Source organism: Martelella limonii (assembly GCF_013344475.1).
Classification (GTDB): domain Bacteria; phylum Pseudomonadota; class Alphaproteobacteria; order Rhizobiales; family Rhizobiaceae; genus Martelella; species Martelella limonii.
The window spans coordinates 56381-113867 of record NZ_JABUOU010000010.1; the positions used below are offsets into that span (position 1 = coordinate 56381).

General features: G+C 62.3%; 52 protein-coding genes and 1 riboswitch (1 of these 53 only partly in view). Of the genes, 39 read left to right on the forward strand and 13 right to left on the reverse strand.

The window, feature by feature from the left end:
- Positions 1–21 precede the first annotated feature (21 nt).
- The 5 genes from HPQ62_RS17795 to HPQ62_RS17815 all read left to right on the forward strand — a co-directional run bounded on the left by HPQ62_RS17795 (position 22) and on the right by HPQ62_RS17815 (position 5994).
- Entirely contained in the window at positions 22–3024 is a 3003-nt protein-coding gene (locus HPQ62_RS17795; protein ID WP_174804024.1) for a helicase-related protein, read from the forward strand.
- Positions 3025–3037: 13 nt separating this feature from the next.
- Entirely contained in the window at positions 3038–3421 is a 384-nt protein-coding gene (locus HPQ62_RS17800) for an RNA-binding S4 domain-containing protein (RefSeq protein ID WP_174803934.1), read from the forward strand.
- A 174-nt stretch (positions 3422–3595) separates the two neighbouring features.
- The gene (gene fdxA, locus HPQ62_RS17805) at positions 3596–3934 is read left to right on the forward strand and encodes a ferredoxin FdxA (RefSeq protein WP_174803935.1); all 339 of its coding nucleotides are present in this window, start codon (positions 3596–3598) and stop codon (positions 3932–3934) included.
- A 422-nt stretch (positions 3935–4356) separates the two neighbouring features.
- Complete coding sequence (locus tag HPQ62_RS17810; RefSeq protein ID WP_174803936.1) at positions 4357–4929, forward strand: CarD family transcriptional regulator; 573 nt, start codon at positions 4357–4359, stop codon at positions 4927–4929.
- Positions 4930–5130: 201 nt separating this feature from the next.
- Positions 5131–5994, forward strand: coding sequence for an RNA polymerase factor sigma-32 (locus tag HPQ62_RS17815; protein ID WP_174803937.1), 864 nt, complete (start codon positions 5131–5133; stop codon positions 5992–5994).
- 294 nt (positions 5995–6288) lie between these two features.
- Here HPQ62_RS17815 and HPQ62_RS17820 read toward each other — a convergent pair whose 3' ends face one another.
- The 4 genes from HPQ62_RS17820 to thiB all read right to left on the reverse strand — a co-directional run bounded on the left by HPQ62_RS17820 (position 6289) and on the right by thiB (position 11214).
- Complete coding sequence (locus tag HPQ62_RS17820; protein ID WP_483308176.1) at positions 6289–7737, reverse strand: M48 family metalloprotease; 1449 nt, start codon at positions 7735–7737, stop codon at positions 6289–6291.
- Positions 7738–7887: 150 nt separating this feature from the next.
- Positions 7888–8559, reverse strand: a complete 672-nt coding sequence (locus HPQ62_RS17825) for a thiamine ABC transporter ATP-binding protein (RefSeq protein ID WP_244629758.1) — start codon at positions 8557–8559, stop codon at positions 7888–7890.
- Positions 8559–10172, reverse strand: a complete 1614-nt coding sequence (thiP, locus tag HPQ62_RS17830; protein WP_174803939.1) for a thiamine/thiamine pyrophosphate ABC transporter permease — start codon at positions 10170–10172, stop codon at positions 8559–8561. The genes HPQ62_RS17825 and thiP overlap by 1 nt, the downstream gene beginning before the upstream one ends.
- A gap of 34 nt (positions 10173–10206) precedes the next feature.
- Positions 10207–11214, reverse strand: a complete 1008-nt coding sequence (thiB, locus tag HPQ62_RS17835) for a thiamine ABC transporter substrate binding subunit (RefSeq protein ID WP_174803940.1) — start codon at positions 11212–11214, stop codon at positions 10207–10209.
- A 41-nt stretch (positions 11215–11255) separates the two neighbouring features.
- Positions 11256–11354: riboswitch (TPP riboswitch) on the reverse strand.
- A gap of 226 nt (positions 11355–11580) precedes the next feature.
- Between thiB and HPQ62_RS17840 the strand changes: the two genes are divergently transcribed.
- The 5 genes from HPQ62_RS17840 to HPQ62_RS17860 all read left to right on the forward strand — a co-directional run bounded on the left by HPQ62_RS17840 (position 11581) and on the right by HPQ62_RS17860 (position 17345).
- On the forward strand, positions 11581–12018 hold the full coding sequence (locus tag HPQ62_RS17840; RefSeq protein WP_174803941.1) for an FKBP-type peptidyl-prolyl cis-trans isomerase: 438 nt from the start codon (positions 11581–11583) through the stop codon (positions 12016–12018).
- 375 nt (positions 12019–12393) lie between these two features.
- Positions 12394–14013, forward strand: a complete 1620-nt coding sequence (locus HPQ62_RS17845; RefSeq protein ID WP_174803942.1) for an OpgD/OpgG family glucan biosynthesis protein — start codon at positions 12394–12396, stop codon at positions 14011–14013.
- Positions 13997–14173 (forward strand): hypothetical protein, encoded by a 177-nt coding sequence (locus HPQ62_RS17850; protein ID WP_174803943.1) that lies wholly within the window; start codon positions 13997–13999, stop codon positions 14171–14173. Before HPQ62_RS17845 ends, HPQ62_RS17850 begins: the two co-directional genes overlap by 17 nt.
- Positions 14174–14337: 164 nt before the next feature.
- Complete coding sequence (gene mdoH, locus HPQ62_RS17855) at positions 14338–16149, forward strand: glucans biosynthesis glucosyltransferase MdoH (protein WP_174803944.1); 1812 nt, start codon at positions 14338–14340, stop codon at positions 16147–16149.
- A 20-nt stretch (positions 16150–16169) separates the two neighbouring features.
- Positions 16170–17345, forward strand: a complete 1176-nt coding sequence (locus tag HPQ62_RS17860; protein WP_244629766.1) for an OpgC family protein — start codon at positions 16170–16172, stop codon at positions 17343–17345.
- Here HPQ62_RS17860 and HPQ62_RS17865 read toward each other — a convergent pair.
- Positions 17337–18854 carry an MFS transporter gene (locus HPQ62_RS17865; RefSeq protein WP_174803946.1) on the reverse strand — a complete coding sequence of 506 codons (1518 nt, stop codon included), beginning with the start codon at positions 18852–18854 and terminating at the stop codon, positions 17337–17339. The genes HPQ62_RS17860 and HPQ62_RS17865 overlap by 9 nt on opposite strands.
- Before the next feature lie 120 nt (positions 18855–18974).
- On the opposite strand from HPQ62_RS17865, the gene HPQ62_RS17870 reads away from it, so the two are divergent.
- From HPQ62_RS17870 to argE, 15 genes are all read left to right on the forward strand, one after another.
- Positions 18975–19526 (forward strand): MarR family winged helix-turn-helix transcriptional regulator, encoded by a 552-nt coding sequence (locus HPQ62_RS17870; RefSeq protein ID WP_174803947.1) that lies wholly within the window; start codon positions 18975–18977, stop codon positions 19524–19526.
- A 91-nt stretch (positions 19527–19617) separates the two neighbouring features.
- Positions 19618–20268: a thiamine diphosphokinase gene (locus HPQ62_RS17875; protein WP_174803948.1), complete on the forward strand. Its 651-nt coding sequence runs from the start codon at positions 19618–19620 to the stop codon at positions 20266–20268.
- A 5-nt stretch (positions 20269–20273) separates the two neighbouring features.
- Positions 20274–22091 carry an ABC-F family ATP-binding cassette domain-containing protein gene (locus tag HPQ62_RS17880; RefSeq protein ID WP_174803949.1) on the forward strand — a complete coding sequence of 606 codons (1818 nt, stop codon included), beginning with the start codon at positions 20274–20276 and terminating at the stop codon, positions 22089–22091.
- Positions 22091–22648: a gamma-glutamylcyclotransferase family protein gene (locus HPQ62_RS17885; RefSeq protein WP_174803950.1), complete on the forward strand. Its 558-nt coding sequence runs from the start codon at positions 22091–22093 to the stop codon at positions 22646–22648. Before HPQ62_RS17880 ends, HPQ62_RS17885 begins: the two co-directional genes overlap by 1 nt.
- Positions 22649–22706: 58 nt before the next feature.
- Positions 22707–23888 (forward strand): AI-2E family transporter, encoded by a 1182-nt coding sequence (locus tag HPQ62_RS17890; RefSeq protein ID WP_174803951.1) that lies wholly within the window; start codon positions 22707–22709, stop codon positions 23886–23888.
- Positions 23889–24109: 221 nt separating this feature from the next.
- Positions 24110–25636, forward strand: coding sequence for a sugar ABC transporter ATP-binding protein (locus HPQ62_RS17895; protein WP_174803952.1), 1527 nt, complete (start codon positions 24110–24112; stop codon positions 25634–25636).
- Positions 25633–26628, forward strand: coding sequence for an ABC transporter permease (locus HPQ62_RS17900; protein ID WP_174803953.1), 996 nt, complete (start codon positions 25633–25635; stop codon positions 26626–26628). The genes HPQ62_RS17895 and HPQ62_RS17900 overlap by 4 nt, the downstream gene beginning before the upstream one ends.
- A gap of 83 nt (positions 26629–26711) precedes the next feature.
- Entirely contained in the window at positions 26712–27647 is a 936-nt protein-coding gene (locus HPQ62_RS17905; RefSeq protein WP_425312651.1) for a substrate-binding domain-containing protein, read from the forward strand.
- 144 nt (positions 27648–27791) lie between these two features.
- Positions 27792–28844, forward strand: coding sequence for a sugar phosphate isomerase/epimerase family protein (locus tag HPQ62_RS17910; RefSeq protein WP_174803955.1), 1053 nt, complete (start codon positions 27792–27794; stop codon positions 28842–28844).
- A gap of 193 nt (positions 28845–29037) precedes the next feature.
- Positions 29038–30222: a Gfo/Idh/MocA family protein gene (locus HPQ62_RS17915; protein ID WP_174803956.1), complete on the forward strand. Its 1185-nt coding sequence runs from the start codon at positions 29038–29040 to the stop codon at positions 30220–30222.
- Positions 30223–30435: 213 nt separating this feature from the next.
- Positions 30436–31809, forward strand: coding sequence for a GH1 family beta-glucosidase (locus tag HPQ62_RS17920; RefSeq protein WP_174803957.1), 1374 nt, complete (start codon positions 30436–30438; stop codon positions 31807–31809).
- 186 nt (positions 31810–31995) lie between these two features.
- Positions 31996–33255, forward strand: a complete 1260-nt coding sequence (locus HPQ62_RS17925; protein ID WP_342343733.1) for a flavin-containing monooxygenase — start codon at positions 31996–31998, stop codon at positions 33253–33255.
- 12 nt (positions 33256–33267) lie between these two features.
- The gene (locus HPQ62_RS17930) at positions 33268–33681 is read left to right on the forward strand and encodes a RidA family protein (protein WP_174803958.1); all 414 of its coding nucleotides are present in this window, start codon (positions 33268–33270) and stop codon (positions 33679–33681) included.
- Between the two features lie 4 nt (positions 33682–33685).
- Complete coding sequence (locus tag HPQ62_RS17935; RefSeq protein WP_174803959.1) at positions 33686–34363, forward strand: DUF1028 domain-containing protein; 678 nt, start codon at positions 33686–33688, stop codon at positions 34361–34363.
- On the forward strand, positions 34360–35472 hold the full coding sequence (argE, locus tag HPQ62_RS17940; protein ID WP_174803960.1) for an acetylornithine deacetylase: 1113 nt from the start codon (positions 34360–34362) through the stop codon (positions 35470–35472). The genes HPQ62_RS17935 and argE overlap by 4 nt, the downstream gene beginning before the upstream one ends.
- Here argE and HPQ62_RS17945 read toward each other — a convergent pair.
- From HPQ62_RS17945 to HPQ62_RS17955, 3 genes are all read right to left on the reverse strand, one after another.
- Positions 35469–36176: an NAD-dependent deacylase gene (locus HPQ62_RS17945; protein WP_174803961.1), complete on the reverse strand. Its 708-nt coding sequence runs from the start codon at positions 36174–36176 to the stop codon at positions 35469–35471. The two genes, argE and HPQ62_RS17945, sit on opposite strands and share 4 nt — an antisense overlap.
- A gap of 95 nt (positions 36177–36271) precedes the next feature.
- Positions 36272–36790 carry a transglutaminase-like cysteine peptidase gene (locus HPQ62_RS17950; RefSeq protein WP_174804027.1) on the reverse strand — a complete coding sequence of 173 codons (519 nt, stop codon included), beginning with the start codon at positions 36788–36790 and terminating at the stop codon, positions 36272–36274.
- Positions 36791–36980: 190 nt separating this feature from the next.
- Complete coding sequence (locus HPQ62_RS17955; protein ID WP_244629767.1) at positions 36981–37718, reverse strand: alpha/beta hydrolase; 738 nt, start codon at positions 37716–37718, stop codon at positions 36981–36983.
- A 252-nt stretch (positions 37719–37970) separates the two neighbouring features.
- Between HPQ62_RS17955 and infC the strand changes: the two genes are divergently transcribed.
- From infC to ubiG, 9 genes are all read left to right on the forward strand, one after another.
- Positions 37971–38507, forward strand: a complete 537-nt coding sequence (gene infC / locus HPQ62_RS17960; RefSeq protein WP_174804028.1) for a translation initiation factor IF-3 — start codon at positions 37971–37973, stop codon at positions 38505–38507.
- A gap of 210 nt (positions 38508–38717) precedes the next feature.
- Positions 38718–38918, forward strand: coding sequence for a 50S ribosomal protein L35 (rpmI, locus tag HPQ62_RS17965; protein WP_018067458.1), 201 nt, complete (start codon positions 38718–38720; stop codon positions 38916–38918).
- Between the two features lie 45 nt (positions 38919–38963).
- Entirely contained in the window at positions 38964–39368 is a 405-nt protein-coding gene (gene rplT, locus HPQ62_RS17970) for a 50S ribosomal protein L20 (protein ID WP_174803963.1), read from the forward strand.
- A gap of 140 nt (positions 39369–39508) precedes the next feature.
- Positions 39509–40591: a phenylalanine--tRNA ligase subunit alpha gene (gene pheS, locus HPQ62_RS17975; protein WP_174803964.1), complete on the forward strand. Its 1083-nt coding sequence runs from the start codon at positions 39509–39511 to the stop codon at positions 40589–40591.
- Positions 40588–41019, forward strand: coding sequence for an ASCH domain-containing protein (locus tag HPQ62_RS17980; RefSeq protein ID WP_174803965.1), 432 nt, complete (start codon positions 40588–40590; stop codon positions 41017–41019). Before pheS ends, HPQ62_RS17980 begins: the two co-directional genes overlap by 4 nt.
- 7 nt (positions 41020–41026) lie before the next feature.
- Positions 41027–41263 (forward strand): DUF4160 domain-containing protein, encoded by a 237-nt coding sequence (locus tag HPQ62_RS17985; RefSeq protein ID WP_174803966.1) that lies wholly within the window; start codon positions 41027–41029, stop codon positions 41261–41263.
- Positions 41244–41519, forward strand: coding sequence for a DUF2442 domain-containing protein (locus HPQ62_RS17990; RefSeq protein ID WP_244629760.1), 276 nt, complete (start codon positions 41244–41246; stop codon positions 41517–41519). Before HPQ62_RS17985 ends, HPQ62_RS17990 begins: the two co-directional genes overlap by 20 nt.
- A gap of 254 nt (positions 41520–41773) precedes the next feature.
- Positions 41774–44215, forward strand: a complete 2442-nt coding sequence (gene pheT, locus HPQ62_RS17995) for a phenylalanine--tRNA ligase subunit beta (protein WP_174803967.1) — start codon at positions 41774–41776, stop codon at positions 44213–44215.
- 102 nt (positions 44216–44317) lie between these two features.
- Positions 44318–45070, forward strand: a complete 753-nt coding sequence (gene ubiG, locus HPQ62_RS18000) for a bifunctional 2-polyprenyl-6-hydroxyphenol methylase/3-demethylubiquinol 3-O-methyltransferase UbiG (protein WP_174803968.1) — start codon at positions 44318–44320, stop codon at positions 45068–45070.
- Between the two features lie 23 nt (positions 45071–45093).
- Here the strand turns inward: ubiG and HPQ62_RS18005 are convergent, their stop codons facing one another.
- The gene (locus HPQ62_RS18005; protein WP_174803969.1) at positions 45094–46116 is read right to left on the reverse strand and encodes a substrate-binding domain-containing protein; all 1023 of its coding nucleotides are present in this window, start codon (positions 46114–46116) and stop codon (positions 45094–45096) included.
- A 418-nt stretch (positions 46117–46534) separates the two neighbouring features.
- Here HPQ62_RS18005 and HPQ62_RS18010 point away from each other — a divergent pair, with 418 nt between their 5' ends.
- The 5 genes from HPQ62_RS18010 (at position 46535) to HPQ62_RS18030 (ending at position 53065) form a co-directional block, all read left to right on the forward strand.
- Positions 46535–47893, forward strand: coding sequence for an ABC transporter substrate-binding protein (locus HPQ62_RS18010; protein WP_174803970.1), 1359 nt, complete (start codon positions 46535–46537; stop codon positions 47891–47893).
- Positions 47894–48102: 209 nt separating this feature from the next.
- Positions 48103–49110 (forward strand): ABC transporter permease subunit, encoded by a 1008-nt coding sequence (locus HPQ62_RS18015; protein WP_174803971.1) that lies wholly within the window; start codon positions 48103–48105, stop codon positions 49108–49110.
- Positions 49110–50252: a carbohydrate ABC transporter permease gene (locus HPQ62_RS18020; protein WP_174803972.1), complete on the forward strand. Its 1143-nt coding sequence runs from the start codon at positions 49110–49112 to the stop codon at positions 50250–50252. The genes HPQ62_RS18015 and HPQ62_RS18020 overlap by 1 nt, the downstream gene beginning before the upstream one ends.
- Positions 50253–50290: 38 nt before the next feature.
- The gene (gene bglA, locus HPQ62_RS18025) at positions 50291–51952 is read left to right on the forward strand and encodes a beta-galactosidase BglA (RefSeq protein WP_174803973.1); all 1662 of its coding nucleotides are present in this window, start codon (positions 50291–50293) and stop codon (positions 51950–51952) included.
- A 15-nt stretch (positions 51953–51967) separates the two neighbouring features.
- A complete protein-coding gene (locus HPQ62_RS18030) occupies positions 51968–53065 on the forward strand; it encodes an ABC transporter ATP-binding protein (RefSeq protein ID WP_174803974.1) in 1098 nt (365 codons plus the stop codon).
- Positions 53066–53394: 329 nt separating this feature from the next.
- Here the strand turns inward: HPQ62_RS18030 and HPQ62_RS18035 are convergent, their stop codons facing one another.
- The 4 genes from HPQ62_RS18035 to zwf form a co-directional block, all read right to left on the reverse strand.
- Positions 53395–54066, reverse strand: coding sequence for an outer membrane protein (locus HPQ62_RS18035; protein ID WP_244629761.1), 672 nt, complete (start codon positions 54064–54066; stop codon positions 53395–53397).
- A 271-nt stretch (positions 54067–54337) separates the two neighbouring features.
- Positions 54338–56161: a phosphogluconate dehydratase gene (edd, locus tag HPQ62_RS18040; protein WP_174803975.1), complete on the reverse strand. Its 1824-nt coding sequence runs from the start codon at positions 56159–56161 to the stop codon at positions 54338–54340.
- A 42-nt stretch (positions 56162–56203) separates the two neighbouring features.
- Positions 56204–56902, reverse strand: coding sequence for a 6-phosphogluconolactonase (gene pgl, locus HPQ62_RS18045; protein WP_174803976.1), 699 nt, complete (start codon positions 56900–56902; stop codon positions 56204–56206).
- Between the two features lie 11 nt (positions 56903–56913).
- Positions 56914–57487: the end of a glucose-6-phosphate dehydrogenase gene (gene zwf / locus HPQ62_RS18050; protein WP_174803977.1), read on the reverse strand. The gene runs 899 nt beyond the window's last position; the window shows 574 of its 1473 coding nt (coding positions 900–1473); its start codon lies beyond the right edge, outside the window; it ends in the stop codon at positions 56914–56916.

Here is a 57487-nt window from a genome sequence, read left to right on the forward strand (position 1 = left end):
CGGACATTGAATTCTGAAGCAATGATCTTGAGCGGACGCGGTGTCACCGCGATGCTCGGTCCGACCAATACCGGCAAGACCCATTTTGCAATCGAGCGCATGGTGGCGCATTCCTCCGGCGTGATCGGCCTGCCGTTGAGGCTGCTTGCGCGTGAGGTCTATACCCGCATCGTCGAGCGCGTCGGCGTCAACAATGTCGCTCTGATCACCGGCGAGGAGAAGATTGCGCCGCCGAAGGCGCGCTTCAGCGTCTGCACCGTGGAAGCGATGCCGCGCGAGACAGACGTTGCCTTCGTCGCCATCGACGAGGTCCAGCTTGCCGGCGATCTCGAGCGCGGCCACATCTTCACAGACCGGATCCTGCATCTGCGCGGGCGCGAGGAGACGCTGCTTCTGGGCTCCGCCACGATGCGGCCGATCCTGCAGAGCCTGCTGCCCGGCATTTCCGTGATCGAGCGGCCGCGTCTCTCCCAGCTTTTCTATGCCGGTCAGAAAAAGATAACGCGCCTTCCGCGCAGGTCCGCGGTCGTCGCGTTCTCCACCGATGAAGTCTATGCGATCGCCGAGCTGATCCGCCGTCAGCGGGGCGGGGCAGCCGTGGTGCTCGGCGCGCTCAGCCCGCGCACCCGCAATGCCCAGGTCGAACTCTACCAGAACGGCGATGTCGAATATCTCGTTGCCACCGACGCGATCGGCATGGGTCTCAATCTCGATGTCGACCATGTCGCCTTTGCCCAGGACCACAAGTTCGACGGCCACCAGTACCGCAATCTCAATCCGGGCGAACTCGGCCAGATCGCCGGCCGCGCCGGCCGCCACATGCGCGACGGCACCTTTGGGGTGACGAGCCGGGTGGCGCCGTTCGACGATGAACTGGTCGAGCGGCTGCAGTCGCATCACTTCGATCCGGTCCGCGTGCTGCAGTGGCGGTCCAAGTCGCTCGACTTCTCCTCGCTCGCCGGTCTGAAGGCGAGCCTCGACGATGTGCCCCGGGTCCAGGGGCTGACGCGGGCACTGCCTGCCGTCGACCAGCGCGCGCTCGAATTCCTGGCCCGCAACCCGGAGGTCGCCGGCAAGGCGGACCGCAGGCAGCGGATCGAACTTTTGTGGGAGGCCTGCGCGCTACCGGATTATCGCCGGATCACGCCCGCCCAGCATGCGGAGCTGATTGCCTCCCTCTATCTTGATCTGGTCAGAAATGGCACGGTGGACGAGGATTTCCTGGCAGCCCAGGTGCGTCATGCCGACCGTACCGATGGCGAAATCGATACGCTGTCGGCGAGAATCGCCCAGATCAGAACATGGACTTATGTGTCGAACCGGCCCGGATGGCTTGCCGATCCGACACACTGGCAGGAAAAGACACGGAAAATCGAGGATCGGCTGTCGGATGCGCTGCATGAGAGGTTGACGAAACGCTTCGTTGACCGCAGGACATCTGTGCTGATGAAGCGCCTGAGAGAGAATGCGATGCTTGAAGCTGAAGTGAGCGTAAATGGTGATGTCTTCGTGGAAGGACATCATGTGGGGGAACTGGCGGGCTTCCGTTTCAAAGCCGTGGCCGGGGCCGAGGGTCCCGATGCCAAGGCCATTGAAGCTGCCGCGCAAAAAGCGCTGGCGCTGGAGTTCGAGGCTCGCGCCGCGCGGCTGCACGCCTCCGGCAATGGCGACCTGGCGCTCGATGCCTCGGGCACCGTGCGCTGGCTCGGTGATCCCGTGGCCCGTCTGGTCGCAACCGACAATGTTTTGAAGCCGCGGGTGATCCTGCTGGCCGATGAACAGCTGACGGGGGCTGCGCGCGATCATGTTGCCGCCCGCATCGAGCGTTACGTCAATCACCAGATCCAGACGGTGCTGAAGCCGCTCGACGATCTTGCCAATGCCGAGGATCTCGAAGGCATCGCCCGCGGTCTCGCCTTCCAGCTGGTCGAGGCTTACGGCGTGCTGTTCCGTCGCGACGTCGCCAATGAGGTGAAGACGCTGGATCAGGATGCGCGCGCATCGCTGCGCCGCTACGGCGTGCGTTTCGGCGCCTACCACGTTTTCATTCCCGCGCTGTTGAAGCCCGCACCTGCCGAAATGATCACGCTGCTCTGGGCGCTGAAGAATGACGGCATGGACAAGCCGGGTTATGGCGATCTGATTTCCGTGCTCGCAGCCGGACGCACCTCGGTCGTGACCGAGCCGTCCTACGAGCGCGAATTCTACAAGCTCGCCGGCTTCCGTTTCCTCGGCAAGCGTGCCGTGCGCATCGATATTCTAGAGCGTCTCGCCGATCTGATCCGTCCGCTGACCCAGTGGAAGCCCGAAACCGGCACGCCGCGCCCGGAAGGCGCCTTTGACGGCCGCCGGTTCGTCACGACGCCCGCGATGATGTCCATCCTCGGCGCAACGGCCGATGACATGGAAGAGATCCTGAAGGGTCTCGGATATCGCGCCGATACGGCAACGGAAGCCGAGGTTGCCGAGATTTCGGACATCCAGGCCTCCCGTGATGCCGAAAAGGCTGCGCGTCAGGCGCCGAGCGGCGTGACGGTGGAGACGGTCGCCAAGAAAGCTGCAACAGAAAAGCCGGTCGATGCGGAAGGCGAAGCCGACGCTGCACCCGAGGCTGAGACCGGGGCGCCTGCAACGGACGCTTCCGCAGGCGCCGCCGAAACGTCCGCCGCGCCGGAGGAAAAGCCCGCCGAGGCCGCCGAGGAAGAGGCAAAGCCGGTTCTCCTGTGGCGTCAGGCCGGCCGCAACGAACGCAACGCGCCCCGCCCCCAGCAGGGCCGTGGCCAGCCGCGCGGCGAAGGCCGCGGGCGCGGTCAGCAGGGCGGCCGCAAGGGCGGCGATCGCAACAACGAAGCCAATGAGCGTTCCGGCAAGGGCGGTGGCAAAGGCCCGGGCAAGGGTCCGCGCCGCGAACGCAATGACGATCAGGCCAATCAGCGTCCGCCGCGGCGCGAGAAGGACAAGCCGGTCGATCCCGATTCGCCCTTCGCCAAGCTCGCTGCGCTGAAGGCGCAGATGAAACGCTGAAGCTGCCGAAGCGATGACGGATACCGCCGAAAGACAGCGCATCGACAAGTGGCTGTTCTTCGCGCGCATCGTGAAATCCCGCTCGCTCGCGCAGAAAATGGTGCGCGACGGGCAGGTCCGGCTCAACGGCGCGCGGGTGATCCGCCCGAGCGTCGACGTCGGCGACGGTGACCGTCTGGTGATTGCGCTCGAACGCCGCGACCTCCATCTGATCGTGCGCGCTGCGGGCGTAAGGCGCGGACCGTATGCGGAGGCGCAGACGCTTTACGAGGATGTCAGCCCCCCGCCTGAAGCGCGCGAGGCGCTGTCCGCCTTCGAGCAGGCCCAGCGCGTGCCGGGTTCCGGGCGGCCGACCAAGAAGGAACGCCGCGAGCTTTCGAAGTTGCGCGGGGACTGAAACCTTCGGGCGGTTTGGAAAGTTCTACCCGTCCGGGCCGGGTTTCGAGCATGAAATGGTCTTGCCGGGCCGTTTGAAAGCCGGTACTCCCCGATCAGAGTTTATGGACGCAAAGCCCCAAACGGGCCGGTTCACGGTTCTGACGGGTTGCGCCGCAGGTTTCTGGAGTTCTTCATGACCTATGTCGTGACCGATAACTGCATCAAGTGCAAATACACCGACTGTGTCGAAGTCTGCCCTGTCGACTGCTTTTACGAGGGCGAGAACTTCCTCGTGATCCATCCCGACGAGTGCATCGACTGCGGGGTTTGCGAGCCGGAATGTCCCGCCGAGGCGATCAAGCCCGACACCGAGCCGGGTCTCGACAAGTGGCTGAAGCTGAACGCCGATTTCTCCGAATCCTGGCCGAACATCACCATCAAGAAGGAGCCGCTTCCCGAGGCGGAGGAGATGGATGGTGTCGAAAACAAGTTCGAGAAGTACTTCTCCGAAAAGCCTGGCGCAGGCGACTGAGTGGTCGGCTTCGGGCGTTGACGCCCCGTCAACAAAGCCTGAATTTTTCGGAGCCGACGGCAATTTTAGGCTTGGCGAATGGTGGCAATTCCGCTAGGTGTCGGCCATGGACCACGTTCCCGTCTGTGACAACGCGTCACGGGCGCACGGCTCATTGATTTCTGCTGCGCGTCGTGCTATATAATTGGCACTGACCCATAAAACGGCAGCATTGCCCGTAAAGCCGAAGAAAGAAATCAACCCAAGCGTCGGATAATCGGATTTTTTGAAGTGCTTCTGCCTTCAGATCACGGTTTCGTGACGTTTTTCGTTGCCCGTTCGATGGATACAGTGGGTGGCAACCTCCGTTGCCCCACCCTCCGGAGCATGCATGTCCGGAACCGGCGCCCGCCGGATGCGTAACAGGGAGTTTTTGAAAGCCTATGACAGTACAACAGAAAAAGCCTGCCGGCCGCCACGGTTTCAAGCCCGGTGAATCCATCGTCTATCCTGCCCACGGCGTTGGCACGATCAGCGCGATCGAGGAGCAGGAAGTGGCCGGCATGAAGCTCGAGCTCTTCGTTATCGAATTCGACAAGGACAAGATGCGCCTGAAGGTGCCGGTTGCCAAGGCCATGAGCATTGGCATGCGCAAGCTTTCGGAAACGGATTTCGTCGAGCGCGCGCTGAAGGTTGTGCAGGGCAAGGCCCGCGTGAAGCGCACCATGTGGTCGCGCCGCGCCCAGGAATACGACGCCAAGATCAATTCCGGCGACCTGATTTCGATTGCCGAAGTGGTTCGTGATCTCTATCGCGCCGAAAACCAGCCCGAGCAGTCCTATTCGGAACGCCAGCTTTATGAGGCAGCGCTCGACCGCATGGCCCGCGAAATCGCAGCCGTCAACAAGATGTCTGATACCGAGGCCGTTCGCCTGATCGAGACCAACCTTGCCAAGAGCCCCAAGCGCGGCAAGACGGCGGAAGAAGAAGACGACGCCCGCGAGGAAGCCGCCTGATCGGCGCTGCTTCTGCACGCATCATTGAAGAAAATCCGGTCTTTTAGGCCGGATTTTTTTATGGACCAGACCTGTTCTTCAAAAAAATGAATTCCATGTTGAACTAAATGGCCCCGAGCCGCGTTCATGATTGAGAGAATGGACGGGACGTAGTCCTGTCCTCTCGTCGACCCGATCACCGCGCCTAACGGGAGCTCTGCCATGGATATCGACGTTCAGGATCACCGTATTGCCAGCGCCGCCATGGCGGCACCCTACCTCACCCGCGAACAGGAAACGGAACTGGCCACCCGCTGGCGGGTGCGCGAAGACAGCGATGCGCGCGACGATATCGCGATGGCCCATCTTCGTCTCGTTGTGTCGATGGCTGGCAAATTCCGCGGCTTCGGGCTTCCGAAATCCGATCTTGTCCAGGAAGGCTATGTCGGGCTTCTTGAAGCGGCCGCCCGGTTCGACCATGAACGCGGCGTCAGATTCTCCACCTATGCAAGCTGGTGGGTGCGTGCCTCGATGCAGGATTACGTGCTGCGCAACTGGTCGATCGTCAGAGGTGGCACAAGTTCTACCCAGAAAGCCCTGTTCTTCAAGCTTCGCCGCCTGCGCGCCAAGATCGCCGCACGCGACCAGAGCATGAGCGCTCAGGCCATCTATGAGGAAATAGCGGCCAGTCTCGGCGTTTCGGTCTCAGATGTTCAGGTGATGGACGCCCGGCTTTCCGGCAATGACGCCTCGCTTCAGGCGCCTGTCAGCGCGGATGGCGAGGATGGTGCGGAGCGGATCGATCTTCTGGTCTGCGATGCGCCGCTGCCCGAAGAGCAGGTTTCCGGCATCATCGATGGCGAGCGGCTGCATCTTCGTCTCAAACGCGCGCTTGGAAAGCTGTCCGCCCGCGAAAACCGCGTCATCCGCGCCCGCAAGCTTGCGGATGACGGCGCGACGCTGGCAGAGCTCGGCGCCGAGCTTGGCATCTCGAAGGAACGCGTGCGCCAGATCGAGAACCGCGCGCTCGAGAAGCTGAAGATGGCCATGACCTCCGAAGGCTCCGTCGAACTCGCGATTGCCTGAGCGCCCATGCAGCTTGCACCGAGCCATCGATATCGGTGAAAGATTCGAGCCGTTCCACATAGCGTGGGACGGCTCGTTTTGTTGTCAAACTTTGCCCTTGAATGCAGGGTCATCCTCGTGCTCGACACGAGGATCCAGGCCATACGGCAAGCGTTCGCAATAATGCCCAGAAGGCACAATCGCTTGAGCTGCCCGGATCAAGTCCAAACATTTCTCCTGCGGGTTCATTTGGCGGATGCATCCGAGCTGTGGCTTTATCGGTAGCCTGAGCCGTTCCGTCAAAGCGGGACGGCTTTACTGCGAAACGATCTTGACCTTGTCGCCAACCGAGAGCGTTGCGCCGGGCGTGATCGCATTCAGCACCTGGAAAAGGGCAAGCTTGCGGTTGGTACCCATCATCTGGGCTGCAATGCTGGCCACCGTGTCGCCAGGTTGTACCGTCACGATCCGGATTCTCAGCGGTTTCAGATTGGCGACCTCGCTTGGCGACAGCTTGTGGAACGAGGAGCGTACCGAGGCGGCAACATTTTGCACCGTGCCGCTGCCGCGCGGGGCGGCGGTCAACAGCCGGTAGATTTCGGCGCCGTCGCGGATGACGGTGACATCGAAGATCCATTCCCCCGCGATCGCGGTGGCGGTGGCCGCCGGCATGCCGTTGACGGTGGTCGTTTCCACCGAGCCGTCCACCAGTCCCGTCACCCATCCGCTGCGCATATAGTCCGCCAGGTCGCGGCGGCCATTGGCCTTGACCCCGTCGAACCGGATCGCGACATCGCCCGGACCCGTCGCGACCACAGCATTTGCCTTGTCCGACATCGAAAAGCCCGGCGGAACCTGGAAGGCGATCTGCAGCTTCGGATGATAGAAATCGCGGTCGCGGATATAGCCCTGATCGGGATTGCTGCCATAGAGCAGGCCATCGATCCCGCTCAGGAAATAGTCGCGGCCGATCTCGGAAGAGCCGACATTGGCATAGAGGGAGGCCTGCTGCGCTGCAAGCTCGATCCGGCGCGGCGTATTGGGGTGGCTCGACAGAAAATCGAGGCTGCCATCCTCGGCACTCGCCGTTTCATACTGGGCATAGGCTGCCATCGAGCGCAGGAAGCGCGAGGCGGCATAGGGATCGTAACCGGCTTCGGCCAGCATGCGGATGCCGATCGCATCGGCCTCGAGCTCCTGCTGCCGCGAGAAGGCGGCAAGGCGCATCTTGCCGCGCGCGGCAATCTGGTCGACCTCCGGATTGCCCGGCAGCACTTCGGAGATCACCTCGTTCGAGATCGCCTCCGCCTCTTCGCGGCGCTGGCGTTCAATGCCGTGATTGGCGGTCACATGCGCCATTTCGTGCGATAGCACGGCGGCAATTTCGGATGCATCCGTTGCAAGCGCCAGAAGGCCGCGGGTCACGTAGAGATAGCCCCCCGGCAGCGCGAAGGCATTGATGCTCGGCGAGTTCAGGATCGTGATCCGGTAGGTCTGGCGCGGATTTTCCGATACGGCCGTGAGAGCGCCTGCCACGCGCGCCACCAGTTTCTCCACCTGCGGATCGCGGTACTGGCCGCCATAGGTCTCGAGAATGCGGGGATGTTCGCGCGCGCCCATCGCGGCATTCGGATCGTTGCGCGTCAGTGCATCGACAGTCTGTTCCGAGACCGCCGGCGTCTCCGGCAGAATGAAGAAAGTATCATTCGTCTGGCATGACGACAGCGCAAGGGCCGCGATCAGGGCGAACACTGAAGGCTGCATGCCCGAAAGCAAGCGGTTGCGTCTGAAATGCGTGTGGCCGCGGCTGACCTTGTTCACCATGCCTGTCGCGTCTTGAAACGCGTCCCTGCTCATTGCCGATCGGAGCGTATCCGGTCGTCTACCCATATTTGACGTTCGCCGCGCCGCCGGTCAATAGCGCGCTGCAAGACGCCCGTCTTCCACAACCAGACGGTGATCCGCAATCGCTTCCACCTCGTCCGGTTCATGCGAGACAATCACAACGGTATTGCCGGATTCGCGATGAAGTTCAAGAAGAAGCCCGCCCATCTCGCTGCGCATCTCCGGATCGAGTGCGGCAAAGGGTTCATCGAGCAACAGTACCGGCCGGTCGCGCACCAGCGCCCGGGCAAAGGCGGCGCGCTGGCGTTCGCCGCCGGAAAGCGTGGCCGGTTTGCGTCTGTCATAACCCGCAAGGCCGACCCGCTCCAGTGCATGGCGTGTGCGCTCTCGCCCGGCGGCATCGAGCTTCAGCGCCGGATCTATGCCGAGTCCGACATTGGTGAAGATGTCGAGATGGGCGAAGAGATTGTTTTCCTGAAATACGACGGTAACCGGACGCTTCGATACATGCAGCGCATTCATGGTCTCGCCGCCGATCCTGACGAGGCCGCTGTCCGGGGTCTCAAAGCCTGCGATCAGATTGAGAAGCGTCGACTTGCCCGAGCCGGACCTGCCGGTGACGGCGGTTACCATTCCGCCCGCAATCGTGGCGTCGAACAGGAACGCCTTGTCGCCGAGACGCAGGGAGACACTCTCAAGCGTGATATCGGCCGGCATGTCAGGCATTGCGGTATCCCTCATCATCTGGCCTCCGGCGCTCTCGTTCCCGCGATCATCAGCACGAGGCAGAGCGCGCCGAGCAGCAGCGCCAGCCCGTCCGCATCTGCGGTGCGATAGCTGCCGAGACGGCTGTAGAGCAGCCAGGGCAGAGTGGTAAGGTCATCGCCGCCGAAGAGCGCAACGGCTCCAAGATCGCCGAGCGACAACGCCATGGCAAAGGAAAGCGCCGTCAGCAGGGGCCGCTTCAGCCCCGGCCAGTCGACGATGCGGATCCGGGCGAGGCCGGAAAGGCCGAGACTGGCCGAAAGCCTTGCGGTGCGAGCCCGGTGCACCGCGATTGCCGGCTGCAGCACGCGCAGCACGAAGGGAAGCGCCATCAGCGCATTGATGCCGGCCACGATCACCGGGGCTGCGGCATCCGTCAGGCCTGCCGGGCGCAGAAGCAGGAACCAGCCCGTCCCAAGGACGATCGGCGGCACCAGCAGCACCAGCGATCCCATGGCTGCGATCGTTGCGCGGAAGCCCCGGGCGGCGGGTCCCGGGCGTTTCGATGCGGCGACAGCGCCGGTCGCGGTGATGAAGGCAAGCGCGATCGCAAGCGAGATCAGGGCGGCGCCAAGCGCGATCCCAAGGCTTGTTGCCGTGGCATGCAGGAAGACCCGCTCGCCGATCAGCCTCAGGAGATCGGCTTTCAGTCCCTTGACGAGGATGATGGCAAGCGGCAGGGCCAGCCAGACGGTGAATGCGCTGATCAGGGCACCGTCCGCAAGCGCCCCGATGCGGCGCGCGCCATCCGGCCGGTCCAGCGCCGTCTCCGCGCTGGAGCCGGGGTCCGAGGCTTTCGGCAGGAAGGCCAGCGCGATCAGCACCGCGCCGGACAGCGCGATCTGCAGCCCCGCAAGGGCGACGGCGCGCGAGGGATTGAAGTCGAACCGGAGCGCCTGGTAGATCGCGACCTCGATCGTGGTGGCCGCCGGCCCGCCGCCGAGGATCAACACGAGCGTGAAGGATGTGGCGCAGAGCATGAAGATCAGCCCGGCAACGCCCGCAATCAGCGGCGCGATCACCGGCCATTCGATGAAGCGGAACACCGCGCGGCCGGGCATGGAGAGCATGGCGGCGGAGCGGAAATATTCCTGCGGCACCCGTTCCAGCCCCGCCAGAAGCAGCCGGGCCGCGAGCGGCAGGTTGAAATAGACATGGGCAAGCAGAATGCCCTGAAGGCCGTAGATCTGCAGCGGACGGCCGAATCCCGCAAGGGTCAGGAGATCGTTGGCGAGCCCCTGCCGACCCCAGATGCCGAGCAGGCCAAGCGCGCCGATCAGGACCGGCAGTCCGAGCGGAACCGCCATCAGCCGCACGATCCAGAGCCTGCCCGGAAAGTGCGGACGCCGCGCAAGCGCGCGGGCGACGGGGATCGCAAGGGCAACTGAGATCACGGTCGAGAGCGCTGCCTGCCACAGCGTGAAGCGGAGGATGCGCCAGATATAGGGCTCGTCGAAGACGGCGACGGCGTCCTCGATCCGTCCGAAACCGGACAGTGCCGCGAGCGCCACGAGGATGAAGCCGAAGACGGCGGCAAGGGCGGCGATCCCGTAGCCATAGCTGCGCTGCCGTTCGGCTGCCGAGATCATCCCTGGTTCATCTCCGGCATAAACCCATCCATCTTCAACGGGCGCTCATCGCGTTCAGCCATTCATCGATCCAGATCTGACGGTTCTCGGCAATCGTCTCCGGCGAAAACTGAAGCGTCTTTTCGGGCTTCACCGCATTTTCGAAGGCTGCGGGCAGCGGATCGGTGGTCGGGGCGACCGGCATCATCCAGTTATGGGTCGGGATCGCATCCTGAAAGCCTGGCGTCAGGATGAATTCGAGAAAGGAGCGCGCAAGCTCCGGATCGTCGGCCATCGCCGTCATCGCGGCAACCTCGATCTGGATATAGAGCCCGTCCTTGAAATCGATCGCCTTGTAGCGGTCGCTGTTTTCCTCGATCTCGTGATAGGCCGGCGAGGTGGTGTAGGAAAGCACCATCGGCGCCTCGCCGCTGGTGAACAGGCCATAGGCCTCCGACCAGCCGGGAGCGACGGTCAGGATCCGGTCGGACAGTTTTTCCCATTGTGCGGCGGCATCATCGCCATAGACGGCCTTCATCCACAGCAGCATGCCGAGCCCCGGCGTCGATGTGCGCGGATCCTCGATCACCAGCTTCTGGTCGGCCGGACCATCGATCAGCTCGTCCAGCGTCGAGGGCGTGTTCGAGATGCTCTTTGTGTCGTAGACGATATCGAAATAGCCATAGTCGAAGGGCACGAACACATCATCTGCGAAACCGCCGGGGATTGCGGCGGCCTCTGTTGCAACGCCGGACTTTGCGAAAAATCCGGTTTCCTTCGCCTCGTGGATGAGGTTGTTGTCGAGGCCGAGAACGATATCGGCGGGGCTCGACTTGCCTTCGAGCTTCAAGCGGTTGAGGAGCGCAACGCCGTCGGCAACGCTCACGAATTTGAGGGTGCAGCCGCACTCGGCTTCGAATGCCGTCTTGACCAGAGGGCCCGGCCCCCATTCGGCATCGAAGCTTTCATAGGTATAGACGGTCAGCACCTTTTCCTCGGCTGCAGCGGCCGGCAGGGCAGCGAGCGTTGCAAGGGCTGCAATGGCAAAAGCTGTGCGGGTCATGATGACGCCTCCTTTTTATTCGATAACAGAATGGGAAAAGGGCGTCTGGCGCGTCTAATCCCTCCGCCGGTGCTAGCCGGATCAGGTTCCTCGGGTTGGCCTCAGGCCTCTCAGCGACAATCGCACCCCGTTAGAGCTGATCCACACCTATCGCGGCGCCCATGCCATTGCAAGAGGCGCCCGATTTGAAAAAATGGCCCGGAGACATTAGGTAAAGGGCGCGTCCGGCGCGCCGGATGCAACATCGTCGTCATGCAAAGATAAGCGTGTCGGCTCATCCTTCAGGGGGCGAAAGCGCTCTGGAAACCGGAAACGGCGTGGTCGCAAGGCGTCCGCGTGCAGTGTACAAAGGAAGGAGCACACGAAATGACTGAAGCCAAAACAGGCGATCTCGTTCGTATTCATTATACCGGAACCCTCAATGACGGTTCCACCTTCGACAGTTCGGAAGGCCGCCAGCCGCTTGAATTTACCGTGGGCGCCGGCCAGATCATTCCCGGCCTCGACCGCGAGATCGCAGGCATGAATGTCGGCGACAGCCGCGACGTCAAGGTCGTCTCGACCGAGGCATACGGTCCGCATGATCCGCAGAAGGTTCAGGTCGTGCCGCGTTCGGCGATGCCGCAGGAGATCGAGGTTGCGCCCGGAATGCAGCTTCAGGCCCGCACGCCCGATGGCCAGACCGTGCCGCTGATCGTGACCAAGGTCGAAGAGCAGGAAGTCACGGTGGACGCCAATCATCCGCTGGCAGGACAGGACCTGAACTTCGCCGTGGAGCTGGTCGAGATCGTCAAGGCAGCCTGACCGAGGGGTGCACGCGACGCTTTTTGCAGATGTGAAAATATTGCGGCGCGAAGGTGGCAGCTTGCCTTTATTTCGCCATTTTTTGGCTGAATGGCTTTGCTGGCAGGGGCTGGGATGCAACTCTGCATGCCGGCCCCTTTTTGGTGAGTGAAAATCAATGCCGGATTCCCGGAGCCTTTGTTCTCTCGACCTTAAAATTTCCTTTTTTTTGTTGGAACCGGAAGCGGTTTTCCTCGTTTGGGAGTCGTTCGCGGCAGCTTTAGCATCGCCAGCATAGCATTGTTGTATTTGCCCTTTCGGCACCTTAAGGGGATAGCCCTGTTGCCCTGCACCATTTCTGATTATCTAGCCATTTGAACCTGACGGGAAATTCGCATGAAGAGACGAACCTTTCTGGCCCAGACAGCGGTTGGCGCACTTGCATTGTCCGGTGTTGCCGGCACGGCGCTTGCGCAGCAGGCTGTCGAACCAGGAAAGATGCCTGAGGCGAACGCCACCGTCGATGCCGGTGGTCCGCCTCCTGACGCCTTCAATTTCGACAAGCTTACGGAGCAGATGAAGGCCGCGGCATCACAGCCCTATGAGGAACCTTCCCAGGAGGTTCCAGCACCTTTCAATGACCTGCAATATGATGACTACCGCGCGATCCGCTACGATCCCAACAAGGCGATCTGGCGTGATCAGTCGGATTTCCAGCTGCAGGCCTTTGCGCTCGGCTGGCTGTTCAAGACGCCGGTCGACATCTACGAGGTTGCCGATGGCGAAGCCGAGAAGCTCGTCTTCACCGGCGATGACTTCATCTATCGCGAGCCGCTGAATGTCGACCAGTTCCATGGCGTCAAGCTGCCGGGCGTGGCAGGCTTCAGGATCAACTATCCGCTCAACCGGCCGGAAGTCTCCGATGAGCTGATCTCGTTCCTCGGCTCGTCCTATTTCCGTGCGCTCGGCCAGGGCAATCTTTACGGGCTTTCGGCGCGGGGCCTTGCGGTCAACACCGCGACGAGCCAGGGCGAGGAATTTCCGCGCTTTTCGGCGTTCTACATCATGCGGCCCGCGTCTGAGAACGACAAGATCACGGTGTTCGCCGCGCTCGACGGTCCGAGCGTGACCGGCGCCTATCGTTTCGTGATCACGCCGGGCAAGAACACCCGCATGGATGTGACGGCGCGACTCTTTTTCCGGAACGATATCGAGCGTCTGGGCGTTGCTCCCATGACATCGATGTTCCTGTTCGGGCCGGCCAATCATCATGCCTTTGATGATTACCGCGAACGGGTGCATGACAGTGAAGGTCTCAAGATTGTCCGGGCCGACGGGACGGAGTTGTGGCGTAACCTGCAGAATGCAAAGTCGCTCGCCAATTCCTTCTTCGGCGAAACCAATCCGCGCGCGTTCGGTCTCTACCAGCGCCACCGCGAATTTGCGGATTACCAGGATGCCGAGGCCCATTACGAACGCCGCCCGTCACTCCTGGTGGAGCCGGTCGGAAATTGGGGCAAGGGAACGATCTCTCTGGTCGAAATCCCGACGGACAAGGAAGTCAACGACAACATCGTTTGCTTCTGGCAGCCCGAAAGCCCCGCCAGGAAGGGCGGTTCCGCCGAATTCGGATACCGGCTGACCTGGGGTACGATCGAAGAGGATCAGGGGCGTCTCGCCCGCGTGATCGATATTCGAAGCGGCGAGGGCGGTGTTTCCGGCGTCGCCAACAAGGACGATAACGTGCGCAAGCTCGTTGTCGATTTTGCAGGCGGGCCGCTCGATGACATGGCACCCGGTTCGGAACTTCAGGAGCGCCTGCACATTACCAATGGAGAGATCGTGCATTCAACGGTGTCTTCTGTCAGGGGCCAGGGTGTCTGGCGGCTGGCGATAGACGTGAAGCCCGCCGGGGATGCACCGGTGGAAATTGTAGCGGCTCTGACAGACGGAAGCCGCGATGTGAGTGAAGTATGGTTATATCAGTGGAGACAAGGCGATGACCAACCAGATTAATGGGTCAGACCATAAGACTGAATTCAGCCGGTTTCTCCCGGCTTCAGCGCCGCTCCCCATGCCCGAGCAGTTGCTCGAGCGTCCGCGCCATCAGGGCGTGATCGCGACGATCCTGTCGCCGGTCATGCTTTGGCAGCGTCCGCGCTCGGCACGGCTTTAGGACAATTGCGGGCCGTCAGAGGCCCGCAATGAGCGGCAAGACATGCGAGCGGGGCTGTGTTCCTCCCAGGGCAGCCCCGCTTTCCACGTTTAAAGGGTAGAAATCCGGTATTCTCTGCCAACCGCGACCCCAAAGGTGCGGTTTTGCGGTTTTAAGGATCACCAATGCTGGCCTTCAGGCGCATATTCTCAGTCGTATTCGCAGCCATCGTTGCCATCGCGGCCTCGCGCCTTGCGATGGACGTTTTCTTTGCCGACGGCACGGACTGGGTGGATTTCGTCCGGATTTTCCTGTGCGCATCGACAGCGGCATGGATCGCGTGGGGTGCTGCGCTCGGCATTGGCGGCTTGATCGGCCGGCGGATGAAGACGCCGCCGCGCGCTTCGCTTTCCGAAAGCGGCCAGGCGGCGCGCACCGCGATCCTCATCCCGGTCTACAACGAAGATCCGCGGGCAACCTTTTCTTCGGCGGCCGCGATGGCGCACTCGCTGGCAAAAACGCCCCATGCCGGGCTTTTCGATATCGCCATCCTCTCCGACAGCCGGGATCCGGAGGTGATTGCCGATGAGGAGCAGTGGTTCCTCGGGCTCCACGCCGAAATGCCGCAGGGCATCGGCGCCTTCTATCGCCGCCGCAGCGACAATACCGGTAAAAAGGCGGGCAATATCGGCGATTTCGTGCGCCGCCACGGCGCAAAATATACCTATATGCTGATCCTCGATGCCGACAGCCTGATGGAAGGCGAGACCATCGTTGAAATGCTGCGGCGCATGGAAGCCGAGCCGCGGCTCGGCCTGTTGCAGACGCTGCCGAAGATCATTGCATCGAAAACCTGGTTTGCGCGGGCGCTGCAGTTTTCCGCAAGTCTGTTTTCGCCGATCTTTACCCGCGGTTTGGCGCGGATGCAGGGCAATGAGGGGCCGTTCTGGGGCCACAATGCGATGGTGCGCACCGTTGCATTCGCCGAAAGCTGCGGCCTGCCCGCGCTGACCGGCGCCCCGCCGTTCGGCGGCCATATTCTCAGCCATGACTATGTCGAGGCTGCCCTTCTGACCCGTCAGGGCTGGATCGTGCGCGTCGATGCCGACCTTGAGGGGTCCTATGAGGAAGGCCCGCAGAACGCCATCGACTATGCCAAGCGCGACCGGCGCTGGTGCCAGGGCAATCTCCAGCATATCCGGCTGCTGACCGCGCCGGGTCTGCATGGCTGGAACCGGTTCACCTTTTTCCAGGGCGTGATGGCCTATCTGAGTTCGCCGCTGTGGATGGCTTTTATCGCCGCCTCTATCGTGGCGCCCCTGTTTGCGCCGGCGATCGACTATTTCCCGAGCCCCTATCTGCCGGCGATCTTCCCGCGCGCGCAGACGGCGCTTGCCGTGACGCTGCTGGTCGGCGTCGGCGGTCTTCTGATCGGCCCGAAGTTGCTGATTGCGCTCCGCTCCGGCGTAACCGGCGAAGCGCGCAGGTTTGGCGGCTTCTTCCGGGTGTTGTTCTCGACGCTTGCGGAAATCATCTGGTCGTCGCTGCTCGCGCCGATCACGCTCATGTACCAGAGCCGCTCCGTGCTGCAGGTGATTTTCGGCATGGATGGCGGCTGGCCGTCTTCGGATCGCGAAGGCCAGTCGCTCCGCTATGGCCAGGCCTTTGCCGCAAGCTGGTGGATCGTGCTGACCGGCATCATCATGATGGTAGGCGCATGGACGCTGGCGCCGGACTTGTTCTGGTGGCTGACGCCGATCGCCGTGCCGCAGATCCTGTCGCCGTTTCTGATTGCCGCGAGCTCCTCGCCGAAGAGCGGGCGCATCGCCTTTGCGATCGGACTTTTCCGGACGCCCGAAGAACAGAAGCGTCCGCCGATCATGCTGGAACGCGATGCCGTCCTCGCGCGTTGGCAGGAAAAGCCTGCGATCGACCGCGATGCCTATCTGGTCGGAGAGCAGAAGGACGCGGCGGAAACCGCTTATTCGGCGTTTTAGGGATAAGATAGTTGAGTGCGATGAAGTCCAATGCCGGCGTGGCGCCGGCTCCGGTGAAGAGCAAGCGCGATCCGCGCATCGATGTCCTGCGCGGTCTGGCGCTGATCATCATCTTCATCGACCATGTGCCGGAAAACCTTTATTCCTACTACACGATGCGGATGTACGGCTTTGCCGATGCGGCGGAAGCCTTCGTTCTGATCTCGGGCATTTCGGCGGGTCTTGCCTATAGCGGGCGGTTCGTTGCGGGCTCGATGATGGAGACCGCAGTGCGGATCTGGCGCAGGGCCGGCACCATTTACGGCGCCCATATGTTCACCACGCTCGTCGTCCTCGCGCTTGCTACGCCACTGCTGGTGGCATTCGGCATGGAGGCATTTGCGGAGGAAAGCGGGCTTGCCTGGCTCTGGAAGGCGCCGTTCTCGACGATTACCGGCTCTGCCCTGCTCAGCTACCAGATCAGCTATTTCAATATTCTGCCGCTCTACATCGTGCTGTTCCTGGTGTTGCCGGGCCTGCTTTATCTCGGCATGCGCAGCCTGTCGCTGATGCTGGCGGTCTCGGCCGCGATCTGGCTTTTCACGCGCTATCTCGGCTACCAGATCCCGGCCTATCCGGCCGACTGGGCATGGTATTTCAACCCTTTCTGCTGGCAGCTTCTGTTTGCGATCGGGCTCGCGGTCGGCATTTGCCATCGCCGCGGCAAGGCCTTTGTTCCGTTTCATCCGGTGCTTTATGCGGCGGCGGTCGCCTTTGTGGTCTTCGCCCTCTACTGGCGGCTGAGCGGAAACTACAATTTTCCTTTCCCCGATTTCATGCCGCAGTTCATCGCCGACACAGGCAAGGAGCGTCTGAGCCTGCCGCGTATCGCGCATATTCTGGCGCTCGCCTATATCCTGATCTATCTGCCGGGCCTGCGGACATTTCTGGGCCGGCCGGTGTTCGAGCCGATCAATGTCATGGGCCGCGCGAGCCTTACGACCTTCGTGACCGGCTCGCTGATCGCCTTCGCGCTGCAGATCTTCCGGGAAATGGTCGGTACCACGCTTTTGCAGGATACGCTGCTGTTGCTTGCGGGCCTCGTCCTCCAGTATCTCGCCGCGCGCAATTCCCTCTCCCGCGCGGCACGGGGCAAGGCGGTGATGCCGCCCGCGATCACGCCGCCGCCCGGTACGGCCGTCAAGCGGTCAAGCTGAAGAGCCTTTCGGCTTTTCTGCGGCTGTGCCGAGGACGGCAGGCCTCAGCGCGAATGCGGCGATGATGCCGATCAGACAGATGGCCGTCGCGAACCCGAAGAGCATGGTGAAGGCGTCTGCATAGCCGGCGACGGCAGCCGATCGTGCGGGCTCTTTAAGTCCTGCGATCGCTGCCGGGGAAAGTCCTGTCAGATCGCCCACGCCCGGTATCGCCTGAAAGCGCGCGATGCCGTGCGCAAGGATTGCGCCATAGACAGAGATGCTGGCGGAGGCGCCGACCATGCGCGACAGCGTCACCGTTCCGGTCGCAGCGCCGACATCGCCGCCGCGCGCGGCATTTTGAACGCCCAGAACCGGAACCTGCTGGCCGAAACCGATGCCGATGCCATGAAAAGCCATGATCACGGCGATGAGCGCAAGCGGCATGGAGGACGAGAACAGCGACAGTGTTGCAAGTGCCAGGGCAGAGAGCGTCAGGCCCCATATGGCGAAGGGCCGATAGCGGCCCGTCGCAGACATCAGCCGTCCGCTCACAAGCGCGCCGAGAACGAGGCCGCCGGTAATGGGTATGAAGAACAGGCCCGCCGTGGTTGGCGAGAGCGTGTGAACGGACTGCAGGAACAGCGCGAAATAGTTGACCATGCCGATCGCGACGCTGCCGCTTGCCGCCGAAAAGATCAGAAGCAGCACCACCGTCGGATTGGCAAACAGGGAAAGCGGGATGATCGGCTCCGGCGCGCGCCGCTCGACCAGCACGAACAGGAAGACAAGCACGGCGGATGTGCCAAGCAGCGCCAGGCTCAAGGGGGCAACCATGGAGCCGAACAGTTCGCCGGAATCGCACCAGAGCACGAGACCCGTGACGGCGAGCGCAAGCAGGACGGCGCCGGCATAGTCGATCCGTGGCGTGCGGCCCGTCCGGCGGTTGGGTATGAGAATGTAGAGCCCGGCAAGCACAATGAGGCCGACCGGCAGGTTGACGAGAAAGATCGAGCGCCAGCCGAAGGCGGCGGTCATCGTGCCGCCGAGGATCGGGCCAAGCGCGCCGGAGGTCATCAGGACGAGGCTTGCATAGCTCTGGTATTTCGCGCGCTCGCGGGCCTCGAAGAGATCGGCGTTGAGCGAGAAGATCGATACCATCAGCCCGCCGCCGCCAAGGCCCTGCAGCGCGCGTGCCGCGATCAGCGTGTTCATCGAGACGGCAAGGCCACATGTCAGGGAGCCGATCAGGAAAAGCACGATGGCGGCCATCAGCACATATTTCCGCCCGATAAGGTCGCCAAGCTTGCCATAGATCGGCATCACCGCGCATGACGCGAGCAGATAGGCCGAGGCGACCCAGCCAAACCGTTCGATGGCTCCGAACTCGCCGACGATCGTCGGCAGGGCGGTCGAGACGATCTGGTTGTCGAGCGTTGCCAGGAACATGGACAGCAGCAGGAAGAGAAAGGCCGCGATGCGTCTCTTCGGGCTTTCGACCAGTGAAACGAAGGGGATGTGTTCCTGCATGAAAGCGCGGCCTCGGCTGAAAATGAAGCCGATTTATGTGCTGATAGCAAATAGTTGTCAACAGCATGAATATGCATAATGCATATTCCCAATTTCCCCATCATCTGATAGACAGGAAGCATGACCGAGCAAAGCCCCGAAATGCCCGACACCCATGACGATTCCATGGCGCTGCTGTCCGATGCGATCACCCAGCACAGGCTGATGATGCGGCGCCGGATCATCGGCCGGATCGCCATCGCCAATGTCGCGCCCGCGCTCGAAATCACCCATCTCGACGTGCTTGATGTGGTCTTTCGCGCAGGCCAGGTCGACCGTGCGACGATCGGGTCGGTCGCGGAGGGCATGCGCATCGATCCTTCGCGCGCGAGCCGGATCGTGGCAGAACTCGTTTCCCAGGATGTGCTGGAACGGCGGGTCTGCCAGAATGATGCCCGCCGCTCGATCCTGGTGATCACGCCCAAAGGTCAGGTCCTGCTCAACGAGGTACATGCCGTCAAGCGGCAATTGCTCGAAAGCGTGACGGCGCACTGGTCCGCGGATGACCTCGCTCAGTTCTCCGTTTTGTATCACCGCTTCGTCGACGGGCTGGAGGATTATGCCCGCAACCATGCCGGCGGCGAGGATGCCGAGCCGGTGGTCAACGCCCCCAAGGCTCCCAGGGCCGTCTGACCGGTACTGCCTTGCCCTTTGACCGTTTCGTCCCCCGCCGCCGCCGCGATCGCCCTTTCAATTGAGGGCGATCCGCTTTAATGCGTAGGCGATGAACAGGTCCTTCACGATATTGCTGGGCGGCGCGCTTGCCGTTGACGCGCGCGTGCGTGCGCTGGTGGCTGAAAGCCGCGTGATCGCTGCCGATGGCGGCATGCGCCATGCCGCCGCGCTTTCCGTGACGCCGGAAGTCTGGGTGGGTGATTTCGATTCCTCGGAAAGCGACCTGATCGGGCGCTATCCGAAGATCGAGCGCAGGAACTTTCCGCCGGCCAAGAATCTGACCGATGGCGCGCTGGCCGTCGAAGAGGCGATCGATCGCGGCGCGCGGCGCATCGTGATGGCAGGCGCGCTGCAGGGCGCGCGCACCGATCACGGTCTGATGAACATGCTGCTGGCGGTCCGCCTGGCCGGGGAGGGGACCGAGATCATCCTGACATCCGGCGAGGAAGAGGCCTATCCGCTGCTTGCCGGCGAGATCACGGTCGACATGCCGGAGGGAGCATTGTTTTCCGTGCTCGGCTTTTCCGCGCTCGAAGGCCTGTCGATCGACAATGCCGTCTATCCGCTCGACGATTTCGCACTGCCCTTCGGCGTGGCGCGTGCCGTTTCCAACAAGGCGAGGGGCGGGCCGGTGCGCTTCGCCTTGAAAAACGGTGTCGGGATCATCATTCTCCGGCCGCATGATTTTTCTGGAGTGTGAGGCGCATGCCCCCGATTTTGAAACTCGACGATATCCATCTGAGCTTCGGCGGAACGCCGCTTCTGTCCGGTGCCGGACTGCAGGTGGAGCCGGGTGACCGCATCTGCCTTGTCGGGCGCAACGGTTCTGGCAAATCGACAATGTTGAAGATTGCCGCGGGCCTGGTCGAGGCGCAGTCCGGCGAAATCTTCCGCCAGCCATCCGCCACCATCCGCTATCTCGAGCAGGCGCCCGATTTTGCAGGCTATGACACGGTCGAAGCCTATGTCGTCGCCGGCCTTGCTCCCGGTGACGAGCATTACCGCGCCGATTACATGATGGAACATCTGGGCGTTTCGCCGTCCGCCGATCCGAAGACGCTGTCGGGCGGCGAGGCGCGCCGGGCGGCGCTTGCCCGTGTGCTCGCGCCCGAGCCCGATATCCTGCTGCTTGACGAGCCGACCAACCATCTCGACCTCACCACCATCGAATGGCTGGAAGAAGAGCTTGCGGGCACGCGCTCGGCCATGGTGCTGATCTCGCATGACCGGCGCTTTCTCGAAAACGTCTCGACCGCCACCGTCTGGCTCGACAGGGGCAATGCGCGGCGCATGGATCGCGGCTTTGCCCATTTCGAGGAATGGCGCGACAAGGTGCTGGAAGAGGAAGAGGCAGAGCAGCACAAGCTGTCGCGCGCCATCGTGCGCGAGGAGCACTGGCTGCGCTACGGCGTCACGGCAAGGCGCAAGCGCAACATGCGCCGCCTTGGCGAGCTGCACGACATGCGCGCCCGTCACCGCGATCATCGGGGCCCCCAGGGAACGGTCAACGCCACCGTGAGCGAGGTGCGCGAAAGCGGCAAGCTGGTGATCGAGGCGGAAGGCATCACCAAGACCTTCGGCAGCCGCGACATCGTCAAGCCGTTTTCGCTGAGGGTGTCGCGCGGCGACCGCATCGGTCTCGTCGGCCCCAATGGCGCGGGAAAGACCACGCTTTTGAAAATGCTCACCGGCGAGCTTGCGCCCGATTCTGGCTTCGTCCGCCTCGGCGTCAATCTCGAGATCGCGGTGATCGACCAGAAGCGCGAGGACCTCGACCCGGAGGATACGCTCGCGCATTATCTGACTGACGGACGCGGCGATACGCTGCTGGTCAATGGCGAACAGCGCCATGTCACCGGCTACATGAAGGACTTCCTGTTCCAGCCCGAACAGGCGCGTACTCCGATCCGCAATCTCTCGGGCGGCGAGCGGGCGCGGCTGATGCTCGCCCGCATCCTGGCGCGGCCGTCGAACCTCTTGATCCTCGACGAGCCGACCAATGATCTCGATATCGAAACGCTCGATCTTCTGCAGGAAATTGTCGCGGGCTTTGCCGGAAGCGTCATTCTGGTCTCGCATGACCGTGATTTTCTCGACCGCACCGTGACCTCGACGATCGCGCCGGCAAACCCTCTTTCGCCCGATGGCGAGTGGCTCGAATATGCCGGCGGCTATTCCGACATGATGGCCCAGCGCAAGGGCGCTGCCGCCGAGGCGAAGGCGCAGGAGAAGCGCGAAAAGCAGGCCGCGCGCGAAAACGCGGCTCCCGTTGCCCAGAAGGCCAGGGGAAAGCTCTCCTTCAAGCAGAAATTCGCGCTTGAGAACCTGCCGAAGGAAATGGCGAAGATCGAGTCCGATATCGGAAAGCTCGAACAACGCATGGCCGATCCGCAGTTCTTCGCCCGCGATCCGGACGGCTTTTCCAAGGCTGCCAAGGTTCTGGAGCGCGAACGCGAAAAGCTTGTCGCGATGGAAGAGGAATGGCTGGAGCTGGAAATGCTGCGCGAGGAACTGGAAGGCTGATGACGCTGTTCTACTTTGCCTTCGGCTCCAACATGCTGACGGAGCGGCTCACCCGCCGCTGCCCTTCGGCACGCCCTGTCGGGCCGGCGGTGATGGAAGACCATGCGCTCGCCTTTTCCAAGATCGGGCGCGAGGGCTCCGGCAAGGCGACGATCTTCAGCCAGCCGGGCAGCGAGGTCTATGGCGTGCTGTTCAAGCTCGACCGCCGCGAGCTGCCGCTGCTTGATGCCTTTGAAGGCAAGGGCAGCGGCTATGACCGGATCGATGACTGTCCGGTGCGCCCGTTCGGCGTTCTGGATCCGGTTCCGGCAAGCACCTACATGGCGCCGCCCGCTTTCTGCGATCCATCGCTTTTACCCTTCGACTGGTATCACGCACTGGTGCTGGCGGGGGCGCGCCAGCACGGCCTGCCGGAGCACTATGTCGCAAATCTCGCCGCTGCCGCATATCAGCCAGATCCTGAAACCCTTCGTCCGACAGCCCTGGAAGCCTTCGAGGTACTGACCTGCGCCGGCTTTGGCGATGAGCGCGCTCGCAAGGCTTTCAATCGTCCTTGAAAGACGATAGGCCGGACACCTAGATAAAGGCCCGGCTGGACCGGGGAGAGAGCAGGCGATGGATCACAAACCGCAGCACAGGACGCAAAGCTGGATCGGAACGGGCGCTTCCACCAGAACGCCGCTGATCCCGTCGGTGACCGCAGCGCGCTGGCTGCTGCTCGGCGTTGCGATCGCCGCTGTCTATTTCTTCCACGGCTTCCTGGTGCCGGTGCTCGCCGCCCTGATCATCGCCTTTGCCTCGCAGCCGGTCTATCAGGATCTCAATCGCAGGCTTGGCGACAGGCGCAAGCTTTCCGCAGCGATTGCGATCGTCCTGATCCTGATGTTCCTGATCGTGCCGGTGGTCTTCGCCGTGATCTACATGTCGCGCGAGCTCGAGGCCTGGATCACCTGGGCGGCTCAGGCGAACCGTGTGGGCGCGCCGGTGCCTGACTGGATCGACAACCTGCCGGTCATTGGTCTCTGGGTCACGGAAAAGTGGAAGGAATATCTGGGCAAGCCCGGCGATATCGGCCAGCTCATCCAGGCCGCGAGCGGGGAGAACATCGGCAGCATCTATCGCACGGCGCTTTTTGTCAGCGGCCGCATCTTCGGGCTCGTTCTCGCCGCGCTGTTCATGCTGATCGCGCTGTTCTTCCTCTACAAGGACGGCGACAAGTTCGCCGGCCAGCTCGATGTCATCGGCGAGCGGCTGTTTCCCGACCGGTGGTACCGGATTTCGCGCGTGGTGCCGGCAACCATCTCGTCGACCGTTATCGGCATGACGGTGATCGCCGTCGGCGAGGGTGTCGTGCTTGGGATTGCCTATTATCTCGCAGGCGTCCCGAACTATCTGTCCTTCGGTCTGCTGACCGCGGTGATGGCGATGGTGCCGGGCGGCGCGCCGCTGACTTTCACGCTGATTTCGGCCTATCTCGTTGCCCGCGGCACGCCGATCAACGGCATCGCGCTGATGGCCTGGGGCACGATCGAGCTCTTCATCGTCGACAAGACGCTGCGCCCGCGCCTCGTTGGCGGGCCGATCAAGCTGCCCTTCCTGCCGACCTTTTTCGGCCTTGTGGGCGGTGTCAAGACCATGGGCCTGATCGGCCTCTTCGTCGGCCCCGTGCTGATGGCGCTGATCGTCGCGATCTGGCGCGAATGGGTGCTGGAGGCAAGCCACATCGCGGCCGAAAGGCAGGCAGAGCAGGAGGCCTCTGCCGCACTCCCGAAGGATGTCCCACCCAAGCCCGAATAGGTTGTGCCAGCCTTCGATACACCGAAGGTTCGCACCGATCACCGAAAGATGCTTTACGTACATCATCTTTGCCGGTAGGGTCATGGCGATGCATTGTTCGGCTTCGCTCGCGCGGCGATAGAGGCTGGAGCATCCACCGCTCGGGAGCGCGGTGCGGAAGAGTGACCGGCGATGACATGCCGGCTGAAAAGAGCGTCACCAACGGCGTCCTGGGGAGGAGCATGACACAGCAGGCGGGCGGCAATGCGCCTCTTTTGCAGACCGAAGGGGTACGGAAATCCTTTGGTCCGATCGAAGTCCTGCACGGTATCGACCTTTCCGTGCGGGCTGGAGAGATTCATGCCGTGATCGGCGAGAATGGCGCCGGAAAATCCACGCTGATGCGCCTCCTTGCAGGCAATCTGAAGCCGACCTCCGGCACGCTGAAGCTCGATGGGCAACCGGTCGTTTTCGAAAATCCGGTGGAAGCCGAAGCCGCCGGCATCGTGCTGGTCCATCAGGAAATCCTGCTCGCACCCGACCTGACCGTCGCCCAGAACATCTTTCTCGGGCGCGAAGTGCTGAAGGGCATCGCCGTCAATGACCGGGTGATGAATGCCGAGGCGCACAAGGCGCTTCTGGAACTCGGCGCCGATATTCCCCCCGATATTCCAGTATCGCGCCTTTCGATCGCCAAGCGCCAGCTGGTGCAGATCGCCCGCGTGCTGCTGACGCCGCATCGTATCGTGATCTTCGATGAGCCGACCGCCTCGCTGACGCCCCACGAAACCGAGGCGCTGTTGAAGGTCATCACCAATATTCGCGATCGCGGCGTGGCGGTGCTGTTCATTTCCCACCGCCTGAACGAGGTCAAGCAGATCGCCGATACCGTGACGGTGCTGCGCGATGGCGAGTGCATTGCAAGCCGCGATGGCGACACGCTGCAGCCAGCCGACATGGCGCGGCTGATGGTGGGGCGCGATGTATCGAAGCTCTACCCCGACCGCGCCCATGACGGCGGCGGCGAGGCAGTGCTTTCCGTCAGCGATTTCAGCGTGCCTGGCTATGCCCGGAATTGCACCTTTACCCTCAGGAAGGGCGAAATCCTGGGCTTTGCCGGACTGATCGGCGCCGGGCGCACCGAGCTGATGGAGGGTCTTCTCGGCCTCCGGCCCGGAAAGGGCAAGGTGGCGCTCAATGGTCGCGACGTCACGTTCAACGCGCCGATTGCGGCGCTGAAGGCCGGCATTGTCTACCTCTCAGAGGATCGCAAGGGCAAGGGCCTGCTGCTGACCAAGGACCTGCGCACCAATCTCACGCTGTCATCGCTGGAGCGGTTCACGAAGAACCTGCAGGTGGACCGCAAGGCCGAGGATGAGGCGCTGGACAAGGCGATCCGCGATTTCGACATCCGCACCGGCTCCAAGGAGCTGGCGGCGGGCGAATTGTCCGGCGGCAACCAGCAGAAGCTGCTGCTCGCCAAGATGATGCTGCTCGAGCCCGAGATCGTGATCATCGACGAGCCGACGCGCGGCATCGACATCGGCAACAAGGAACAGATCTACAGGTTTATCGCCGAGCTTGCCCGGGAGGGGCGCTCGATCATCGTGGTGTCGTCGGAAATGCCCGAGCTGATCGGCCTTTGCGACCGGATCGTGGTGATGCGCTCAGGGGAGATCGCCGGCGAGGTGACGGGAGAACACATGAACGAAAACGAGATCGTGGTGCTGGCAACCGGCGTGGCCGGCGAGCGGGAGATGGCGTCATGAGCGCCGAGAGCGAGACGAAATCGGGTGTCATGAGCCGCATCGACTTGCGCGTGATGGCGCCGTTTCTGGCGCTGGCGCTTCTGCTGGTGCTCGGCGCGCTGTCCAATCCGAACTTCCTGACGGTCACGAACCTGATGAATGTCGCCACCCGTTCGGCCTTCATCGCCATCATCGCGGTCGGCGCGACCTTCGTGATCTCGGCGGGCGGGCTTGACCTTTCGGTCGGCTCGATGGTCGCCTTCGTTGCCAGTCTGATGATCATGTTCATCAACACGGCGGTGATCTCCGACCCCTATCTGCTGATCGCGGCCGCCATGCTGCTTGCGATCGCGATCGGCATGGCCTGCGGTCTTCTGAACGGCGTGATCACCACGGTGGGCGGCATCGAGCCCTTCATCGTCACGCTCGGGACCATGGGGATATTTCGGGGGCTCACGACCTGGCTGTCACAGGGCGGCGCGATCACGCTCAGGGATTTCGACGTCCAGACCGCCTATCGCCCGGCCTATTTCGGAACGGTGTTCGGCATTCCCGTGCCGGTGATCGCGATCATCGTCACCGCGCTGATCGGGGCCTTCGTGCTCTATCGCACCCGCTTCGGTCGCCACGTCCTCGCGGTCGGCTCCAGCGAGGATGTCGCGCGCTATTCCGGCATCTCGGTCAAGAAGATCCGGATCCTCACCTATCTGATCCAGGGGCTCTGCGTCGCGGTTGCGGTGCTGTTCTACGTGCCGCGCCTCGGCTCGACCTCGGCGACGACGGGCATTCTCTGGGAGCTTCAGGCGATCACCGCCGTGGTCGTCGGCGGCACGGCGCTGCGCGGCGGCGTCGGGCGGATCTGGGGCACGATCTGCGGCGCCTTCATTCTGGAGATCGTCGGCAACATCATGCTCTTGTCGAATTTCATATCCGAATATCTGATTGCCGCCATTCAGGGCACGATCATCATCATCGCCATGCTGGTGCAGCGCTCGCTGTTCCGCCGGCAATAGTCATCGGGGTTCACGGACCGCCCGCGGCCGGGATTTCCGGCCGGAACCGGTCCGCCACTTGGGAGGAAGTGAACATGAAGAATATGGTAATTGGGGCAACCCTTCTGGCAGCGACCTCGCTTGCCGGCGTGACCCAGGCTCAGGCGCTGACGGTCGGCGTCTCGATCCCGGCCGCCGACCATGGCTGGACCGCCGGCATCGTCTACCACGCACAGCGCGTGGCGGAAGAGCTGATGGGTGAATATGATGATCTTGAAATCATCGTCAAAACCTCGCCCGATCCGGCAAGCCAGGCGAACGCCGTGCAGGACCTCGCCGTTCAGGGTATCGACGCGCTGGTGATCCTGCCGACCGACCCGGATCCGCTGGTCAACGCCATCATGCAGGTCAAGAGCCAGGGCGCCTTCGTGACGCTGGTTGACCGCGCACCGTCCAACAATGACAACAATGTCCGCGACCTCTACGTCGCCGGCAATAACCCGGCACTTGGCGCCGTTGCCGGTGAATATATCGCCGAAACTACGCCGGACGCCGAAGTCGTCGTCATCCGCGGCCTGCCGATCCCGATCGACCAGCAGCGCCAGGACGGCTTCGATGCCGCGCTCGAAGGCTCCAACGTCAAGGTTCTCGAAAAGCAGTTCGGCAACTGGAACCGCGACGACGCCTTCCGCGTGATGCAGGACTACCTGACCAAATATCCGAAGATCGACGTTGTCTGGGCACAGGACGACGACATGGTCGTGGGCGTCCTGCAGGCGATCGAACAGTCCGGCCGCGACGACGTCCAGTACGTCATCGGCGGTGCGGGTTCGAAGGACATGATCAAGAAGGTCATGGACGGCGATGCGATGATCCCGGTCGACGTGCTCTATCCGCCGGCAATGATCGGCACGGCCATGGAACTGACGGTCGCAGGCCTGATGGACCAGGTTCCGGTTGCCGGCACCTATATCCTTGATGCCACGCTCGTCACCAAGGACAATGCAGAGAACTACTACTTCCCGGATTCGCCCTATTGATCCGGTAGATCGCCCCCTCAGGGGCGGCATGACACATGGCTCCGGCAAAGCCTTCGGCCCTGCGATCTCCGCAGGGCCGTTTCGCCGAAAATTTCAAAGCGTCCGCTTGCCACGGGCGCGATCGCGCAGAACGGAGGAAATTTCATGAAGACGATCAAGGGACCGGGCATCTTTCTCGGTCAGTTCGCAGGCGACGAGGCGCCGTTCAACAGCTGGGACGCGATCACCAAATGGGCGGCCGATTGCGGCTATGAGGGCGTTCAGGTGCCAACCTGGGCAGGCCAGCTCATCGATCTCAAGAAGGCCGCGAGCTCGAAGGATTACTGCGACGAATTTGCAGGCACGGCGCGTGAAAACGGCGTCGAGGTAACCGAGCTTTCGACCCATCTTCAGGGCCAGCTCGTGGCGGTCCATCCGGCCTATGACGAGGCTTTCGACGGGTTCGCAGCACCAGAAGTGCGCGGCAATCCGAAGGCGCGTCAGGAATGGGCCGTCGAACAGGTCAAGATGGCGATTTCCGCTTCGAAGAACCTCGGCATCAATGCGCATGCGACCTTTTCGGGCGCGCTTGCCTGGCCGTTCCTCTATCCCTGGCCGCAGCGGCCCGCCGGTCTGGTCGAAACCGCCTTCGCCGAACTTGCGAAGCGCTGGACGCCGATCCTCGACCATGCGGACGAGAACGGCGTCGATATCTGCTACGAAATCCATCCGGGCGAGGACCTGCATGACGGCGTGACGTTCGAGATGTTCCTCGAACAGGTCAAGAACCATCCCCGCGCCAACATGCTCTACGATCCGTCGCATTACGTGCTGCAGTGCCTCGACTATCTCGACAACATCGACATCTACAAGGACCGGATCAAGATGTTCCACGTCAAGGACGCGGAGTTCAATCCGACGGGCCGGCAGGGCGTCTATGGCGGCTATCAGGGCTGGGTCGAGCGCGCCGGCCGGTTCCGCTCGCTCGGTGACGGACAGGTCGATTTCGGTGCGATTTTCTCGAAGATGGCGGCCAACGACTTTGACGGCTGGGCCGTGGTCGAGTGGGAATGCTGCCTGAAACACCCGGAAGACGGCGCCCGCGAGGGGTCGGAATTCGTGCGTCACCACATCATCCGCGTCACCGAGAAGGCCTTCGACGACTTCGCCGGCGGCGGTACGGACGAGGCCGCCAACAAGCGGATGCTCGGGCTTTAAACATTGGCGGTATAGCTGGCTGATGGCTCCCCCCTCACCCCAGCCCTCTCCCCTTAGGGGGCGAGGGGGCTCGCTGATCGGGTTGAGGGGCAGAGACCCATCCACACGGTTCCTTCTCCCCTGAGGGGAGAAGGTGGCGGCAGCCGGATGAGGGGTTTTCCCCCAAAGACAAAGACATTCAGGAGACACGAAAATGGCGATTGAAGGAAAAGACGAGAAATATACCGGCCGCATCCGGCTTGGCATGGTGGGCGGCGGCTCGGGCGCCTTTATCGGCGGCGTGCACCGCATGGCCGCGCGTCTTGATGACCACTACACCTTTGTCGCGGGCGCGCTGTCCTCGACGCCTGAAAAGGCGATCGCCTCCGGCAAGGAACTCGGGCTCGACGAGGATCGCATCTACGGCTCCTACGAGGAAATGGCCGAGAAGGAAGCCGCCCGCGAGGACGGCATCGAGGCGGTCGCGATCGTGACGCCCAACCACATGCATTTCGGCCCGGCGAAAGCCTTCCTCGAAAAGGGCATCCACGTCATCTGCGACAAGCCGGTGACCTCCAGTCTCGAAGACGCCAAGAAGCTGAAGGAGATCGCGGACAAGGCCAATGCGCTGTTCATCCTCACGCACAACTACACCGGTTATCCGATGATCCGGCAGGCCCGTGCGATGGTCGCCAATGGCGATCTCGGCGACATCCGCCTGATCCATGCGGAATATCCGCAGGACTGGCTGACGGAACCCGCCGAACGCTCCGGCTCCAAACAGGCCGAATGGCGCACAGATCCGGCGCGCTCCGGTGCTGGTGGTGCGATCGGCGATATTGGCACCCATGCGCTCAATCTTGCGCTGTTCGTATCCGGCGCGACGCTGGAAAGCCTTTCGGCCGATCTCGACAGCTTCGTCGAGGGCCGTCCGCTCGATGACAATGCCCATATCATGCTGCGCTTTGCCGAGAAGAACGGCGTGAAGCCGAAGGGCATGATCTGGGCGAGCCAGGTGGCCCCAGGTTTTGAAAACGGTTTGAAGATCCGCGTCTGCGGCACCAAGGGCGGCATCGAATGGGTGCAGGAGCATCCCAACATTCTGTGGTTCACGCCGTTCGGCAAGCCGAAGCAGATGCTGACCCGAAACGGCGCCGGCGCCATGAGCGAATCGACCCGCGTCTCGCGCATTCCGGCCGGCCATCCGGAAGGATATCTCGAAGGCTTCGCGACGATCTATTCCGAGGCAGCCCTTGCGATCAAGGCCTTCCGCGATGGCAGGCAGGAAGCGGACGTGATCTATCCCACGATAGAGGACGGCGTCATCGGCCTTGCCTTTGTCGAGGCTTGCGTGGCCTCGTCCAAGGATGACGGCGCCTGGGTGAAGCTCGACGTCTGACGCGGTTTTTAACCGCTCCACAGGGCGGTGACGCAATTCGGCAACGATAACGGGAGAACTTCTGTAACGTTGCAGATTTGGGGTCTCCGTCCTGTACAAAGCGCTTTGGATTTTCTAGAGATCGCCTCTACGCAGCCGTTTCAGCCTTTGGCGCGGCGGTCAGACGATTGAAACCGGACACGTGGTCCGGTCGAGACGAAAAGGAAATCCAGCATGCTCGATCCCAAGGCTCTGGCCGGACGTTTCCCGTCCGATTTCATGTTTGGTGTCGCCACCGCCGCCTATCAGATCGAAGGTGCAGCGCGCGAGGATGGCCGCAAGCCGTCGATCTGGGATGCCTTCTCGCATATGCCGGGCCGCGTTTTCGAGGGCCATAGCGGCGATGTCGCCTGCGATCACTATCACCGCCTCGATGAAGACCTGGACCTGATCAAGTCGCTCGGTGTCGAAACCTACCGGTTCTCGATCGCCTGGCCGCGCATCATTCCCGATGGCCGCGGCCCGGTGAACGAGGCGGGCCTCGATTTCTACGACCGCCTCATCGACGGCTGCAAGGAGCGCGGCATCAAGACCAATGCGACGCTCTATCACTGGGACCTGCCGCTGACGCTGGCCGGCGACGGCGGCTGGGCGGCGCGCTCGACGGCCTATGCCTTCCAGCGCTATGCCCAGACGGTGACGAAACGCCTCGGCGACCGCCTCGATATGATCGGCACATTCAACGAACCCTGGTGCATCGTCTGGCTGAGCCATCTTTACGGCATCCATGCGCCGGGCGAAAAATCGATCGATGCCGCCCTTGCGGCCATGCACACGCTGAACCTTGCCCATGGCCTTGCGGTTGAAGCCATCCGCCAGGAAGCGCCGGAACTGCCGGTCGGCATCGTCTGCAACCATCAGGCGCTCGAGCCCGCCACCGACAGTGCCGAGGACGCAGCCGCCTTCGAGCGCGCCTTCCAGTTCAACAATGGCTGCTTCTTCGATCCGATGCTAAAGGGCGAATATCCGGTCGATTTCATGGCCGCATACGGCGACCGCATGCCGGCGATCGAGGCCGACGACCTGAAAACCATCAACCAGAAGCTCGACTGGTGGGGCCTCAACTACTACACGCCCGCGCGCATCGCCCATGATCCGAGCCCGGTTGCCGCCTTCCCGGCGGTCAGGGATGCAGCGCCTGTCAACAACACCTTCACCGATATCGGCTGGGAGGTGAACGCGCCCTCGCTTTCAAAGCTCGTCCGCACGCTTTACGACCGCTACGACCTGCCGGTCATGTACATCACGGAAAACGGCGCCTGCTACAACATGGAGCCGGCCGATGGTGTCATCGACGACCGTCCGCGCACCGAATATCTCTCGGACCATATTGCGGTCTGCGCCGACCTGATCGATGCCGGCATTCCGCTGAAGGGCTATTATGCCTGGAGCCTGATGGACAATTTCGAATGGGCGGAGGGCTATCGCATGCGGTTCGGGATCGTCCATGTCGATTATGACACCCAGGTGCGGACCATCAAGGAGTCCGGCAAGTGGTACAAGGCGCTTGCAGAACAGTTCCGCGCCGCTGAGACCACAGCCGCGTGAGATAGCAAACGCAAGGAACCTGGGGGCCGGCATGCATGTGCCGGCCCTTTGCCTTTGGGCAAGGCGGTGCCGCAATAACTTGGGCTTCCGGCCGTTCTGGTTTCTGCCGGTGCCTTGAACACGGCCATCGACAAGCCGGCATTCATTGTGAATGATGGCGCGCACAACGAAGCCGGAGAATCTCAGGTGACCGCAGCCGGAACAATCGAAAAGACCGAAGTCGTCATCGTTGGCGCGGGACAGGCGGGCATTGCCATGAGCGAGCATCTGTCGCGGGCTGGCGTGCGCCATGTGGTGCTGGAACGCGACCGGATCGCCGAGCGCTGGCGCACCGGCCGCTGGGACAGGCTCGTGACCAACGGACCGGCCTGGCATGACCGGTTCCCCGGCCTGGAATTCGAAGATGGCCCGGAGGCCTTTGTCGGAAAGGACCGGGTGGCCGCCTATTTCGAGTCCTATGTCGAAAAGTTCTCGGTACCGGTCAGGACCGGGGTGGAGGTCAGGGCGGTGACGCCGCTTTCCGGGCGGCAGGGCTTCAGCGTCGAAACGTCAGACGGCATGCTGGAGGCCGATTTCGTGGTGGCTGCGACCGGTGCGTTCCAGGTGCCGCTGATCCCGCAGATCGTGCCGGAGACCCCCGCTCTCCTCCAGATTCATTCGGCGGCCTACCGCAATCCCGAAAGCCTGCCCGATGGCGCGGTGCTGGTGGTCGGCTCCGGCTCCTCGGGCGCGCAGATTGCAGCCGAACTGCAGGCGGCGGGACGCAGCGTCTATCTTTCGCTCGGCCCCCATGACCGGCCCCCGCGGCGCTATCGCGGGCGCGATTTCGTCTGGTGGCTTGGCGTGCTGAACCTCTGGGACCGCGAGGCATCGCCCGATTCCGAACACACCACCATTGCCGTCAGCGGTGTCGATGGCGGCCGCACGGTCGATTTCCGAAAACTCGCCGAGGGCGGGATGACGCTTCTCGGCCGAACCCAGAGCTACAGCGAAGGGATCCTCACCCTCGCCGATGATCTGAAGACCAATCTCGACAACGGCGATGCCAATTATCTGGCGCTGCTCGACGCCGCCGACGCCTATATCGCCGAAAACGGACTGGACCTGCCGGAGGAGCCGGAAGCGCGCCGGATCGCGGCCGATCCAGATTGCGTGAGCGCGCCGCTTCTCACCCTCGATCTCAAGCGCGCGGGCATTTCCACCATCATCTGGGCGACCGGATACGGCTCTGACTATTCCTGGCTGAAGGCGGATGTGACGGATGAGCGCGGCCGCCCGAAGCATCAGCGGGGCGTGTCGGATGAACCCGGCATCTATTTTCTTGGCCTGCCATGGCAGACCCGGCGCGGCTCGTCCTTCATCTGGGGCGTCTGGTACGATGCGGGCTACATCGCCGATCATATCGTCAAGCAGCGCGGCTACCACGCCTACCGGCCGCCGGCATAGCAGGAGCAAGAGATGGCGCATACACGCATCCGCAAGTTCAATACCAAGGACACCTATCCCGAACAGAAGCTCGATAACGACCTTTGTCAGGCCGTGGTCGCACGCGGCGCGACGATCTTTCTGCGCGGCCAGTGCCCGCAGGATCTCGATACCGCAGAAAACATCGCAAGCCACGATCCGGTGGAGCAGACCCACAAGGTGATGCAGAATATCCGCCAGCTCATCGAGGAGGCCGGCGGCAGCATGGAGCATCTGTGCAAGGTCGTGGTCTACCTCACCGATGTCCGCCACCGCGAAGCGGTTTACCGCACCATGGGCGAATATATCAAAGGCGTGCATCCCGTTTCCACCGGCGTCGTCGTGACCGCGCTTGCGAGGCCCGACTGGCTGGTCGAGATCGACGCCACCGCCGTTATCCCGGATTGAAGCCATGACCTTTTCGATTGTCGGCCGCTGCGCCAGGACCGGCCAGTTTGGCCTCGCCATATCCTCGTCATCCCCGGCCGTTGCCGCACGCTGCGCCTTTGCGCAAGCTGGTGTCGGGGCGGTGGCGACCCAGAATGTCACCAATCCGGCGCTCGGTCCGGCAGCCCTTGCAGCTCTCGAACGTGGCAGCAGCGCCGAAGATGCGGTCAAGACTGCGCTCGGAAGCGATGGCTTCAATGATTATCGCCAGCTGATCGTCATCGGGAAAGAGGGCGCGCCCGCGATCCATTCCGGCGGCAAGGCGCTTGGCGTGTGGTCGTCGGCGATCGGCGTGGACTGCGCCGCCGGCGGCAACCTTATGGCAGATCCCGGTGTACCTGCGGCCATGGTCGAGGCTTTCGAGGCGACGCAGGCAAGCCTCGCAGACCGGCTGATTGCCGCCATGCGCGCCGGCCTGAAGCGCGGCGGCGAGGCGGGTCCGGTCCATTCCGCGGGCCTTCTGGTCGTCGACAGGCAGGACTGGCCCTATATCGAACTGCGTGCGGACTGGGTGGCGGATGCCTGCCCGATCGAGGCGATCGCCGCAGCGCTTGAGGTCTATCAGCCGCAGGCCAACGATTACATCACCCGCGCGCTTGATCCGACGGCGGCCCCCTCTTACGGCGTGCCGGGTGACGCATGAGGTCGCTTGCGCGCACGGTATCGCTGCTGGAAAGGCTGGTCGGTTTTCCAACCGTCTCTTCGGCATCCAATCTGGAACTGATCGACTGGGCGCGGGACGTTCTGGAAACGGCCGGCTTTCAGGTTCGGGTCCTGCCGTCGGGCTGTGGTCAGAAAGCGGGTCTGCTGGCCAAATGGGGCGAGGACGAGGGCGGCGTTGTGCTGTCCGCCCACACCGATGTGGTGCCGGTGGAGGGGCAGAGCTGGAGCCGTGATCCGTTCAGCCTTGCAGCCCATGAGGGCCGTTATCACGGCCGGGGCGCGACCGACATGAAGGGTTTCATCGCCTGCGTATTGGCAATGGCCGAGAGGTTTCACACCGCGCCGCCGGTCATGCCGGTGTCGATTGTCCTGAGCTTTGACGAGGAAGTTGGCTGCCTTGGCATTCCGCAGATGATTGATCACGTCATTCCCGTACTCGGGCGTCCGGACTTTGCCATTGTCGGCGAGCCGACGCTGATGCGGCCGGCGACCGGGCACAAGGGCAAGGCGAGCTTTCGCGCGACAAGCCGTGGCACGGCCGGCCACAGCGCGCTTGCGCCGCGTTTCGTCAATGCGCTCCATGGCGCGGCCGATGTGATCGTTGCGCTGAGGCAGGAGCAGCAGCGCCTGTTTGTGGAAGGCGCGCGCAATGATGCCTTCGATCCTCCGGTTTCGACCGTCCATGCAGGGGTCATGCAGGGTGGTACCGCACTCAACATCGTGCCCGATCACGCTGAGGTCCTGTTTGAAATCCGTCATCTGGCAGAAGAGCAGCCGGACGATATTCTGCAGCGGATCGATGTGCCCGAAACAGTAACGATCGCAAAGACCGGTTCCTATCCAAGCCTCGACACTGACCCGTCCGACCCGGCGCTTGGGCTGGTCTTCGCGGCGCTGGAGGACCGCAGCCCCTTGAGCGTCGCCTTCGGTACGGAAGCGGGCTATTTCGCGGGCCTTGGCATCCCGACGCTGGTCTGCGGACCGGGAACGATGGATGACGGCCATCAGCCGGACGAATCGATTGCCGCCGGTGAACTGGTCCGATGTCTGGCGTTTCTGGACAGGCTCTTTGCAGGCCGGGCGGCCTAGGCCTTGCCGAGCAGCATGTTCACGAAGGCGGGCACGGCGGTCGAGGCCGAGCCGGTGATATGGTCTTCGAAGAGATCGTTGCCGGTCGCTTCGAGATTGATCTCGACGGTCCTGGCGCCGGCCGAGGCTGCAGCCATCACGAAGCCGGCTGCCGGATAGACCGTGCCGGAGGTGCCGATCGCGACAAACAGGGCTGCATTGCCGAGCGCCTCCTCGATCGCATCCATGTCATAGGGCATTTCCCCGAACCAGACGATGTCCGGCCGGAGCGCCGGGCGGCTGCAACTGGTGCAGAAACAGTCGCGATCCAGATCGCCCTCCCAGTGCTGGTGGCTGCCGCATTCATGGCAGAGCGCCGAATTCAGCCGCCCATGCATGTGCAGCACGCGCTTGGAGCCCGCCTTTTCATGCAGGTCGTCGACATTCTGGGTGATCAGCAGAAAATCGCCCTCCCAGGCGTTTTCAAGCGCTGCGAGCGCGTTATGCGCGGCATTGGGACGGGCCTTTGCCGCTTCCGCGCGGCGCATGTTGTAGAAGTCGAAAACCAGATCGGGGTTCTTGTGAAATCCCTGCGGGGTCGCGACATCCTCGATGCTGTGCCCCTCCCAGAGGCCGCCCTGATCGCGAAAGGTGGCAAGGCCCGATTCGGCCGAGATGCCGGCGCCGGTGAGGATCACGATCGGTGAGGAGCGATCAGTCTTCATGAGCACCGCGCCTGTTGCTGTCTTTCCGTTCGCTTCCGAACGACATTTGTCCCGCTGCAGATTGCGGCCCGGCAGGGAGCGGGCCGCCCATTCTGCTAGCGCAACGAGGCGACGGGCAGATCGGTTCCGGTCTCGATCTTGACCCAGCGGCCGCTGTCGAACGAGGCCTGGCGCTTCAGGAAGGTGTAGGGGGTGTCCGACCAGGCGAGGACGTCGTCGCTCAGATTGTCGAGGATGAAATCGCCGTCATTGGTGCGCAGCGTCAGCACCGCATGGCCCTCGCCATTGGGCTTGCGCACCACGGTGATCAGCAGGTCGGATGCCGAAATGCCTGCCTTCTCGAGGCGGCGGCGCTTTTCGAGCACGAAATCCTCGCAATCGCCCGCGCCGTCTTCGGGATAGGCCCAGACTTCCTCGCGGCCGTAGAGCTCTTCATCGGTGACGGGCTGGATCTCTGCGTTCACCGCATTGTTGATGGCGATGACGGTGTTCCATCCGAAAGATGTCAGCCGCGCGGCAATGGTGTTGCCTGTATGCGGCTGGCAGTCGCGACGATGCTGTTCGCAGAATTCGAAGTGGCCGATCGGCTGCGAGGTGATGCCGCCCACCGGCATGGCGGAGGCTGCAAGGGCAGGGGCCGCAAAGAGGGCGCCCGCAATGGCACAGAAAGCCGAAAAAATCAGTCGATCCAAACGAGGCACGCTATACCCATCCGCCAGTGAATTCTTAACAAAGAGTTAAGGAGAATTGGCGGCTTGAGTCAATCAGCGCGGCATTGCGGGCGCCCTAGATCTTAAGAAATGGTTAACGTCGCTCGGCTGCCCCCTCGACCAGGCTCGAGACCGCCGAGAGCATGCGGGCGATGTCTTCGGGCCTGGACAGGCGATGGTCGCCGTCCTGCACCAGCGTCAGGACGACATCGTCGGCCGGCAGGTGCGACATCAGCTTCAGCGCATGCTTGTAAGGCACGTCCGGGTCCTGCTTGCCCTGGATGATATGGACCGGGCAGCCGGTTTCGATGATACCGTCGAGAACGCGGTTGCGCCGGCCGTCGTCGAGAAGGGCGGCGGTGTAGATCGTCGGTTCCGGTCCGTAGATCGAGTGTTCCTCGAAATAGCCGTCATCGGCGAGCGCCTTGCACTGGGCATCCGTCAGGCCGGGCTCGATCAGGTCGCTTGTAAAGTCGGGCGCGGGCGCGAGAAGCAGCAGCCCCTCAACCACGGGCGCGCCCTCCTTACGCTTCAGCTCCTGCACCGCGCGAAGCGCAAGCCAACCGCCCATGGACGAGCCGATGATGATGATGCGGCGGGGGGCGGCATGGGCAATTACCTGCAGCGCATCAGCAAGCCAGCGCGAGATCGTGCCATCCCTGAAGGCACCGTCGCTTTCGCCATGACCCGTATAGTCGAAGCGCAGCATGGTGAGCCCGTTGTCGCGGGAAAATTCATCGAGCGCCTCCGCCTTGGTGCCGAGCATGTCGGAGCCGTAGCCTGAAAACCAGACCAGCGTCGGCGCCTCTTCGGCGCCTTTCCTGATGCGCATGGCGATCTTGAGATTGCCCTCGCCATGGTCGATTTCGGTATAGGTCAGTTCGCCTTGTTCGTGCATCATAGCCTCCGCATCTGTCATAAAAGCCCCGCAATCGCTCAGCTTTGGCGATCAACAGGTGATTTTCTTTTTCGGCTGTGTTATTGACACATCGGCTGTAACAACCATTTGTGTCCAATACGTGCAAGTTTTTGTGCAGTTGGCACGCACGCCGCTGAATTTCAACGATTTGAGGAGACAACGACCATTCGCAGACCCCATAGAGCCGCTCCCCCGACCAAAGAAGGTCCCCGCGCCAACCGTGATATCCGCATCCGCGAGATCCAGTTGATCGACGAGGACGGGGAGAACAAGGGCGTCGTACTGACAGAAGATGCGTTGAGAATGGCTGAAGAAGCCGGGCTTGATCTTGTGGAGATCGCCCCCAACTCGACGCCGCCCGTATGCAAGATTCTCGATCTGGGCAAGCTGAAATATGCCAACCAGAAGCGCGCCGCCGAGGCCCGCAAGAAGCAGAAGATCGTCGAAGTCAAAGAAATCAAGATGCGTCCCAACATCGACACCCACGACTATCAGGTGAAGATGAAGGCGATGAACAAGTTCTTTGAAGAAGGCGACAAGGTGAAGGTGACCCTTCGCTTCAGGGGCCGCGAAATGGCCCACCAGGAACTCGGCATGAAGCTTCTGTCCCAGGTCAAGGAAGACACCGCCGAAATCGCCAAGGTGGAAGCCGAGCCGAAGCTCGAAGGCCGCCAGATGCTGATGGTTCTGGCGCCGAAATAATCGCTTTCGCCGCGTTCTGAGAGATGACGGGCCGCCCGGGTTATCAACCCGTGGCGGCACTTCGCTTTTATCGCGCGGGGGAGGTTGCACAACAAGGTCAAAGCGCGTATACACGCGCCGTTCGAGCGGGCCGGCAGGGCATGCCGTGTCCGCTCCAAATGCGATGCCGGGGTTCGTCTCCCGGTGCAATCAATAAAACGGAGTAGCAAAATGCCCAAGATGAAGACGAAGTCGTCGGTCAAGAAGCGGTTCAAGGTTACCGCGACCGGCAAGGTGAAGTCGGCAGCCGCCGGCAAGCGCCATGGAATGATCAAGCGTTCCAACAAGTTTATCCGTGATGCGCGCGGCACGATGGTTCTGGCGGATGCAGACGCCAAGATCGTCAAGCAGTTCATGCCCTACAGCAAGTAACGCCCGCTAACACCGCTCAAGAGATAGATTTAAGGAGATCATGATATGGCTCGCGTAAAACGTGGCGTTACCGCCCACGCCAAGCACAAGAAGGTCATCAAGCAAGCCAAGGGCTTCTATGGCCGTCGCAAGAACACCATCCGCACCGCCAAGGCTGCTGTCGACAAGTCGAAGCAGTACGCCTACCGCGACCGCAAGGTCAACAAGCGCAACTTCCGCGCTCTGTGGGTCCAGCGTATCAACGCTGCTGTGCGTGAACATGGCCTGACCTATGGCCGCTTCATCGACGGTCTGAACAAGGCCGGCATCGAAGTTGACCGCAAGGTTCTGTCGGACATGGCAATCCATGAGCCCGCAGCATTCGAAGCGCTGGTTGGCGCTGCGAAGAAGGGTCTGGAGTACCTGAAGACCGAAGGTACCGCCAATGAGTTTGAAAGCGCTGTAGCTTAAGCCAGCGCTTCCCAAGCCTCTATGCATATCAATTTGGGAAACCCGCGCTGGCAGGACCAGTGCGGGTTTTTCGCATTCAGACGATCATTTTCCTGGACCGCCCGCTGAAGGGGTCCAGGCGGCAGCAGGAAGACGAGAACATGTCCGATCTTGAGGATCTGAAGACGAAGCTGATGGGCGAGATCGCCGATGCCGCCGATGAGGCAGAGATCGAGGCGGTCCGCGTCAATGCCATCGGCAAGAAGGGCTCCGTGTCCGAGCTTTTGAAAACGCTCGGAAAGATGGACCCGGAAGAGCGCAAGACCCGCGGCGCGGCCATCAACGCGCTGCGCGACGCGGTCGGCACGGCGATTGCCGAACGCAAGGCAGAGTTGAAGGATGTGGCGATTGCGGCCCGGCTCGCCGCCGAAACGGTGGATGTGACGCTTCCGGTCCGCCCGTCGCCGTCGCTGTCAGGCCGGGTCCATCCCGTCAGCCAGGTCATCGACGAAATCACCGCGATCTTCGGCGATATGGGGTTCTCGATTGCAGAGGGTCCCGAGATCGAGACCGATTACTACAATTTCACCGCGCTGAACTTTCCGGAAGGCCATCCCGCCCGCGAGATGCATGACACCTTCTTCTTCGATCCGGATGAGAAGGGCGAGCGCAAGGTGCTCAGAACCCACACCTCGCCGGTGCAGATCCGCACCATGATGAGCCAGGAGCCGCCGATCCGCATCGTCGCGCCCGGCAAGACCTACCGGCAGGATTCGGACGCCACGCACTCGCCGATGTTCCACCAGCTCGAGGGGCTTGTCATCGACAAGACCACCCATGTTGGCCATCTGCGCTGGACGCTCGAGGAATTCTGCAAGGCCTTCTTCGAGGTCGACAGCGTGACGATGCGCTTCCGCCCGTCCTTCTTCCCGTTCACCGAGCCGTCCTTCGAGGTCGACATCCAGTGCGACCGCTCCGGCGACCAGGTGAAGTTCGGTACCGGCACGGACTGGATGGAAATTCTCGGCTGCGGCATGGTGCATCCGAACGTGCTGCGCCATTGCGGGCTTGATCCGGATGTCTATCAGGGCTTTGCCTGGGGCATGGGGCTCGACCGCATCGCCATGCTGAAATACGGCATGCCGGACCTGCGCGACTTCTTCGCCGCCGACGAGCGCTGGACGTCGCATTACGGCTTCCGTCCGCTCGACATTCCGACGCTGTTTGCCGGCCTGTCGTCATGACCGAGCTTCCGGAGCGCTACCGGGATGCCGTCCAGTTCGCGTTCGGCGATACGCCGGCGCTGAAGGACGCGTTGCTGGCGCTGGTGCTGTCGGGCAAGAAGACGGCGACCTGCACCGCGCTCCGCGACATCAAGGATGCGCACGAACCGATGCCGAAGGTCGGCCGGCGCGATGTGGTGCTGGATGGCGCGGGAAAGCCCGCGGCGGTGATCGAGACGACGGAAGTCGACATCTGCCGTTTCGACGAGGTCGGCGAGGATTTCGCGCGCGATGAGGGCGAGGGCGACCTGTCGCTTGAACACTGGCGCGAAAGCCACGAGACCTATTTCGCCCGCAATGGCGGCTTCTCGCCAGACATGGAGCTCGTCTGCGAACGGTTCCGGCTGGTGGAGACGCTTCAGGACGACGAGCAAGAGACCGGGTCTTGAGGGAAGGATGCCGACGCTCCTGATCTGGCATGGCTGCAGGTTTCGCTTTTATGCCTTGGATCGGGGCGAGCCGCCCCATGTCCATGTGGTCAAGGATGACAAGTCGCTTAAGGTCTGGCTGGAGACAATGGCTGTTGCGCGGAACATTGGTTACAATGACCGCGAAATTGAACGCATAGTGTCCGTCATATCTGAACATCAAGCCGAGTGGATCGGAGTGTGGAATGACTTCTTTGGAGTTTGAGACCGAAGAGATGCGACCTGTAAAGGCATGGTGTACGAAGGGCGAAGTGCATGTGGCGCTCGCCGATGGCCGTACCATCTCCGCCCCGCTCTGGTGGTACCCCTTTCTGGCCGGCCTCGATCAGGCCGGGCTGAACGAGATCGAATTGATGTATGAGGGCATCTGGTGGACGCGGGTCGATGAAGGAATTTCGGTGAAGAGCATGTTTCTGGGGCAGAAGATGCCCGGAGCGAAAGAGCCGGAAAGGGCGGCTTGAGGCGCGAACCCCAGCACGTGCATCATGCTCGGGCTTGACCCGAGCAACCAATCACCTCAGACGCGAGCGGAGGCTGCGGGTGTCGCGCGAACGTCTGTCGCGGGGACACGTGCTTGGATCCTCGGGTCAAGCCCGAGGATGACGCCGAGAGTGAAGCGACGTTAAAGAATGAACCGACGCGGCAATCGGCCACAAGTGGTTCTGCGAGAATGTGAGCCTGGGGATGGTCCGGGCGCAATAACAGGAAGACGACAATGAAATTCACACTGTCCTGGTTGAAGGACCATCTGGAAACCGACGCCACGCTCGAGGACATCTGCAAGCGTCTGACGACGATCGGGCTTGAGGTTGAGGAGGTCGATGACAAGGCGGCCTACAGGCCGTTCACCATCGCCCGCGTCACCGAGGCGAAGCAGCATCCCGATGCCGACCGGCTCAGGGTCCTGACGGTTGATGCCGGCCCGGCGGTCAATGGCGGCAAGCCGCTGCAGATCGTCTGCGGCGCGCCCAATGCCCGCACCGGCCTTGTCGGCGCGCTGGCGCTGCCCGGAACCTATGTGCCCGGCATCGACGTCACGCTGTCGGTCGGCAAGATTCGCGGCGTCGAGAGCCAGGGCATGATGTGCTCGGAAAAAGAGCTCGACATGTCGGACAGTCACGACGGCATCATCGACCTGCCGGACGATGCGCCGGTCGGCGCGTCGTTTGCGCAATATGCCGGGCTCGACGATCCGGTCATCGAAATCAATCTGACGCCGAACCGTCCGGACTGCACCAGCATTTACGGCATCGCCCGCGATCTCGCCGCCTCCGGTCTCGGCACGCTGAAGGCCCGCCCGGCCCCGGCCTTCCAGACGGAAGGCGAAACGCCGGCCAGCCTGACGCTCGATTTTGCGGAAGACGACAAGCATCTCTGCCCCGGCTTCGCGCTCAGGCTGGTGCGCGGCGTCAAGAACGGGCCGAGCCCGAAATGGATGCAACAGCGCCTGATCGCGATCGGCCTTCGTCCGATCAACGCGCTGGTCGACATCACCAACTACATGACCTTCGATCAGGGCCGGCCGATGCATGTCTTCGACGCGGCCAAGGTCAAGGGCGGTCTTGTCGTGCGACGTGCGAAGGCGGGCGAAAAGATCCTGGCGCTCGATGAGCGCGAATACGAACTGACGCCGGAAAATGTCGTGATTGCCGATGACAACGGCGTCGAGTCGATCGGCGGCGTCATGGGCGGCGAACATTCCGGCTGCGACGAGAACACCACCGACGTGCTGATCGAATCGGCGCTGTGGGACCCGATGAACATCGCCCGCACCGGACGCACGCTCGGCATCATCACCGATGCGCGCTATCGCTTCGAGCGCGGCGTCGATCCGGAATACATGGTCCCCGGTCTGGAGCGCACCACCGAACTGGTGCTGGAACTCTGCGGCGGCACGGCGACGGAAAAGACGGTCGTTGGCTATGAGGGCCACACCGCAAAGGTTGTCGATTACCCGTTCTCGGAGGTCAAGCGCCTGACCGGTCTCGATGTTTCACCGCGTGAAAGCAGCGATATCCTGACCCGTCTCGGCTTCACCGTCGATGGCGCGGGCGAGCGCGTCTTCGTCAAGGTCCCGTCCTGGCGGCCCGATGTCGATGGCAAGGCCGATCTGGTGGAAGAGGTCATGCGCATCCACGGCGTGGATGCGATCCGCCCCGAACCGCTGCCGGCCGCAGGTGCGGTGAGCGCGAAGATTCTGACGACGCTGCAGATCCGCTCGCGTGCTGCAAGGCGCGAGCTTGCCGCACGGGGCATGCAGGAGGCCGTTACCTGGTCGTTCATTCCGGAAGATCAGGCGAAGCTCTTCGGCGGCGGTCAGCCTTCGCTGAAGCTCTCGAACCCGATTGCCGCCGACATGTCGGACATGCGCCCCTCGCTGCTGCCGGGCCTGCTTGCGGCTGCCCGCCGCAATGCCGCAATCGGCCATGGCGATATCGCGCTGTTCGAAGTCGCTGCGACCTATGAAAACGACACACCGGAAGGTCAGCGCCGGGTTGCCGGTGGTCTGCGCCGCGGCGCGGCCACGCTTTCGGGCGCGGGCCGGATGTGGTCGAACAGCGAGACCGGTGCCGGCCGCGCCGCCGGCGTGTTCGATGCCAAGGCCGACGCGCTTGCCGTGCTGGAAGCCTGCGGCCTGCCGATGGCCAATGTCCAGATCGTCTCCGGCGGGCCGGATTGGTACCATCCGGGCCGTTCCGGCACCATCAAGATGGGCCCGAAGATCGTGCTCGGCCATTTCGGCGAGTTCCATCCGAAGGTATTGGAAGCGCTCGATGTTTCCGGAAAGCTCGCCGGATTCGAGATCTTCATCGATGCCATGCCGGAGCCGAAGAAGAAGCCGACGCGCACCAAGCCGGCGCTGACGCTGTCGCCGTTCCAGGCGGTTACCCGCGACTTCGCTTTCGTGGTCGACCGCAAGGTGGAGGCGGGCGCGATCGAACGCGCTGCCGCCGGCGCCGACCGCAAGCTGATCACCGGCGTCACCGTCTTCGACATCTTCGAGGGCGCTTCACTTGGCGAGGGCAAGAAGTCGGTCGCGATCGAAGTCGCGATCCAGCCGGCAGAGCGGACGCTGACGGATGAGGATTTCGACGCGCTGATGAAGAAGGTGATCGCCAATGTCGAGAAATCGACCGGCGGCGTGATCCGGGGCTGACAAGGCCCTTCCGGCGGGAGATGCGCTGATCTGTCTCCCGCCGAAACCTTGCCGCTCGGCCACCGCGCACCTATAACCGTCTAAACAAACGCGGAGAAACCGATGACCGACGCTGCACGCAAGACGACGATCGATGACGCCCAGGTCGAGTGGTTCTCGAAGATGGCGGCGGAATGGTGGAACCCGCACGGCAAGTTCAAGCCGTTGCACAAGTTCAATCCGGTCCGTGTCGCCTATATCCGGGAAAAGGCCTGTGCCCATTTCGGACAAGACGAGACATCCGCCCGGCCGCTCGCAGGGCTGCGGCTTCTCGACGTTGGCTGTGGCGGCGGGTTGCTGTCGGAACCGATGGCGCGGATGGGCGCCGAGGTCGTCGGTATCGACCCTGCAGAGAAGAATATCGGCATTGCCGAAACCCATGCCGCCCAGAGCGGCGTTCCGGTCGATTACCGGGCGACGACGGCCGAGGCGCTGGCGGAAGCGGGCGAGCAGTTCGATATCGTGCTCAACATGGAAGTGGTCGAGCATGTCGCCGATGTCGACTTCTTCCTCACCACCTGCGCCGCGTTGGTTAAGCCCGGCGGCATGATGTTCGTTGCCACCATCAACCGCACGCTGAAGGCAGGGGCGCTGGCGATCTTTGCGGCAGAGCGGGTATTGCGCTGGCTGCCGCCGGGCACCCATCAGTATGAGAAGCTGGTGCGTCCGGAAGAGATCGAGTCGCCGCTAAAGGCTGCCGGCATGATCCCGATCGAGCGTCAGGGCGTGTTCTTCAACCTGCTGACCGATAGCTGGAACCGTTCGCGCGATACCGATGTCAATTACATGGTGCTCGCCGAAAAGCCGGCAGCGTAAGCCCCTGAAGCGTGGCCGGGCAATCAGTCCGGCGCGCGGCCGGTTGATGAGCGGACCACGAGCTCCGGCCGCCACAACTCGGCGAAATCTTCCGTTTCCGTGCCGTTGATGCGCATGATCAGCCGTTCGGCAATCCGCTTTCCGGCGGTGCGCAGAGACGAGCGTGTGGTGGTCAGCGGCACGCTGAACAGTTCCGGGCGCAGTAGCGGCAGGACATCGTCATAGGAAATCAGCGAGATGTCATCGCCGAGCCTCTTGCCGGCGGCGGTCACCGCCCGCTCGATGCCGAGCGCCTGGATCATGCTCGAGCATAAAATCGCGCTCGGGGTTGCGGGCAGCGCCAGAAACTGTTCGGCGGCGCGCTGCCCGTCGGCTTCCGTCATCTGGGTCGAGACGTGGAACTGCGGTTCAAGCGTCACGCCGGCCTCGCGGCAGGCGCGCACGACGCCATCGCGGCGCCTGATCGCAAAGCCGAAATTCTCGTCGCCGTTGATGAGCGCGATCCGGCGGTGGCCGAGCTGCAGCAGCAGGCGCGTGGCATCGTAGAAGGCGGCCTCATTGTCGACGTCGAGCGAGGGATAGGCGTGCGGCACCTCGAAGAAGCGGCCATGCACGATGAAGGGCAGGCCGAAGGACTCCATCAGTTCGATGCGCTGGTCGTTCTCGCGGATATAGGCGAGGCACAGCCCGTCGACATAGCCGCTGGTCGCAAGGCTTCTGAGTGCGGAGACTTCGTTGGCGGGATCGGAGGGCATGACGACGAGGTGGAAATCCTCGGCCTGCGCCATCTCGCCGAGCCCGTTCAGGAACTCGCCGAAATGAAGGTCCGAGATCACCTGGTCGCCGATCGGCATCAGCAGGCCGATGGAGCCGGCCTTGCCGGTCGCCAGCCGCTGGGCCGTGCGGTTCGGACGGTAGCCGGTCTCTCGGGCAGCCTTCAGCACCCGCTCGCGCGTTGCCGCATTGACCTCCGGATATCCGTTCAGCGCCCGGCTCACCGTCGTCGGCGAAAGGCCGAGCCGCGCCGACAATTGCTTGAGATTCACGTTGGTCCTCCCGCACGCTGATGCTTATCGCCCGCGTGATTTCCGCCATTTCCTGTCAACGCTCCGGTGACGACATTTCAATCGCTACGTCCGGTCCGCCACATGGCAGGTTCGGGGTTCATCGCAAATGCTTGATGCCGTTGCAACTTCGCCCGGTCATTCTCCCAAATAATCTCTCAAAGCGGTTTGAGAAATCCCGTCTTCATCTGAACGCGGCTTTGCGTTTTTTGCAAGCGCCGACGAGAAAAAATCTCGAACGCCGTATCAATTTCGCCAAAAATTGGCGGGTTGCATTGATGGGGGGTTGACACCAATGCCCTGTGAGAGAGATGGTTGGGAATGTCAAAGCGCTTTGGACAAATTGCGCAATGACAATCAAGGCTCACCACAGAGCCGAATGTGATGGGAGGTAAATCACATGAACAAAGCTCTTTTGGCCGGCGCTGCCACGCTGGCTATGCTCGCCGGTGCCGCACACGCGGCCGACCTCAAATTCCCTGTTGGCGATGATTCCCGCTTCAACTGGGACAGCTACAACCAGTTCGCGGAAGACCATGGCGACATCAGCGGCGAAACGCTGTCGATTTTCGGTCCCTGGCTCGGTCCCGACAAGGATCTGGTTGAAAGCGTGATCGCCTATTTCGAGGAAGCAACAGGCGTCAACGTCAATTACGCCGGCTCGGACTCCTTCGAACAGCAGATCGTGATCGACACGCAGGCCGGCAGCCCGCCGAACATCGCCGTCTTCCCGCAGCCCGGCCTCGCCGCCGATCTCGCGGCCAAGGGCCTTCTGACGAAGCTGCCCGCCGAAGCCGGTGAGTTCCTGTCCAAGAACTACGCCGCAGGCGATTCCTGGGTGGCGCTTTCGAGCTATGCCGGTCCGGATGGCGAAAAGGCGCTCTACGCATTCCCCTACAAGGCCGACGTGAAGTCGCTTGTCTGGTATGTGCCGGACAATTTCGAGGACGCCGGTTACGAAGTGCCGGAAACGCTTGAAGACCTGAAGGCCCTGACCGAGCAGATCGTTGCCGATGGCGGCACGCCCTGGTGCATCGGTCTCGGTTCCGGCGGTGCCACCGGCTGGCCGGCGACCGACTGGGTCGAGGACATGATGCTGCGCACGCAGTCGCCGGAAGTCTACGACCAGTGGGTCACCAACGAAATTCCGTTCAACGATCCGCGCGTCGTCAATGCGATCGACGAGTTCGGCTGGTTTGCCAAGAACGACAAGTTCGTCGATGGCGGCGCTGCCTCGGTTGCTTCGACCGACTTCCGCGACAGCCCGAAGGGCCTCTTCTCGTCGCCGCCGAAGTGCTACATGCATCACATGGCCTCGTTCATCCCGTCCTTCTTCCCGGAAGGCACCGAGCTTGGCATCGATGCGGACTTCTTCTACTTCCCGGCCTATGAAGGCGAAGATCTCGGCAAGCCGGTTCTCGGCGCCGGCACGCTGTTCGGCATCACCAAGGATAGCCCCGCCGCCCAGGCCTTCATCGAATTCCTGGAGACCCCGATCGCACACGAAGTGTGGATGGCCCAGTCCGGCTTCCTGACGCCGTTCACGGGCGTGAACCCGGAAGCCTATGCCAATGATGCGCTGCGCGGCCAGGGCGAGATCCTGACCAACGCAACGACCTTCCGGTTTGACGGTTCCGACCTGATGCCGGGCGCCATCGGTGCGGGTGCATTCTGGACCGGCATGGTTGATTTCGTCGGCGGTCAGTCGGCTGAAGAATCGGCCAACAACATCCAGAAGGCCTGGGACTCGATCAAGTAAAGGTCGTCAGGACCGCTTGAATTTGCCATACTTGACCGGGCCGCCAAGCGGCCCGGTCGCCCTGTCTTAGGTCGACAGCCAGGAGACAGCGGCGAAACGTCAGACTTCTGCTGAAGGGGCGGCGCTTGCGATGCGCCGGAAACCCGAAAACAAAAAGCTGAGCGGTGCGGCCTGGAGCCGTTGCAGAGCCGCTACGGGGAGTGAAAGGCGTGGAACAAATTTTCAAGGCCCTGCTGGCCGTCGTCATCGGCGTGGTCGCCGCCGTGATCTATTTCTACGGCACCAACAAGCTGCTCGACATCATTTTTCCTTCCGAGACGAAGGATCCGGCGAAGGGGGTGCGCAACCTCCGCGTTTCGGGAATGATCCGTCCGTGGCTATTTATGCTGCCAGCGCTTCTGTCGCTGGGCGTCTACCTTGTCTATCCGGTGGGCGCGTCCCTGTGGTTCTCGCTGAACGGACCTGCCGGTGATCAATATGTAGGCGCCTCGAACTATGTCTGGATGCTCAACGATTCCGAGTTCCGGCAGTCGATGTTCAACAACATGCTCTGGCTCGTGTTCGTGCCGGCGCTGTCGACCTTCTTCGGCCTCATCATTGCCTGGCTCACCGATCGCATCTGGTGGGGATCCTTTGCCAAGATGATGATCTTCATGCCGATGGCGATCTCCTTCGTCGGCGCTTCGGTGATCTGGAAGTTCGTCTATGATTACCGCGCCGAGGGCTCCGACCAGATCGGCATCCTCAACGCGATCATCGTCGCGATGGGCGGCGAGCCGCATGTGTGGATCGCGATGCCGTTCTGGAACAACTTCTTCCTGATGATCATCCTTTTGTGGATCCAGACCGGCTTTGCCATGGTGCTGCTGTCGGCAGCGCTGCGCGGCATTCCGGAGGAAACCATCGAGGCCGCCGTCATCGATGGCGCCAATGGCTTCCAGATCTTCTTCAAGATCATGATCCCGCAGATCTACAACACCATCGCCGTGGTCTGGACCACGATCACGATCATCGTGCTCAAGGTCTTCGACATCGTGCTCGCGATGACCAACGGCCAATGGGATACGCAGGTGCTTGCCAACCTCATGTTCGACTGGATGTTCCGCCGCGGCGATTTCGGACGCGGCGCCACGATTGCGATCGTGATCATGGTTCTCGTGATCCCGATCATGATCTGGAACATCCGCAATTCGCGTAAAGAGATGGAGGGCCGGTAATGCATTCGCACAAGAAATCCCCGCTCGTCTGGTTCTCCCACATCACCGTGCTGTTGCTGGTGATCCTCTGGACCATTCCGACATTCGGCCTGCTCGTCACCTCGCTGCGCGACAAGGACCAGATCGTCGCCTCCGGTTGGTGGACGTCGCTTTCGACCTCCACCCAGAACCTGATCCACCGTGCGCCTGGCGCAGAGGGTCAGACCGAGGAGAACGGCGTCTATGTGATCACCGGCAATGCGCTGGATGGTACCAAGGGCAAGGTCAGCCATTTCGGGACCTCTTCGCTCAATCCGACCGAATATGACGTTGACCAGACCGTCGATATCGGCGACGGACAGCAACTGACGGTCGAAAGGAACGGCGACTACCGTATGACGTCGCCCGAACCTTTCGGCAAGCGCGGCCAGCGTATTTTCGTCACGGCGGAGATACCGCCGCGCTTTACCCTCGAGAACTATCGCGAAGTCGTGACGGCGGAGGGCCTTGGCCAGTCCTTCCTCAATTCGCTTACGGTCGCCATCCCCTCCACGATCATTCCGGTTCTGGTGGCTGCCTATGCGGCCTATGCGCTGTCGTGGATGAAGTTCCCGTTCCGCAACCTTCTGCTCGCCGTGATCATCGGCCTGCTGGTCGTGCCGCTGCAGATGTCGCTGATCCCGCTTCTGAAAATGTATGGCTGGATCGGCCGCGAGTTCGATGTGCCGGCCAAGACCTATGTCGGGATATGGCTTGCGCATATGGGCTTCGGTTTGCCGCTCGCGATCTATCTTCTCAGGAACTATATCGCCGGCCTGCCGCGCGAAATCATGGAATCGGCCCGTGTCGACGGCGCCAATGATTTCACGATCTTCAACAAGATCATCCTGCCGCTGTCCTACCCGGCGCTTGCCTCGTTTGCGATCTTCCAGTTCCTGTGGACCTGGAACGACCTTCTGGTGGCGACCGTGTTTCTCGAAAACTCCGAAAGCACGATCGTGCTGACGGTGCGGCTGCGCGAGCTTCTGGGTTCGCGGGGCGGCAATTGGGAAATTCTGACGGCGTCGGCCTTCATTTCCATTCTCGTGCCGTTGCTCGTGTTCTTCGCACTGCAACGCTATCTCGTGCGCGGCCTGCTTGCAGGTTCGGTCAAGGGCGGCTGACGCCGCCCGACGCCCGTTGAAAATTCAGGATAAAAGCAATGAATGCAGATATTACCAAAGCCGCTGACAAGGACTGGTGGCGCGGCGCCGTCATCTACCAGGTCTATCCCCGCTCGTTCCAGGACAGCAATGGCGACGGCGTGGGCGACATTCGCGGCATCGCGGACCGGCTGGATTACATCGCAGAACTCGGCGCCGACGCCGTGTGGATTTCGCCGTTCTTCACCTCGCCGATGAAGGATTTCGGCTACGACGTGTCGAACTACAAGGACATCGATCCGATGTTCGGCACGCTTGCCGATTTCGATGCGATGATCGAGAAGGCGCATGAGCTTGGCCTGAAGATCATGATCGATCTGGTGCTTTCCCACACCTCCGACCAGCATCCCTGGTTCGTTGAAAGCCGGGCGAACCGCGACAATGCGAAGTCCGACTGGTATGTCTGGGCGGACGCCAAGCCCGATGGATCGCCGCCCAGCAACTGGCTGTCGATCTTCGGCGGTTCGGCCTGGCAGTGGGACAGCCGCCGCCTGCAATATTACATGCACAACTTCCTGGTCTCCCAGCCCGACCTCAACTTCCATAACCCCGATGTGCAGGATGCGCTGCTGGATGTGGCCCGCTTCTGGCTCGATCGCGGCGTTGACGGCTTCCGCCTCGACACCATCAATTTCTATTTCTGCGATCTGGAATTCCGCGACAATCCGGCGCTCGCGCCGGAACTGCGCAACGACCAGACGGCGCCGGCGGTTAACCCGTACAACTACCAGGAACATCTCTACGACAAGAGCCGTCCGGAAAACCTCGAGTTTCTCAAGCGCCTCAGGGCGGTGATGGAGGAATATCCGGCGGTCGCCGCTGTCGGCGAGGTCGGTGACAGCCAGCGCGGTCTGGAAATCGTCGGCGAGTATACCTCCGGCAATGACAAGATGCAGATGTGCTACGCCTTCGAATTCCTGGCGCCGCAGCCGGTCACGCCGCAGCATGTCGTCAATTCGATCCGCGCCTTCGAGGCAGCGGCTCCCGAAGGCTGGGCCTGCTGGGCGTTTTCCAACCACGATGTCGTCCGCCACGTCACCCGCTGGGGCGAGGGCGTCGCCGACAAGATCGCCTATGCCAAGATGCTGGCCTCGCTGCTGATGACGCTCAAGGGCTCGATCTGCCTCTACGAGGGCGAGGAGCTGGGGCTTACGGAAGCCGATATTGCGTTCGAAGACCTGCAGGATCCCTACGGCATCGAGTTCTGGCCGGAATTCAAGGGACGTGACGGCTGCCGCACGCCGATGGTCTGGCAGTCGGGCGCGGCGAATGCCGGCTTCTCGACAGCGGACAGGACCTGGCTTCCGGTCTCGGCCGATCACGTGATGAAGGCCGTCGACGTTCAGCAGGATGCGGATGGCTCGGTGCTCGCGCATTACCGCACCTTCCTGAAACTCCGCAAAAGCCTGCCGGCGCTTGCCCGTGGCGCAATGACCTTCCACCAGGCGGAGAGCGATCAGGTTCTGGTATTCGAGCGCGAACTGGATGGCGAGAGCGTGCTCTGCGTCTTCAACATTTCGGGCGAGCCGGTTTCGGTGGCGCTGCCGGAAGGCGCCTTTGCGGCCTTCGACGGGGCTGCGACCGGCTTTCAGTTTGAAACAGATGGCAAAACGATAAAACTTCCTGCCTGGGGCGGATATTTCGCCCGTCGCGGCGCATAAGGGAAAGGGGCGGAAATGACTGGCGTTTCACTCAGCAAGGTCAAGAAAACCTACGGCAATGTCGAGGTTCTCCACGGCATCGATCTCGAGATCGAGCCAGGCGAGTTCGTGGTGTTTGTCGGCCCTTCCGGTTGCGGCAAATCCACGCTGTTGCGGATGATTGCGGGGCTTGAGGAAATCTCCGGCGGCAACATCTCGATCGATGGGCAGGTGGTCAACAACGTGCCCCCGTCGAAGCGCGGCATTGCGATGGTGTTCCAGTCCTATGCGCTCTATCCGCACATGTCGGTCTACGACAACATGGCCTTCGGCATGCGGATCGCCAAGGAAAGCAAGGAAGAGATCGACCGCCGGGTGCGCGCTGCCGCCGAAATGCTGCAGATCACGCCCTATCTCGACCGCCTTCCCAAGGCCCTTTCGGGCGGCCAGCGCCAGCGTGTGGCGATCGGCCGCGCGATCTGCCGCGACCCCAAGGTGTTCCTGTTCGACGAGCCGTTGTCCAACCTCGATGCCGCACTGCGCGTAGCAACCCGCATCGAGATCGCCAAGCTCAACGAAAAGATGGCCGACACCACGATGATCTACGTGACCCACGACCAGGTCGAGGCGATGACGCTTGCCGACCGGATCGTGGTCCTGTCGGGCGGCTATATCGAACAGGTCGGTCCGCCGCTGGAGCTTTACGAGCGCCCGTCCAACCTGTTCGTGGCACAGTTCATCGGCTCGCCCGCCATGAACATCGTCCCGGTCACGATCACGCAGACAGGCGAGACCACGGAGGTCGAGCTCAATGACGGCAAGCGTTTCGAGGTGCCGGTCAAGACGCCAGCCGAAGACAAGGGCAAGAAGGCGAGCTTCGGTGTCCGTCCCGAAGACGTGCGCGAGGCAACGTCCGACGAGGAGTTCCTGTTCGAGGGCAAGATCTCGATCATCGAGGCGCTCGGCGAGGTCACGCTGATCTACATCGAGGGCGACATCATCGAGGATGAGCCGATCATCATCAAGCTGCCGGGCATCCACAAGGGCGCTGCGGGCGATGTGATGCGGTTTGTCGCCGACCCGACCAAGCTGCATCTGTTCGATGAGAAGGGCCGCAGCTACCTTTACCGGTAATCGCGGTATCGGGGAGGCTTTTGCCGGGAGCGTGCCAAGCCTTTCCTCGCAGATGCCGCCTGCATCTTCCCCACGGGGAAGAAAAAGATGGTTCGTCCTGTCTTTTGAGCCGTTCCGTGCCTTGCGCGGAACGGCTTTTTTGCATCGCGCAGCATCCAATCCGCGCCGGGCTTCCCGTGCCGTGACCTTGGTCGCTGGTGCCGACACACGAGCGTGCATCCTTCACAAACAGCAAACAAAAAGCCCGCTGACGGTGTCAGCGGGCTTGATGTGTTCTCCGTCAACAGGTGACAGGAGAAGGAGCGGCGGCGAACCGCCGGTCCGTAAGATTAGAACTTGTAACCAACGCGCGCCATGACGCGGTTCGATTCGTAGTCCTTGCCGGAGAAGCCAGCGAGGGCGCCGTCGAAGTCCTTCTTGCCGAAGTCGGTGTAACGGTACTCAAGACCAGCGAATACGTTCTTCGAGAGAGCGTAGTCGATACCAGCGCCGACGGTCCAGCCGTTGAAGGTCTGGTCCTGGCTCAGGCCGTTGGCTTCTACGTAGCCGTTGGCAATCGCCCAACCGCCCGTTGCGTAGATGAGGGCGTTGTCGAATGCGTAACCGAGACGTGCACGAACCGAGCCTTCCCAGTCCGAACCGGCCTTGACGTTGTAGGGCAGGCCTACGTCGTAAGACTGTTCGTTCCAGTTGTAGTCGAGTTCGCCTTCGACACCGAGAACGACGTTGTTGGTGAACTGGTAGTTATAACCAGCGAAACCGCCAAGCTTGCCGCCGTTGAAATCATCGCCCGAGCCGGGAACGCCGAGATAGGTAACGTTGGCGCTCGCCCAGTCGTAGCCGGCGGTGCCGCCGAGGTAGAAGCCGGTCCAGTTGAAGGACTGCGGGATTACCTGCGGAGCAACATAGGGCTCTGCGGGCGGCGTCATGACAACGTCAGCGGCCTTGGCGCCAGCCGTCATTGCGACGAGAGCGGCGGAGGCGAGAAGAAACTTTTTCATTACTGTACTCCTTCAGTGTTATTCACCTGGCGTCTACATAGGTGATTTAATCAATCGATCAAATGAACTTTGTACATTCGGAACACTTCCTTGGGGCAATGTTGCCGGAATGATACAGTCGCTTGACGTTGGATTGACCCTTGCCTCTGAAACGAAAAAGGCCGGGATTTGTTTCCCGGCTCGACGAAATATTGGTGGCCTGTGTCTATTTCGTGGCAACAAAGCGCACGCATTGCGGCGACCGGTAACGTATTGATAAAACAGTTAACGGTTACCCAAAGACCACACTTGCGCCCTGGTCCGCCGTGCCGACGGAATGGCGGAATGGGGCGAAGAGTTCCCGGCCCATGCCATAATCGTTACCGGAGAGATCGACCTCCGCGAGCGGACGGTTTTCGAACTCTTCGGAGGGCACAAGAACCTCCAGCGTGCCGGCCTCGGCATCCAGCCTGATCATGTCTCCGGTGCGGATCCTGGCGATCGGTCCGCCATCCTTTGCCTCCGGCGTGACGTGGATTGCCGCCGGCACCTTGCCCGATGCCCCGGACATGCGGCCATCGGTCACGAGCGCTACCTTGTAGCCGCGGTCCTGCAGCACGCCGAGCGGCGGTGTGAGGCGGTGAAGCTCCGGCATGCCGTTCGATTTCGGGCCCTGGAACCTGACCACGGCAATGAAGTCGCGGTTGAGCTCGCCGGCCTTGAAGGCATCCTGCAGCGCCTGCTGATCGTGGAACACGATTGCGGGTGCCTCGATCACGCGGCGCTCCGGCTTCACGGCCGAAATCTTGATCACGGCCTTGCCGACATTGCCCTTGAGCATCTTGAGCCCGCCATTCGGCTGGAACGGCTTGTCGTGGGTGGTCAGCACCTTGGGATCGGCACTCGGCCCGTCGCCGATCGGCTCGCGCAGCACCGTTCCGTCCGCGTTGAGCTTGACGTCGATGGCATAGGCTTCCATGCCCTCGCCGAAGACGGTGCGGACATCGTCATGCAGGTACCCAGCATTGAGGAGCTGGCGGATCAGGTAGCCCATGCCGCCGGCCGCGTGGAAATGGTTCACGTCGGCAAGACCGTTCGGATAGACGCGGGCAAGCAGCGGCACGATGTCGGAAAGCTCCGAGATATCCTGCCAGGTCAGCTGGATGCCGCCCGCGCGCGCCATCGCCACCAGATGCATGGTGTGGTTGGTCGAGCCACCCGTCGCGTGAAGCCCGACGACGCCGTTGACGATCGACCGTTCGTCGATCATCTGGCCGACGGGGGTGAACTCGTTGCCATCGGCGGTGATCGCGAAGGCGCGCTTGACGGCCTCCCTGGTCAGTGCATCGCGCAGCGGCGTATTAGGATTGATGAAGGAGGCGCCGGGCATGTGCAGGCCCATCATCTCCATCAGCATCTGGTTGGAATTGGCCGTGCCGTAGAAGGTGCAGGTGCCGGGTCCGTGATAGGATTTCGATTCCGATTCCAGCAGTTCCTTGCGGCCGACCTTGCCTTCCGCATAGAGCTGGCGGATATGCGATTTCTCGTCATTGCCCTGGCCGGTCGTCATCGGACCTGCGGGAATGAAGATCGTCGGCAGATGGCCGAAGGTCAGCGCCGCCATGGCAAGGCCCGGCACGATCTTGTCGCAGACGCCGAGATAGACGGCCGCGTCGAACATGTTGTGTGACAGGCCGATGGCTGCAGACATTGCGATCAGATCGCGCGAGAACAGCGACAGCTCCATCCCCGGCTGACCCTGGGTCACGCCGTCGCACATGGCCGGGACGCCGCCGGCCACCTGGGCAACCCCGCCGGCTTCACGGGCCGCTTCGCGGATCATGGCCGGATAGGTTTCGAAGGGCTGGTGGGCCGACAGCATGTCGTTATAGGAGGTGATGATGCCGAGATTGGGGACGGTATCGCCGGCAAGCGCGTCCTTCTCGGCGGGGGAACAGACCGCGAAGCCATGGGCAAGATTGCCGCAAGACAGGACGGAGCGGTGAACGCCCTTCGAGATCGCCCGGGAGACGCGGTCGAGATAGGCTTCACGGGTGGGCTTGGACCGCTCGACAATGCGAGCGGTGATTTCAGCAATACGGGGATCGGCGGTCATGGGCTTTTCCTGTGTTTTGCGGAAGGCGCCCGGCAGGAGGTGTCAGGGCGCCCAGTATATTTCGACGGGAGAGGAGGCCCTGGCGAGAACGGCGCGGATTGGCATTTCCGCTTCGCTTTCGCCTGCAAGGGCCTTGTTCAAAACGTCCTTCTTGGCCTCGCCTTCGATATGCAGGACCAGAAGGCCCGCATTTTCGAGGCTGGAGAAGGTGAAGGTGAGGCGGGCTTCGCCGGCACCTTCGGCATGCATTGCCATCACGCCCGCAGGCGTGGATTTGTCGAGCGCCTTCTCAAGCGTGTCTCCTCCTGGGAAGAACGAGGCGGTGTGGCCGTCGGTTCCCATGCCGAGGATCACGACATCGAAGGGAAGGCTTGCGGCCGACACCTTGTTGGTCACGATCTCGGCCGCTTCCTCGGCGGTTTCCACCTTCTGGTAAAGCGGAATGAAACGGGCGCTCGCCGCCGGACCCTTGAGCAGGTTTTGCTTGACCAGCAGATGGTTCGAACGCGGATTGTCCTCCGGCACGAAACGCTCGTCGACAAGGGTAACGGTCACCTTCTCCCAATCGATAGGCGCGGAAGACAGCGCCTGGAAGAAGGCCTTGGGGGTCGAGCCGCCGGATACGGCGATCGACGCCATGCCCTTGTCGGCGATGGCGCCCGCAAGCTTCGCGGCAACCGCAGCAGAAAGGGCAGCGGCCAGATCGGCCCCGGACTTGAATGTGTGCATCGTCTCGGTCATCGCATCCACCTCTACAGCGGCTCGTGCCAGGTGCGGCCGTCACGCTCGATCAGCGCGATTGCCTTGGACGGGCCCCAGGTGCCGGCGGTGTAGCCGTGGACGGGCTGGTTGGTGGATTCCCATGCCTTCAGGATCGGGTCGCACCAGCGCCATGCCGCCTCGACCTCGTCGCGGCGCATGAACAGCGTCTGGTTGGCGCGCACCACGTCGAGCAGCAGGCGCTCATAGGCGTCCGGATTGCGCACGTCGAAGGCCTGGGCGAAGCTCATGTCGAGCGCCACCTGGCGCAGGCGCATGCCGCCGGGACCAGGATCCTTGATCATCAGCCACTGCTTCACGCCCTCATCGGGCTGCAGGCGCAGGACCAGCTGGTTCGCCGCGATCCGGCCGGTGCCCTCGCCGAAGATCGAGTGCGGAATTTCCTTGAAGGTGATGACGATTTCCGAAAGCCGTGTCGCCAGCCGCTTGCCAGTGCGGATGTAGAACGGCACGCCCGCCCAGCGCCAGTTTTCGATTTCGGCCTTGATCGCCACAAAGGTCTCGGTGTCGGATTCGCCGCCGAGTTCTTCGAGATAGCCCTTCACC

Bases quoted from the DNA above. Each gene is read 5' to 3' on its own strand.
- HPQ62_RS17840 (WP_174803941.1), top strand. From the start codon at position 11,581: ATGACTGAAGCCAAAACAGGCGATCTCGTTCGTATTCATTATACCGGA.
- rplT (WP_174803963.1), top strand. From the start codon at position 38,964: ATGGCTCGCGTAAAACGTGGCGTTACCGCCCACGCCAAGCACAAGAAG.
- HPQ62_RS17945 (WP_174803961.1), bottom strand. From the start codon at position 36,176: ATGAAGACTGATCGCTCCTCACCGATCGTGATCCTCACCGGCGCCGGC.
- HPQ62_RS17875 (WP_174803948.1), top strand. From the start codon at position 19,618: ATGAACAGGTCCTTCACGATATTGCTGGGCGGCGCGCTTGCCGTTGAC.
- ubiG (WP_174803968.1), top strand. From the start codon at position 44,318: ATGACCGACGCTGCACGCAAGACGACGATCGATGACGCCCAGGTCGAG.
- HPQ62_RS17955 (WP_244629767.1), bottom strand. From the start codon at position 37,718: ATGCGCATCAGGAAAGGCGCCGAAGAGGCGCCGACGCTGGTCTGGTTT.
- HPQ62_RS17800 (WP_174803934.1), top strand. From the start codon at position 3,038: ATGACGGATACCGCCGAAAGACAGCGCATCGACAAGTGGCTGTTCTTC.
- HPQ62_RS17910 (WP_174803955.1), top strand. From the start codon at position 27,792: ATGAAGACGATCAAGGGACCGGGCATCTTTCTCGGTCAGTTCGCAGGC.
- HPQ62_RS17860 (WP_244629766.1), top strand. From the start codon at position 16,170: ATGAAGTCCAATGCCGGCGTGGCGCCGGCTCCGGTGAAGAGCAAGCGC.
- fdxA (WP_174803935.1), top strand. From the start codon at position 3,596: ATGACCTATGTCGTGACCGATAACTGCATCAAGTGCAAATACACCGAC.
- pheT (WP_174803967.1), top strand. From the start codon at position 41,774: ATGAAATTCACACTGTCCTGGTTGAAGGACCATCTGGAAACCGACGCC.
- HPQ62_RS17895 (WP_174803952.1), top strand. From the start codon at position 24,110: ATGACACAGCAGGCGGGCGGCAATGCGCCTCTTTTGCAGACCGAAGGG.
- HPQ62_RS17795 (WP_174804024.1), top strand. From the start codon at position 22: ATGATCTTGAGCGGACGCGGTGTCACCGCGATGCTCGGTCCGACCAAT.
- HPQ62_RS18010 (WP_174803970.1), top strand. From the start codon at position 46,535: ATGAACAAAGCTCTTTTGGCCGGCGCTGCCACGCTGGCTATGCTCGCC.
- HPQ62_RS18020 (WP_174803972.1), top strand. From the start codon at position 49,110: ATGCATTCGCACAAGAAATCCCCGCTCGTCTGGTTCTCCCACATCACC.
- thiP (WP_174803939.1), bottom strand. From the start codon at position 10,172: ATGATCTCGGCAGCCGAACGGCAGCGCAGCTATGGCTACGGGATCGCC.
- HPQ62_RS17990 (WP_244629760.1), top strand. From the start codon at position 41,244: ATGACTTCTTTGGAGTTTGAGACCGAAGAGATGCGACCTGTAAAGGCA.
- HPQ62_RS17935 (WP_174803959.1), top strand. From the start codon at position 33,686: ATGACCTTTTCGATTGTCGGCCGCTGCGCCAGGACCGGCCAGTTTGGC.
- HPQ62_RS17810 (WP_174803936.1), top strand. From the start codon at position 4,357: ATGACAGTACAACAGAAAAAGCCTGCCGGCCGCCACGGTTTCAAGCCC.
- bglA (WP_174803973.1), top strand. From the start codon at position 50,291: ATGAATGCAGATATTACCAAAGCCGCTGACAAGGACTGGTGGCGCGGC.
- HPQ62_RS17880 (WP_174803949.1), top strand. From the start codon at position 20,274: ATGCCCCCGATTTTGAAACTCGACGATATCCATCTGAGCTTCGGCGGA.
- HPQ62_RS17985 (WP_174803966.1), top strand. From the start codon at position 41,027: ATGCCGACGCTCCTGATCTGGCATGGCTGCAGGTTTCGCTTTTATGCC.
- HPQ62_RS17825 (WP_244629758.1), bottom strand. From the start codon at position 8,559: ATGAGGGATACCGCAATGCCTGACATGCCGGCCGATATCACGCTTGAG.
- HPQ62_RS17850 (WP_174803943.1), top strand. From the start codon at position 13,997: ATGACCAACCAGATTAATGGGTCAGACCATAAGACTGAATTCAGCCGG.
- HPQ62_RS17815 (WP_174803937.1), top strand. From the start codon at position 5,131: ATGGATATCGACGTTCAGGATCACCGTATTGCCAGCGCCGCCATGGCG.
- HPQ62_RS17885 (WP_174803950.1), top strand. From the start codon at position 22,091: ATGACGCTGTTCTACTTTGCCTTCGGCTCCAACATGCTGACGGAGCGG.
- thiB (WP_174803940.1), bottom strand. From the start codon at position 11,214: ATGACCCGCACAGCTTTTGCCATTGCAGCCCTTGCAACGCTCGCTGCC.
- HPQ62_RS17900 (WP_174803953.1), top strand. From the start codon at position 25,633: ATGAGCGCCGAGAGCGAGACGAAATCGGGTGTCATGAGCCGCATCGAC.
- HPQ62_RS17845 (WP_174803942.1), top strand. From the start codon at position 12,394: ATGAAGAGACGAACCTTTCTGGCCCAGACAGCGGTTGGCGCACTTGCA.
- HPQ62_RS17920 (WP_174803957.1), top strand. From the start codon at position 30,436: ATGCTCGATCCCAAGGCTCTGGCCGGACGTTTCCCGTCCGATTTCATG.
- edd (WP_174803975.1), bottom strand. From the start codon at position 56,161: ATGACCGCCGATCCCCGTATTGCTGAAATCACCGCTCGCATTGTCGAG.
- HPQ62_RS18035 (WP_244629761.1), bottom strand. From the start codon at position 54,066: ATGAAAAAGTTTCTTCTCGCCTCCGCCGCTCTCGTCGCAATGACGGCT.
- HPQ62_RS17890 (WP_174803951.1), top strand. From the start codon at position 22,707: ATGGATCACAAACCGCAGCACAGGACGCAAAGCTGGATCGGAACGGGC.
- rpmI (WP_018067458.1), top strand. From the start codon at position 38,718: ATGCCCAAGATGAAGACGAAGTCGTCGGTCAAGAAGCGGTTCAAGGTT.
- pgl (WP_174803976.1), bottom strand. From the start codon at position 56,902: ATGACCGAGACGATGCACACATTCAAGTCCGGGGCCGATCTGGCCGCT.
- HPQ62_RS17905 (WP_425312651.1), top strand. From the start codon at position 26,712: ATGGTAATTGGGGCAACCCTTCTGGCAGCGACCTCGCTTGCCGGCGTG.
- pheS (WP_174803964.1), top strand. From the start codon at position 39,509: ATGTCCGATCTTGAGGATCTGAAGACGAAGCTGATGGGCGAGATCGCC.
- HPQ62_RS17870 (WP_174803947.1), top strand. From the start codon at position 18,975: ATGACCGAGCAAAGCCCCGAAATGCCCGACACCCATGACGATTCCATG.
- argE (WP_174803960.1), top strand. From the start codon at position 34,360: ATGAGGTCGCTTGCGCGCACGGTATCGCTGCTGGAAAGGCTGGTCGGT.
- HPQ62_RS17950 (WP_174804027.1), bottom strand. From the start codon at position 36,790: ATGCCGGTGGGCGGCATCACCTCGCAGCCGATCGGCCACTTCGAATTC.
- HPQ62_RS17820 (WP_483308176.1), bottom strand. From the start codon at position 7,737: ATGCAGCCTTCAGTGTTCGCCCTGATCGCGGCCCTTGCGCTGTCGTCA.
- HPQ62_RS17915 (WP_174803956.1), top strand. From the start codon at position 29,038: ATGGCGATTGAAGGAAAAGACGAGAAATATACCGGCCGCATCCGGCTT.
- HPQ62_RS17865 (WP_174803946.1), bottom strand. From the start codon at position 18,854: ATGCAGGAACACATCCCCTTCGTTTCACTGGTCGAAAGCCCGAAGAGA.
- HPQ62_RS17980 (WP_174803965.1), top strand. From the start codon at position 40,588: ATGACCGAGCTTCCGGAGCGCTACCGGGATGCCGTCCAGTTCGCGTTC.
- HPQ62_RS18030 (WP_174803974.1), top strand. From the start codon at position 51,968: ATGACTGGCGTTTCACTCAGCAAGGTCAAGAAAACCTACGGCAATGTC.
- HPQ62_RS17930 (WP_174803958.1), top strand. From the start codon at position 33,268: ATGGCGCATACACGCATCCGCAAGTTCAATACCAAGGACACCTATCCC.
- mdoH (WP_174803944.1), top strand. From the start codon at position 14,338: ATGCTGGCCTTCAGGCGCATATTCTCAGTCGTATTCGCAGCCATCGTT.